Origin of the sequence: Leifsonia sp. RAF41, from assembly GCF_052114085.1 — a bacterium.
In the GTDB taxonomy this organism is placed as follows: domain Bacteria; phylum Actinomycetota; class Actinomycetes; order Actinomycetales; family Microbacteriaceae; genus Leifsonia.
This window is the reverse complement of record NZ_JBFREB010000001.1, coordinates 2,817,195-2,871,990: the sequence shown is the minus strand read 5'-3', so window position 1 is coordinate 2,871,990 and position 54,796 is coordinate 2,817,195. Positions and strand designations below refer to the sequence as shown.

Annotated in this window: 58 protein-coding genes and 4 tRNA genes (2 of these 62 only partly in view); 42 read left to right on the top strand and 20 right to left on the bottom strand. The window is 68.0% G+C overall.

Annotated elements, in window-relative coordinates; translation table 11 throughout:
• From AB4Y74_RS13975 to AB4Y74_RS13945, 7 genes are all read left to right on the top strand, one after another.
• Positions 1-1,205 carry the 3' portion of an aminotransferase class I/II-fold pyridoxal phosphate-dependent enzyme gene (locus AB4Y74_RS13975; RefSeq protein ID WP_441799661.1) on the top strand. 343 nt of this gene lie to the left of the window's left edge, so the window shows 1,205 of its 1,548 coding nt (coding positions 344-1,548); its start codon lies off the left edge, out of view; its stop codon occupies positions 1,203-1,205.
• Between the two features lie 43 nt (positions 1,206-1,248).
• Positions 1,249-2,748: an amino acid permease gene (locus tag AB4Y74_RS13970; protein WP_441799660.1), complete on the top strand. Its 1,500-nt coding sequence runs from the start codon at positions 1,249-1,251 to the stop codon at positions 2,746-2,748.
• Positions 2,745-3,644 carry a universal stress protein gene (locus tag AB4Y74_RS13965; RefSeq protein ID WP_441799659.1) on the top strand — a complete coding sequence of 300 codons (900 nt, stop codon included), beginning with the start codon at positions 2,745-2,747 and terminating at the stop codon, positions 3,642-3,644. Before AB4Y74_RS13970 ends, AB4Y74_RS13965 begins: the two co-directional genes overlap by 4 nt.
• Positions 3,645-3,662: 18 nt before the next feature.
• On the top strand, positions 3,663-4,922 hold the full coding sequence (gene lysA, locus AB4Y74_RS13960) for a diaminopimelate decarboxylase (RefSeq protein WP_441799658.1): 1,260 nt from the start codon (positions 3,663-3,665) through the stop codon (positions 4,920-4,922).
• Between the two features lie 59 nt (positions 4,923-4,981).
• Positions 4,982-6,040 (top strand): hypothetical protein, encoded by a 1,059-nt coding sequence (locus AB4Y74_RS13955; RefSeq protein ID WP_441799657.1) that lies wholly within the window; start codon positions 4,982-4,984, stop codon positions 6,038-6,040.
• Between the two features lie 146 nt (positions 6,041-6,186).
• Complete coding sequence (locus AB4Y74_RS13950) at positions 6,187-6,765, top strand: NADPH-dependent FMN reductase (protein WP_441799656.1); 579 nt, start codon at positions 6,187-6,189, stop codon at positions 6,763-6,765.
• A gap of 39 nt (positions 6,766-6,804) precedes the next feature.
• Complete coding sequence (locus AB4Y74_RS13945) at positions 6,805-7,569, top strand: SDR family NAD(P)-dependent oxidoreductase (RefSeq protein ID WP_441799655.1); 765 nt, start codon at positions 6,805-6,807, stop codon at positions 7,567-7,569.
• Positions 7,570-7,625: 56 nt separating this feature from the next.
• On the opposite strand, the gene AB4Y74_RS13940 is transcribed toward AB4Y74_RS13945, so the two are convergent.
• The 3 genes from AB4Y74_RS13940 to AB4Y74_RS13930 are packed head-to-tail and all read right to left on the bottom strand — an operon-like array spanning position 7,626 to position 9,971.
• The gene (locus AB4Y74_RS13940) at positions 7,626-8,021 is read right to left on the bottom strand and encodes a winged helix-turn-helix transcriptional regulator (protein ID WP_441799654.1); all 396 of its coding nucleotides are present in this window, start codon (positions 8,019-8,021) and stop codon (positions 7,626-7,628) included.
• Position 8,022: 1 nt separating this feature from the next.
• Positions 8,023-8,766: a CE1759 family FMN reductase gene (locus AB4Y74_RS13935; protein WP_441799653.1), complete on the bottom strand. Its 744-nt coding sequence runs from the start codon at positions 8,764-8,766 to the stop codon at positions 8,023-8,025.
• Between the two features lie 17 nt (positions 8,767-8,783).
• Positions 8,784-9,971, bottom strand: a complete 1,188-nt coding sequence (locus AB4Y74_RS13930) for a CE1758 family FMN-dependent luciferase-like monooxygenase (protein ID WP_441799652.1) — start codon at positions 9,969-9,971, stop codon at positions 8,784-8,786.
• A gap of 279 nt (positions 9,972-10,250) precedes the next feature.
• On the opposite strand from AB4Y74_RS13930, the gene AB4Y74_RS13925 reads away from it, so the two are divergent.
• From AB4Y74_RS13925 to AB4Y74_RS13915, 3 genes are read left to right on the top strand one after another with little or no spacing between them, the layout of a single operon-like run.
• Positions 10,251-10,406, top strand: a complete 156-nt coding sequence (locus tag AB4Y74_RS13925) for a hypothetical protein (RefSeq protein WP_441799651.1) — start codon at positions 10,251-10,253, stop codon at positions 10,404-10,406.
• A complete protein-coding gene (locus tag AB4Y74_RS13920; protein ID WP_441799650.1) occupies positions 10,387-10,590 on the top strand; it encodes a hypothetical protein in 204 nt (67 codons plus the stop codon). Before AB4Y74_RS13925 ends, AB4Y74_RS13920 begins: the two co-directional genes overlap by 20 nt.
• Positions 10,587-11,396: an MBL fold metallo-hydrolase gene (locus tag AB4Y74_RS13915; RefSeq protein WP_441799649.1), complete on the top strand. Its 810-nt coding sequence runs from the start codon at positions 10,587-10,589 to the stop codon at positions 11,394-11,396. Before AB4Y74_RS13920 ends, AB4Y74_RS13915 begins: the two co-directional genes overlap by 4 nt.
• Here AB4Y74_RS13915 and AB4Y74_RS13910 read toward each other — a convergent pair.
• Positions 11,393-12,637, bottom strand: coding sequence for an FAD-dependent oxidoreductase (locus AB4Y74_RS13910; protein ID WP_441799648.1), 1,245 nt, complete (start codon positions 12,635-12,637; stop codon positions 11,393-11,395). The genes AB4Y74_RS13915 and AB4Y74_RS13910 overlap by 4 nt on opposite strands.
• 49 nt (positions 12,638-12,686) lie before the next feature.
• Positions 12,687-13,721, bottom strand: coding sequence for a response regulator transcription factor (locus AB4Y74_RS13905; protein WP_441799647.1), 1,035 nt, complete (start codon positions 13,719-13,721; stop codon positions 12,687-12,689).
• A gap of 104 nt (positions 13,722-13,825) precedes the next feature.
• On the opposite strand from AB4Y74_RS13905, the gene AB4Y74_RS13900 reads away from it, so the two are divergent.
• Entirely contained in the window at positions 13,826-14,230 is a 405-nt protein-coding gene (locus AB4Y74_RS13900; protein WP_441799646.1) for a DUF1304 domain-containing protein, read from the top strand.
• 146 nt (positions 14,231-14,376) lie between these two features.
• Here the strand turns inward: AB4Y74_RS13900 and AB4Y74_RS13895 are convergent.
• The 3 genes from AB4Y74_RS13895 to AB4Y74_RS13885 form a co-directional block, all read right to left on the bottom strand.
• Positions 14,377-14,452 (bottom strand) — tRNA-Phe (locus tag AB4Y74_RS13895).
• Positions 14,453-14,515: 63 nt separating this feature from the next.
• A tRNA-Asp gene (locus AB4Y74_RS13890) sits at positions 14,516-14,589 on the bottom strand.
• A gap of 56 nt (positions 14,590-14,645) precedes the next feature.
• Positions 14,646-14,718: transfer RNA gene (locus AB4Y74_RS13885), tRNA-Glu, on the bottom strand.
• A 362-nt stretch (positions 14,719-15,080) separates the two neighbouring features.
• Here AB4Y74_RS13885 and AB4Y74_RS13880 point away from each other — a divergent pair.
• Together AB4Y74_RS13880 and AB4Y74_RS13875 are read left to right on the top strand one after the other, a co-directional pair.
• Positions 15,081-16,346, top strand: a complete 1,266-nt coding sequence (locus tag AB4Y74_RS13880) for a peptidoglycan DD-metalloendopeptidase family protein (protein ID WP_441799645.1) — start codon at positions 15,081-15,083, stop codon at positions 16,344-16,346.
• Positions 16,339-17,640 carry an NlpC/P60 family protein gene (locus AB4Y74_RS13875; protein ID WP_441799644.1) on the top strand — a complete coding sequence of 434 codons (1,302 nt, stop codon included), beginning with the start codon at positions 16,339-16,341 and terminating at the stop codon, positions 17,638-17,640. The genes AB4Y74_RS13880 and AB4Y74_RS13875 overlap by 8 nt, the downstream gene beginning before the upstream one ends.
• Positions 17,641-17,722: 82 nt before the next feature.
• Here AB4Y74_RS13875 and AB4Y74_RS13870 read toward each other — a convergent pair whose 3' ends face one another.
• Positions 17,723-18,214, bottom strand: coding sequence for an inorganic diphosphatase (locus tag AB4Y74_RS13870; RefSeq protein WP_441799643.1), 492 nt, complete (start codon positions 18,212-18,214; stop codon positions 17,723-17,725).
• A 45-nt stretch (positions 18,215-18,259) separates the two neighbouring features.
• Here AB4Y74_RS13870 and tilS point away from each other — a divergent pair, with 45 nt between their 5' ends.
• The 15 genes from tilS to cls all read left to right on the top strand — a co-directional run bounded on the left by tilS (position 18,260) and on the right by cls (position 32,058).
• Positions 18,260-19,333 carry a tRNA lysidine(34) synthetase TilS gene (tilS, locus tag AB4Y74_RS13865; RefSeq protein WP_441799642.1) on the top strand — a complete coding sequence of 358 codons (1,074 nt, stop codon included), beginning with the start codon at positions 18,260-18,262 and terminating at the stop codon, positions 19,331-19,333.
• 20 nt (positions 19,334-19,353) lie between these two features.
• Positions 19,354-19,905, top strand: coding sequence for a hypoxanthine phosphoribosyltransferase (gene hpt / locus AB4Y74_RS13860; RefSeq protein WP_441799641.1), 552 nt, complete (start codon positions 19,354-19,356; stop codon positions 19,903-19,905).
• A gap of 78 nt (positions 19,906-19,983) precedes the next feature.
• Positions 19,984-21,987, top strand: coding sequence for an ATP-dependent zinc metalloprotease FtsH (ftsH, locus tag AB4Y74_RS13855; RefSeq protein ID WP_441799640.1), 2,004 nt, complete (start codon positions 19,984-19,986; stop codon positions 21,985-21,987).
• 13 nt (positions 21,988-22,000) lie between these two features.
• On the top strand, positions 22,001-22,579 hold the full coding sequence (gene folE / locus AB4Y74_RS13850; protein ID WP_441799639.1) for a GTP cyclohydrolase I FolE: 579 nt from the start codon (positions 22,001-22,003) through the stop codon (positions 22,577-22,579).
• Complete coding sequence (gene folP, locus AB4Y74_RS13845) at positions 22,576-23,379, top strand: dihydropteroate synthase (protein ID WP_441799638.1); 804 nt, start codon at positions 22,576-22,578, stop codon at positions 23,377-23,379. Before folE ends, folP begins: the two co-directional genes overlap by 4 nt.
• Positions 23,372-23,755 (top strand): dihydroneopterin aldolase, encoded by a 384-nt coding sequence (folB, locus tag AB4Y74_RS13840; RefSeq protein ID WP_441799637.1) that lies wholly within the window; start codon positions 23,372-23,374, stop codon positions 23,753-23,755. The genes folP and folB overlap by 8 nt, the downstream gene beginning before the upstream one ends.
• Positions 23,752-24,294 carry a 2-amino-4-hydroxy-6-hydroxymethyldihydropteridine diphosphokinase gene (gene folK, locus AB4Y74_RS13835; RefSeq protein WP_441799636.1) on the top strand — a complete coding sequence of 181 codons (543 nt, stop codon included), beginning with the start codon at positions 23,752-23,754 and terminating at the stop codon, positions 24,292-24,294. The genes folB and folK overlap by 4 nt, the downstream gene beginning before the upstream one ends.
• The gene (locus tag AB4Y74_RS13830) at positions 24,291-24,773 is read left to right on the top strand and encodes a DUF3180 domain-containing protein (protein WP_441799635.1); all 483 of its coding nucleotides are present in this window, start codon (positions 24,291-24,293) and stop codon (positions 24,771-24,773) included. Before folK ends, AB4Y74_RS13830 begins: the two co-directional genes overlap by 4 nt.
• A complete protein-coding gene (locus AB4Y74_RS13825; RefSeq protein WP_441799634.1) occupies positions 24,757-25,242 on the top strand; it encodes a PH domain-containing protein in 486 nt (161 codons plus the stop codon). The genes AB4Y74_RS13830 and AB4Y74_RS13825 overlap by 17 nt, the downstream gene beginning before the upstream one ends.
• Entirely contained in the window at positions 25,239-26,930 is a 1,692-nt protein-coding gene (locus AB4Y74_RS13820) for a PH domain-containing protein (protein ID WP_441799633.1), read from the top strand. Before AB4Y74_RS13825 ends, AB4Y74_RS13820 begins: the two co-directional genes overlap by 4 nt.
• Entirely contained in the window at positions 26,930-27,754 is an 825-nt protein-coding gene (locus tag AB4Y74_RS13815) for a Rossmann-like and DUF2520 domain-containing protein (protein WP_441799632.1), read from the top strand. The genes AB4Y74_RS13820 and AB4Y74_RS13815 overlap by 1 nt, the downstream gene beginning before the upstream one ends.
• Before the next feature lie 39 nt (positions 27,755-27,793).
• Positions 27,794-28,666 carry a pantoate--beta-alanine ligase gene (panC, locus tag AB4Y74_RS13810; protein ID WP_441799631.1) on the top strand — a complete coding sequence of 291 codons (873 nt, stop codon included), beginning with the start codon at positions 27,794-27,796 and terminating at the stop codon, positions 28,664-28,666.
• 77 nt (positions 28,667-28,743) lie between these two features.
• Complete coding sequence (lysS, locus tag AB4Y74_RS13805) at positions 28,744-30,273, top strand: lysine--tRNA ligase (RefSeq protein ID WP_441800458.1); 1,530 nt, start codon at positions 28,744-28,746, stop codon at positions 30,271-30,273.
• 66 nt (positions 30,274-30,339) lie between these two features.
• Complete coding sequence (locus tag AB4Y74_RS13800; RefSeq protein ID WP_441799630.1) at positions 30,340-30,513, top strand: hypothetical protein; 174 nt, start codon at positions 30,340-30,342, stop codon at positions 30,511-30,513.
• 81 nt (positions 30,514-30,594) lie between these two features.
• Positions 30,595-32,058, top strand: a complete 1,464-nt coding sequence (cls, locus tag AB4Y74_RS13795) for a cardiolipin synthase (protein WP_441799629.1) — start codon at positions 30,595-30,597, stop codon at positions 32,056-32,058.
• A 12-nt stretch (positions 32,059-32,070) separates the two neighbouring features.
• On the opposite strand, the gene AB4Y74_RS13790 is transcribed toward cls, so the two are convergent.
• The 3 genes from AB4Y74_RS13790 to AB4Y74_RS13780 all read right to left on the bottom strand — a co-directional run bounded on the left by AB4Y74_RS13790 (position 32,071) and on the right by AB4Y74_RS13780 (position 33,879).
• Positions 32,071-32,484, bottom strand: a complete 414-nt coding sequence (locus AB4Y74_RS13790; RefSeq protein WP_441799628.1) for a type II toxin-antitoxin system VapC family toxin — start codon at positions 32,482-32,484, stop codon at positions 32,071-32,073.
• The gene (locus AB4Y74_RS13785; RefSeq protein ID WP_441799627.1) at positions 32,481-32,762 is read right to left on the bottom strand and encodes a FitA-like ribbon-helix-helix domain-containing protein; all 282 of its coding nucleotides are present in this window, start codon (positions 32,760-32,762) and stop codon (positions 32,481-32,483) included. Before AB4Y74_RS13785 ends, AB4Y74_RS13790 begins: the two co-directional genes overlap by 4 nt.
• Positions 32,763-32,907: 145 nt before the next feature.
• A complete protein-coding gene (locus AB4Y74_RS13780) occupies positions 32,908-33,879 on the bottom strand; it encodes a pirin family protein (protein ID WP_441799626.1) in 972 nt (323 codons plus the stop codon).
• A gap of 58 nt (positions 33,880-33,937) precedes the next feature.
• On the opposite strand from AB4Y74_RS13780, the gene AB4Y74_RS13775 reads away from it, so the two are divergent.
• From AB4Y74_RS13775 to AB4Y74_RS13760, 4 genes are all read left to right on the top strand, one after another.
• Positions 33,938-34,360 carry a hypothetical protein gene (locus AB4Y74_RS13775; protein ID WP_441799625.1) on the top strand — a complete coding sequence of 141 codons (423 nt, stop codon included), beginning with the start codon at positions 33,938-33,940 and terminating at the stop codon, positions 34,358-34,360.
• 130 nt (positions 34,361-34,490) lie between these two features.
• Complete coding sequence (locus tag AB4Y74_RS13770) at positions 34,491-37,013, top strand: ATP-dependent Clp protease ATP-binding subunit (protein WP_441799624.1); 2,523 nt, start codon at positions 34,491-34,493, stop codon at positions 37,011-37,013.
• Between the two features lie 78 nt (positions 37,014-37,091).
• Positions 37,092-37,607, top strand: coding sequence for an amino-acid N-acetyltransferase (locus tag AB4Y74_RS13765; protein ID WP_441799623.1), 516 nt, complete (start codon positions 37,092-37,094; stop codon positions 37,605-37,607).
• Positions 37,608-37,670: 63 nt separating this feature from the next.
• Complete coding sequence (locus AB4Y74_RS13760) at positions 37,671-38,303, top strand: hypothetical protein (RefSeq protein ID WP_441799622.1); 633 nt, start codon at positions 37,671-37,673, stop codon at positions 38,301-38,303.
• On the opposite strand, the gene AB4Y74_RS13755 is transcribed toward AB4Y74_RS13760, so the two are convergent.
• On the bottom strand, positions 38,290-38,643 hold the full coding sequence (locus AB4Y74_RS13755; protein ID WP_441799621.1) for a YciI family protein: 354 nt from the start codon (positions 38,641-38,643) through the stop codon (positions 38,290-38,292). The genes AB4Y74_RS13760 and AB4Y74_RS13755 overlap by 14 nt on opposite strands.
• 68 nt (positions 38,644-38,711) lie before the next feature.
• Positions 38,712-40,073: a DNA repair protein RadA gene (radA, locus tag AB4Y74_RS13750; protein WP_441799620.1), complete on the bottom strand. Its 1,362-nt coding sequence runs from the start codon at positions 40,071-40,073 to the stop codon at positions 38,712-38,714.
• 138 nt (positions 40,074-40,211) lie between these two features.
• On the opposite strand from radA, the gene AB4Y74_RS13745 reads away from it, so the two are divergent.
• Positions 40,212-41,138: an alpha/beta fold hydrolase gene (locus AB4Y74_RS13745; RefSeq protein ID WP_441799619.1), complete on the top strand. Its 927-nt coding sequence runs from the start codon at positions 40,212-40,214 to the stop codon at positions 41,136-41,138.
• Here AB4Y74_RS13745 and AB4Y74_RS13740 read toward each other — a convergent pair.
• Positions 41,128-41,919 (bottom strand): SGNH/GDSL hydrolase family protein, encoded by a 792-nt coding sequence (locus AB4Y74_RS13740; protein WP_441799618.1) that lies wholly within the window; start codon positions 41,917-41,919, stop codon positions 41,128-41,130. The genes AB4Y74_RS13745 and AB4Y74_RS13740 overlap by 11 nt on opposite strands.
• Before the next feature lie 86 nt (positions 41,920-42,005).
• Between AB4Y74_RS13740 and AB4Y74_RS13735 the strand changes: the two genes are divergently transcribed.
• From AB4Y74_RS13735 to AB4Y74_RS13710, 6 genes are all read left to right on the top strand, one after another.
• Positions 42,006-42,095: transfer RNA gene (locus AB4Y74_RS13735), tRNA-Ser, on the top strand.
• 230 nt (positions 42,096-42,325) lie between these two features.
• Positions 42,326-42,913: a TetR/AcrR family transcriptional regulator gene (locus tag AB4Y74_RS13730; RefSeq protein ID WP_441799617.1), complete on the top strand. Its 588-nt coding sequence runs from the start codon at positions 42,326-42,328 to the stop codon at positions 42,911-42,913.
• 1 nt (position 42,914) lies between these two features.
• Positions 42,915-44,066 (top strand): glycosyltransferase, encoded by a 1,152-nt coding sequence (locus tag AB4Y74_RS13725; RefSeq protein ID WP_441799616.1) that lies wholly within the window; start codon positions 42,915-42,917, stop codon positions 44,064-44,066.
• 95 nt (positions 44,067-44,161) lie between these two features.
• Entirely contained in the window at positions 44,162-45,112 is a 951-nt protein-coding gene (locus tag AB4Y74_RS13720) for an alkaline phosphatase family protein (protein ID WP_441799615.1), read from the top strand.
• 57 nt (positions 45,113-45,169) lie between these two features.
• Positions 45,170-46,000 carry a ZIP family metal transporter gene (locus AB4Y74_RS13715; RefSeq protein ID WP_441799614.1) on the top strand — a complete coding sequence of 277 codons (831 nt, stop codon included), beginning with the start codon at positions 45,170-45,172 and terminating at the stop codon, positions 45,998-46,000.
• An 88-nt stretch (positions 46,001-46,088) separates the two neighbouring features.
• A complete protein-coding gene (locus tag AB4Y74_RS13710) occupies positions 46,089-46,631 on the top strand; it encodes a hypothetical protein (RefSeq protein WP_441799613.1) in 543 nt (180 codons plus the stop codon).
• On the opposite strand, the gene AB4Y74_RS13705 is transcribed toward AB4Y74_RS13710, so the two are convergent.
• The gene (locus AB4Y74_RS13705; protein WP_441799612.1) at positions 46,618-47,310 is read right to left on the bottom strand and encodes a response regulator; all 693 of its coding nucleotides are present in this window, start codon (positions 47,308-47,310) and stop codon (positions 46,618-46,620) included. The genes AB4Y74_RS13710 and AB4Y74_RS13705 overlap by 14 nt on opposite strands.
• A complete protein-coding gene (locus AB4Y74_RS13700; protein WP_441799611.1) occupies positions 47,307-48,911 on the bottom strand; it encodes an ATP-binding protein in 1,605 nt (534 codons plus the stop codon). The genes AB4Y74_RS13705 and AB4Y74_RS13700 overlap by 4 nt, the downstream gene beginning before the upstream one ends.
• 161 nt (positions 48,912-49,072) lie before the next feature.
• On the opposite strand from AB4Y74_RS13700, the gene AB4Y74_RS13695 reads away from it, so the two are divergent.
• The 3 genes from AB4Y74_RS13695 to AB4Y74_RS13685 are packed head-to-tail and all read left to right on the top strand — an operon-like array spanning position 49,073 to position 51,960.
• Complete coding sequence (locus AB4Y74_RS13695; RefSeq protein ID WP_441799610.1) at positions 49,073-49,927, top strand: ABC transporter ATP-binding protein; 855 nt, start codon at positions 49,073-49,075, stop codon at positions 49,925-49,927.
• A 5-nt stretch (positions 49,928-49,932) separates the two neighbouring features.
• Entirely contained in the window at positions 49,933-50,808 is an 876-nt protein-coding gene (locus AB4Y74_RS13690; protein WP_441799609.1) for an ABC transporter permease, read from the top strand.
• A 60-nt stretch (positions 50,809-50,868) separates the two neighbouring features.
• On the top strand, positions 50,869-51,960 hold the full coding sequence (locus AB4Y74_RS13685) for an ABC transporter substrate-binding protein (protein WP_441799608.1): 1,092 nt from the start codon (positions 50,869-50,871) through the stop codon (positions 51,958-51,960).
• A 108-nt stretch (positions 51,961-52,068) separates the two neighbouring features.
• Here AB4Y74_RS13685 and AB4Y74_RS13680 read toward each other — a convergent pair whose 3' ends face one another.
• The 3 genes from AB4Y74_RS13680 to AB4Y74_RS13670 form a co-directional block, all read right to left on the bottom strand.
• The gene (locus AB4Y74_RS13680; RefSeq protein WP_441799607.1) at positions 52,069-52,452 is read right to left on the bottom strand and encodes a nuclear transport factor 2 family protein; all 384 of its coding nucleotides are present in this window, start codon (positions 52,450-52,452) and stop codon (positions 52,069-52,071) included.
• 18 nt (positions 52,453-52,470) lie between these two features.
• The gene (locus AB4Y74_RS13675) at positions 52,471-53,301 is read right to left on the bottom strand and encodes a CPBP family intramembrane glutamic endopeptidase (protein ID WP_441799606.1); all 831 of its coding nucleotides are present in this window, start codon (positions 53,299-53,301) and stop codon (positions 52,471-52,473) included.
• A gap of 74 nt (positions 53,302-53,375) precedes the next feature.
• Positions 53,376-54,796: the 3' portion of a cytochrome P450/oxidoreductase gene (locus tag AB4Y74_RS13670; RefSeq protein WP_441799605.1), read on the bottom strand. 781 nt of this gene lie beyond the right edge of the window; 1,421 of the gene's 2,202 nt are visible here — the last part of the coding sequence; the start codon falls outside the window, past its right edge; the stop codon is at positions 53,376-53,378.

Genomic DNA, 54,796 nt, shown 5'->3' with positions numbered 1-54,796 from the left:
GGATCGCCGCGCTGGCCGCTCGCGGGCTCGGCGTGAACATCCTGTCGCAGCGCAGCGCACACTCGAGCTTCAGCGACGGCGTCCTCTGGGCGGGCCTGGCGCCCTCGTTCGTGCTTCCCTCCATCGACGCCGACCACGGCGTGGCGCACGGCGTGTCGCCCGCTGCGCTCGACGACGCGCTGACCGCCGCAGCGGGCACGGGGTGCCCGGCGAACGCGGTCTACATCGTCTCGCCGAGCTACTTCGGCGCCGTCGCCGACGTCGCCGGCCTCGCCCGGGTGGCACACGCCCACGGCGCGCCGCTGATCGTCGACGGCGCGTGGGGACCGCACTTCGGGTTCCACCACGACCTGCCCGAGTCACCCGCCCGGCTCGGCGCGGATCTCGTGGTCTCGAGCACTCATAAGATGGGAGGCTCGCTCACCCAGTCCGCGATGCTGCACCTGGGCCACGGCCCGTTCGCCGACGCCCTTGAGCCGCTCGTCGAACGCGCCGTCTCGATCACCGCCTCCACCTCGACGTCCGCGCTGCTGCTGGCCTCGCTCGACATCGCCCGGCACTCGCTCGCGACCGGCGCGGAACTGATCGGACGGTCGATCGCGGTCGCGGACGCGCTCCGCGACGCCCTGCGCGGCGATCCGCGGTTCGGCGTGCTCAGCGACGGTTTCGACGCCTTCGACGACATCGTCGCCGTCGATCCGCTGCGCGTCGCGATCGACGTGTCGAACACCGGGCTCAGCGGTCACTGGTTCCGACAGCGGCTCGTCGACGTCGACGGGATCTTCTTCGAGATGTCGACCGCCACCTCCCTCGTCGCACTGATCGGTGCGGGCAAGACACCGGATGTCGCGCGCGCCCACCGGGCACTCGCAGCAGCGGCCGACTCGGAGGAGGCGCGCTCCGAGCGGTCCCAGGCGGCCGCCCACGGGTTCCCTGCCCTGCCCGCGGCCGGAGCGTTGCGCCTGCTGCCGCGCGACGCCTTCTTCGCCGACACCGAGCTCATGCCGGCGGCCGACGCCGTCGGCCGCACCTCCGCCGATACCCTCGCCGCCTACCCGCCGGGAATCCCGAACCTCATCCCCGGCGAGGAGATCACGGCCCAGACTGTGGCCTTCCTCCAAGCGGTCGCCGCCTCTCCGTCCGGCTACGTGCGCGGAGCCGTCGATCCACGGGTCGAGCGGTTCCGGGTGACTCGCCTGGACTGAGGCGCCGCAGGATCCTGACCCCCACCACTCAAAGGAGACTGGTATGCCCACCATCGCTCAGCAATTGCTGCGCAGAAAGCCCACGACGGCCACCGGGGCCGCCGAAGAGGTGCACCTGAGGCGCAGCATCGGCCTCTTCTCGCTGACCATGATCGGCGTGGGAGGGACCCTCGGCACGGGGATCTTCTTCATCCTGTCCCAGGCGGTTCCTGTCGCCGGGCCCGGCGTGATCTGGTCGTTCGTCATCGGCGGCGTCGTCGCCGGGCTCACGGCCCTCTGCTACGCCGAGATGGCGGGGGCGGTGCCGGCATCCGGTTCGACGTACTCCTACGCGTACGCGACGCTCGGCGAAGGCACGGCGATGGCTGTCGGAGCCTGCCTCCTGCTGGAGTACGGCGTCTCGACGGCGGCCGTCGCGGTCGGATGGTCCCAGTACGTCAACCAGCTGCTGCAGAACGTCCTCGGCTGGCAGCTGCCGGTGCAGCTCTCCCAGGCGCCGGAGCAGGGCGGCATCGTCAACATCCCCGCGGTGATCGTCATCGTGCTGTGCTCGCTGCTGCTGCTCCGTGGCGCGCGGGAGTCGACCACGGTCAACAGCATCATGGTGGTCGTCAAGATCGCCGTCGTGCTGTTCTTCTGCGCCATCGCGTTCACGGGTTGGAACACCGACCACTTCCACAACTTCGCGCCGGCCGGGTTCGCGGGCATCGTCGGCGGCGCTGGAATCATCTTCTTCTCGTTCGTCGGCCTCGATTCCGTGTCGACAGCGGGGGAGGAGGCGAAGAACCCGAAGCGCAACCTCCCGCTCGCGATCATGTTCGCGCTGATCATCATCGTGGTGCTGTACGTCCTCACGAGCGTCGCGGCCCTGGGTGCGCAGGCTCCGGACAAGTTCGCGGACCAGGATGCCGGACTCGCCGCAATCCTGCAGAACATCATCGGTTCGGCGTGGCCGGGAACGATCGTGGCGATCGGCGCGATCATCTCGATCTTCTCGGTGACGCTGGTCGTCTTGTACGGGCAGACCCGCATCCTCTTCGCCATGTCGCGCGACGGGATGATCCCGCCGGTGTTCGCGAAGGTCAATCCGCGCTCGATGACGCCGGTGCAGAACACCCTGATCGTGATGGTCGCCACCAGCATTCTGGCCGCTGTCATCCCGATCGACTTCCTCGCCGAGATGACGAGCATCGGGACCCTTGTTGCCTTCCTCGTCGTGTCACTGGGCGTCATCCTCCTCCGGGTTAGGGAGCCGGAGCTGGAGCGCGGGTTCCGCCTCCCGCTCGGCTGGACCATCCCCATCCTGTCGATCGTGGGCTGCATCGCGATCATCACGCAGCTGAGGCTGATCACGATCGTCGTATTCGTCATCTGGACGGCCGCGTTCCTCGTCTTCTACTGGTTCTATGGCCGCACGCACTCCAAACTCCAGGTCGGGCCGGGGGTCGTGGATGCGGAGGTTCCGTACACGAGCAACTTCGCGCAGCCCAGCAAGAGCGAGATCCGCGAAGCCGCGCAGCGCCGCCGGGCGGGCCGGAAATGAGCATCGTCGTCGGGGTGGACCCCGCGCACCGTTCCGCATCCGCGCTGCACCTGGCCGCGATGCTCGCCCGCTCCTCCGGCACCGAGCTGGTCGTCGCCGCTGTCGTCCCGTCCGCGTGGCCGGCGACGGCAGGAGGCGCGGACGCGGAGTGGCGCGACTACACCAGGGACAACGCGAACAGCGCGCTCGACCATGCTGCGGCGGTGCTCGGCGCATCGGTCGCTGCGGAGTACCTCGTGTACGAGGCTCCGTCGGCCCGGCGCGGTCTGATCGGCATCGCCGAGGATCGGAAGGCAACGCTGATCGTCGTGGGCTCGGCGGCGGAAGCGGAGCCTGGGCGCATCGCGCTCGGCGCGGAGAGCGACACCCTCCTCCACGCGTCACCCGTTCCCGTGGCGGTCGCGCCGCGGGGCTATCGCACGGCGGGCGGCTCCCGCGTCAGCCGGGTCACGGCCGCCTACCGGGGAACCGGCGCGTCAGCCGGCCTCGTTCTCGGCGCCGCTGCACTGTCCGCGTCACTGGGCGCCCGGCTGCGAATCGCCTCCTTCGCGGTCGTGCCGCCCGATTCTGGGACCTCGGGCGCCGGACTAGACGCCGAGACCGCCATCGCCGACACGTGGGCCGCCGACGTCGAGAAGCACGCGGCTTCGCTGGTGCGCCGGGTGTCGGAGCTGGAGGATGCTCCCGCCGTCTCGGGCGTCGCCATCGGGATCGGCGAGACCTGGGAGTCGGCCATGGCAGACGTGGCATGGGAGCCGGACGAGCTGCTGGTCGTCGGATCGAGCACACTCGGCCCGATCGCACGCGTGTTCCTCGGCTCCCACGCCGCCAAGATCGTCCGCCACTCGCCCGTTCCGGTCGTCGTCGTCCCGCACGGCGTCACCGTCATCGCCTGATCGACAGAAGGACCAGCCATGGCGCATCCCATCCTCGACCTCTTCCCGGCCGGGTCGGCCGTCGACCCCGACGGGACCCTGGTGGTCGCCGGCTGCCGGGTCGACGACCTGGCGCGTGACTTCGGGACGCCCGCGATCATCGTGGACGAGGGCTCCCTCCGGGCGCGTGCGCGCGAGTACCGCAGCGCCCTCACCTCGCGACGGCCGAACGCGCGGGTGGTCTTCGCGTCGAAGGCCTTCCCGGCGACCGCCGTGCAGCGGGTGATGGTGGAGGAGGGGCTCGGTCTGGACGTCGCGGGCGGCGGCGAGCTGCTCAGCGCGCTCCGCGCGGGGGTGGACCCTGCGCTCGTCGTCATGCACGGCAATGCCAAGACCACCGAGGAACTGCGGATCGCCGTCGAGGCCGGGATCGGCCTCGTCGTCGTGGACAACGAGGACGACGTCGACCGACTGGAGCAACTCGTCGCTCCCGGGCGCGTCCAGAGCGTTCTGGTCCGCGTCGTCCCCGAGGTCGCGTCGTCCACGCACCCGCACGTGCAGACCGGGCAGAAAGGGTCGAAGTTCGGGCTGACCGCCGGGGCCGCTCGCCGCCTCATCGCCCGGATCGAGGCCAGCCCGTCGCTCGACATGCGCGGGGTCCACGCTCACGTCGGATCGCAGATCATGGACCCGGCGGAGCTCGCCGCGGCCGTGGCGCCGCTGGCAGCGCTGGGCACCTTCCCGGTCTACGACCTGGGCGGCGGTCTCGGCGCACGATATACCTACGAGGACCGGCCGGCGTCCGTGGACGTGTACGTCGACGCACTGCTCGCAGCCGCAAACGAGCACTTGCCAACCGATGCCGAGCTCATCATCGAACCCGGACGCAGCATGGTCAACGGGTCCGCGTTCACCCTCTACACGGTCACGACCGTCAAGCGAGACGCCCGGAACTTCGTCGCCGTCGACGGCGGCATGGGCGACAACCTGGAGGCGGCGATGTACGACCAGCGGTACGAGGCCGTCCTCGCCGGCCGCATGCAGGACGAGGATTCCGAAGACGTCGTGGTGGTCGGCCGGCACTGCGAGTCCGGCGACGTGCTCGTGGACCCGCTGCGGCTGCCCGCAGCGCGGGTTGGGGACCTTCTCGCCGTGCCCGCCACCGGTGCGTACACGCACACTATGGCGAACAACTACAACGGCTACCGGCGCCCACCCGTCGTCTTCATGCACGACGGTGAGGCGAGGGCCGTGATCCGGCGCGAGACCTGGGAGGACCTCTTCGCCCGCGACGTGTGAGCGGACCCGCGACCCATCGCTATGCTGTGGCTCGCACTACTTCGCTCAGGGGGATCAGTATGACGACGCGCACTCGGTTGTGGATTGCGATCGGGGCATTCGCGACGGCGCTCTGCCTGGGCCTGGGCGCCACGGTGGTGGTGCTCTTCTTCAGCGCCCGCGAGGCCTCTCAGCCGTCGGCGGTCGTCTCGGCCTACCTGTCGAACGTGGAGCGCGGTGACATCTCGGCCGCGTTGCGGATGGAGGGGCGCGCCTCGAAGCCGTCGGAGGTTCTCCTCACCGACAAGGCCTACAGCCATGCGACGGACCGGATGACCGGTTTCCGCATCCTCAACACACGCACGGTCGGCACCGGGTCGACGGTCGACGTGCGCATCCAGCAGAAGAGCGGTTCGACGACAGCGAGGTTCGAACTGCGAAAGCGGAGTAGTCCGGTCAGTCTGCTGGGCCTGGACACCTGGAAGCTCCGGCCTGTGGAACTCACGACGGTGGACATCACTCTGGGCGCGCCGGGGCGAATCGACGCGACTCTTTCCGGGGTTCCGCTCGGGTGGAAAGGCGCGGTGCTGCACATCCACGCGTTCCCGGGTACATATCCCCTTGCCGTCGCATCCCCGTCGCCGTGGTTCACACTGCCGGAGGCCGCGGTCTCCGTCGCTGGTTTCGGCCAGTCCGATCGGTTCCAGGTGCCGGCGACACTGACTCCGAAGGGCAAGGACGCCGCGGTCGCTGCAGCGAACGCCTGGTTCGACACGTGCGTGGCCGATCCGTCCTTCCACCCGGCGCGATGCTCCTTCTCCCTGACGTCCGGCGCCGACCCGGGCGAAGTGTGGACGAACTCGTCCTGGCAGGTGCAATCACGGCCGACGCTCGCCATCGGCGCCTGGGACTTCGGATGCCGGGTCCCCACCACGGCGGATGTGAGCGCGGGTGGATGCTGGCCCGTGACGACGTCGACGCCCGGGGAGGTCACGTTCCACGCCGACTACACGATCCCGGCAACCGGCGAGACGGGCGACATCACCTCGACGGGTGCGATTGAAGCGAACGTCAAAGGGTCGATCAGCTCGTTCACCGACTCGGGCGCGATGTTCACCTCCGTCGACTGGGCCGACTAGGTCAGCGGCTGCGACCGCACTTGAAAGTGCGTATCCACGCACTTAATAGTGCGTATGGAACCGCCGGAATGCTGCGCTGATCAGCTCGTTGTGGCCCAGTGACTCACGGAACTCCGTTGAGTCGATGCCACAACCGAGAGAAGAATATGACTTCGATAGCCATCATCATCGGCAGCACCCGACCCGGTCGTAAAGGCGAAGAGATTGCTCGCTGGGTGCAGCAAGCGGCTTCGGAACGCCCCGGCGTGAGCTACGACCTCGTCGACCTAGTCGACTTCCCCCTGCCCCACCTCGACGAGGTCATCCCGCCGGCGATGGGACAGTACGCCAACGAGCACACGAGGAACTGGGCCGCGAAGATTGCGCAGTACGACGGATACATCTTCGTCACACCGGAGTACAACCACTCGACATCCGGCGTCCTCAAGAATGCGCTCGACTACATCTACGCCGAGTGGAACAACAAGGCGGCAGGCTTCGTCAGCTACGGGAGCGTAGGTGGCACTCGTGCCGTGGAGCACCTCCGGTTGATCGCGGCCGAGCTGCAGATGGCCACGGTGCGATCGCAGGTCGCGTTGTCGCTGTTCACCGACTACGAGAACTTCGTGGACTTCGCTCCGGGACCGCAGCATGACGACGCCCTGAGCAACCTCTTCGCACAGCTCGAGGGCTGGTCGGTGGCGCTCGCGCAACATCGCGCTTCGACGAGCTCCCTCGCCAGCTGACAAGAAGGCCCTCGGACGAAACAGTAAGGAGAAACGATTATGGGCATTCTCGACGGAAAGATCGTCCTGATCACCGGTACTGCCGGCGGCCAGGGCCGCGTCGCCGCGAGTATTTTTGCACGCGAAGGCGCCAAGGTGGTCGGATCGGACATCAATGCGGCAGCCAATGAGGAGACCGTCGACATCGTGCGCCGTGCCGGCGGGGAGATCACCGGCATTGCGCCGATCGACCTGACGGACCCGGAAGAAGCCGCAAGGCTCGTCGACGGCGCTGTCGCTGCCTACGGCGGACTCGATGTCGTCTACAACAACGCCGCGATCCAGTACTTCGGCCCGATGTCCGACTTTTCGGTCGAGCACTGGCGGAAGACGATTGCCGGCGAACTGGACATTCCGTTCTTCGTCACGAAGTACGCCTGGCGCCACTTGGTTGCACGCGGTGGCGGCGTGGTCCTGAACGTCGCGTCGGAGGCCGGGATGATCGGCGGACAGTTCCCGCCGATGGTGGGGCACACTGCTGCTAATGCGGGCGTCATCGGAATGACCCGTCAGATGGCGCTCGAAGGAGCGCCCCACGGAATCCGTGCGGTGGCCATCAGCCCCGGACCCGTGCTGACCCCGGCCAGCGATCGCGACCTCGGCGACGACCAGATCGCTCGAGACGCTATAACGAGCAAGACTCTGCTCAAGCGTTTCGCTCGACCAGAGGAGATCGTGGAGTTGGCGGCGTTCCTCGCTTCCGATCGCGCTTCATACATCACGGGCGCGAACTACGCAGTCGATGGTGGCGCAACCGCTTGGTGACGATCTGAGCGCGCTCCTCGTAGCGACGGAGGCTGTGACCCCGACGGATGTCGCGGTCACAGCCTCCCTGTCGCCTGAGATCGATTGCGCTGGATTTCATCGCTGTGGTCGTTCGCCCAGGCGACCAGCGTCAGCATCGGACGCAGGAGTGTCTCGCCGAGCGGAGTCACGGAGTACTCCACTCGAGGCGGCATCTCATCGAAGGATTCCCGGTGTACCAGTCCGTCGACGACCAGCGCCCGCAGAGTCACCGACATCATCCGATGCGATATCCCCGGTATGGCGTGCTGCAGCTCAGTGAAACGTCGCGGCCCTTCGCCCAGTGTCCGAAGAGTGAGGATGGACCACTTGTCACCCACCCTCGTGAGCAAGCCACGAACGAATTCGTCGCTGGCGGGCCCTTCGTCGCACAGGTTGAGAAGCTCCTCGGTTACCGACTGGGTGTCCGACATCTCAGCCCTCGACCTGGACCGGTTGGGCCCTCCCGCTCTGTCCGCCTGCAGCGAGACGCATCAGGTCGGTGCTGAAGTCGACGTCTGAGGCGGTCCTCTCAGCCAGGGTGGCGTTCCCCGAGAACTGGTGCTTGTAGTCGGCCCACGCGCCGTCTGTGATCGTCTCGGTCACCTTGCTCGCAAGGAGGCCGACGAGTTCCGTTGCTGCGCGCGTGATGCGTGTGCTCAGCGCAGGAGAACCCCAGTCCTCAGGTGCCGCGAAAACGGAGGTCGGCACGGGCAGAGCCCGCAGGAAGGCGAACAGCGGACGCATGTGGTCATCGACCACCATGGCGTGACGTGCGGTGCCGGCCGAGGCGGCGAGGACGACGGGCTTGGCGATGAGCAGGTCATTGTCCAGCACGTCCGCGAACGACTTGAGCAGTCCGCTGATTCCGGCCTTGTAGACCGGCGTGCTCACGATGACGGCGTCCGCGCCGGCCAGAAGCTGGATCACCTGCTGAAGGCGCTCGTTCGGGAATCCGGACACGATCGCCTGAGCGACATCGACCGCTGTCGCGCCGAGCTCGATGACCGCGATCTTGGCGTCCCTTCCGGACCGCCTCAGGAGGTCGGCGCTTTTCTGAGCGATCCGGTCAGCCAGGAGCCGGGTCGATGACGGATCGCTCACGCCGGCGCTGAGAATGACGAGTTGCACGGGGGGCCGCGTGACGCTGTCGCGAAGGCCGGCCTGCTGGGTGTTCATGATGGTGCTCCTTACGGTCAGACGGATAGCGGGAAGCGGGCTTCCGTTGCGGGGTCGCTGTCCTGGTAGGGCGATGTGCCGGAGAGGTTGTCTCCGCGGTTGGGGTTCGGGCGCGGTTGACGCGGCTCCGAGTCCCCGTACTTGCTCCGGACGAGATCGGCGTGAGTCGGCGCTGCAGCCGCGTCAGCGGATCGCCGCGCGGCCATCTCCTTCCGCAGGACGGGTACCACCTCTGTGCCCAGGAGTTCTACCTGTTCGAGCGCGACGTCGAGAGGCAACGCCAGACCGTCGAGCGCGAACAGCTGCCGCTGGTAGTCCCCGAAGCCCTCCTGGAAAGTCAGCGTCTTGTCGATGACTTCCTGAGGGCTGCCGACGCTGAGCGGGGTGCGGGAGACGAAGTCGTCGAGGGAGCTGCCCCGGAACAGCGGATAGTTCTCGAAGTACGGGCGGAATCGCGTCCAGGCGTCTTGGGAGCGCTTGGCGATGAACGCCTGGCCGCCGAGGCCGACGATCGCCTGCTCTTTCGTGCCGTGACCGTAGTGTTCGAATCGCTCACGATAGAAGTCGACGAGCGGCTTGAAGTGCAGGTTGGGTGCGAGCACATTGTTGGCGAAGTATCCGTTGCCGTAGAACGCGGCTTGCTCGGCGATCTCGGGTGTGCGGATCGAGCCGTGCCAGACAAAAGGCGGTACATCGTCCAGCGGCCGCGGAGTGGAGGTGAAGCCTTGGAGCGGGGTGCGGAACCGGCCCTCCCAGTCCACGACGTCCTCACGCCACAGGCGATGCAGCAGGTTGTAATTCTCGAGCGCGAGCGCCACACCTTCGCGGATGTCCTTGCCGAACCAGGGGTACACCGGAACCGTGTTGCCGCGGCCGATCATCAGGTCGAGGCGTCCACCCGCCACGTGCTGCAGCATCGCGTAGTCTTCCGCGATTTTGACGGGGTCGTTGGTGGTGATCAAAGTGACGGCCGTGCTCAGAGTGATCTGCTGAGTGAGTGCCGCGATGTAGCCGAGCAAGGTGGTGGGGGAGGAGGGAACGAATGGGGGATTGTGGTGCTCGCCGAGTGCGAAGACGTCGAGTCCGACCTCGTCGGCCCTCACCGCGATACGGGCGATGTTGCTGATGCGCTCTGCCTCGCTCTGCGTGTGACCGGTGGTGGGGTCGGGCGCGATATCGCCGACAGAGAAGATTCCGAATTGCATGTCGAAGGACCTTTCTGATCCCAATGATTGACGTGTCAATCAAGTAATTGACGTGTCATTCAACTCCATGCACGCCGATCTATTCCCTGGTTGGATCACGCGCTGAGTTGCAGAACAATACTCAGCCGAGTACTGAAGGGCGGCCCGACGGACCGATATTCGGCCTGGCGATGACGATCGGTTGACCCGTTATCCGGCCCGCTTCTAGGCTGAGTCTCGCTCGGCGGGCCCCCGTTCTCAGCGGAAGGCGGAATGAGATGTATATGAAACTATCGGGTGGTGCAGTTCACGCCTCCCGAGTCGGAGGCGTTGATCATCTTCGGCACGGGACTGACGGACGCCCCTGCGGAATCCGCTCAAGGGCTCCAGCTGACGGTCTACGACATCGAAGAAGCAAGAAGCGGCTGCCGGGACGATGAGCGCCGCGACAGGTGAACCGGAGACGGACGACACGGTCACCGTGATTCTCGACCACCTTCGCCAGGCCGCGGAGGCCCATGGCATCCACGAGAAGCAGGACCTCGGCGGTGTCTACGACGAGCAGTGGCCGGAGTGGTACGCGCAGCACATGGCGGAGACGCTCCGTGCTGCCGGGTACCGGCTGGAGAGGACTGTATGACGGAGATCAACCGCGAGCGGAGGGCCTTCGGAGTCGGCGTGATCGGCGGGCCGACGACGGTGATCGATATCCACGGGCTCCGGATCCTCGTGGACCCCACCTTCGATCCGCCCACCGACTACGGCTACCTGCGCAAGACGGCCGGGCCGGCGATCCCGGCCGCAGCACTCGGACCGATCGACCTGGTACTCGTGAGTCACTCGCAACACCCCGACAACCTCGACACCAGCGGGCGCCGGCTGGCGCTCTCGTCACCGTTGGTGCTCACCACCCCGACCAGCGCATCCGAATTGGGACCACGGGCACGGGGTCTCGTCCCCTGGGAGCGGTTCTCTCATCCATCTGGAGTGCGGATCACCGCGACGCCGGCTCTCCACGGGCCGGCTGACGACGTGGGGCCGGAGGGTTACGTGAACTGCGAGGTGAGCGGATTCGTCATGGAAGCGCGAGACTCGCCAACGGTCTATGTGGGAGGCGATAACGCCTCCCTGAAGGCTGTTGCGGACATCGCGCGACGATTCCCGCGCATCGACGTGGCAATCCTGAACGCGGGAGCCGCGCATGTGCCGACGAAGTTCGACGACCGCCCGCTGACGTTCACCGCGGAGCGAGCCGCGGCCGCTGCCGAAGTCCTCGCCGCAGCTCGCGTCGTCGTGGCGCACCAGGATGGGTGGGCGCACTTCGCGGACGGTCCGGCGGATACACGGCATGCGTTTCGCCAGGCCGGTATCGAAGCGGTGCTTTCCACGGCTCCACTCGGCTTGTGGAGCGTCACCGAAGACGTGGCCATCCCCGTGCAGGCCTAACCGGCGCTGAGCACCGATCTCGCCGCCCGCAGGCCGGAGTGCAGGGCCCCCTGAATCGAGGGCGACTCGCGGTGGTCGCCGGCGAGATGCAGGCCGGGACCGATGCGAGCAGGGGATGAGCGTCGCAACGGCGGGGGTAATGCGGGGAGGGCGTGCGGTATGTCGTCGCGGCGGAGGAGTTGCCAGGCCGCCGAGGCCTGGCCGTACAGCCGCACCAGGTGGCTGCGCACGTCGCTCTCGCCGGGCCCGTTTCCGGGAGCCCAGAGGCAGGTGGCCTGTACGAGGTGGCGGCCTCGGGGCGCGGCCTCCGGGATGGTTGCGGAGATCGCCAGCGCGTTGACGATCGGGCCTTCCCAGGAGGCGTCGATCGTCAGAAAGGTGGACCCCGGAGGCTCGTCGGTCGCGAACCACCAGGTCTGCAATCCCCTGGTGGGAGGGACGGGTTCGTCCACGAGCCCCTCGAGGGCCTCCGCGCCCACCGCCACGACTACGTCGCGCGCGAGCAGCGTTCCTTCTCCGAGCGCGTCCACCTCCCAGCGACCGTCCCGCCGCCGCAATCTGTTCACCGCGCGGTTGAGGCGAACCTCCGCCCCTGCCGTTCGAGCGCGTGAGGCAAGCGCCATCGGAAGCGCGGCGATGCCCTCTCGGGGCAGCCCGGCCGCTGCAGGGAGGAACGACCGGGCGAGAAGGCGCACGTACGTGTCGGACGTCGATTCCGACGAGTCGGCGAGAACTCCCGAGAAGAACGGCGACAGCACCTCGGTGCGCAGCGCTCCGGTGAGGCCCGCTGCGTCCCAGCCCTCGCCGATGGTGCTGTCGGAGCGACCCACCGCGGTTCGAGGCCACAGGGCGATCGGCCCGACCCACCGGACGAGTCCGGCGAGGTCCCGCGGTTTCACCAAACCACTGGCGAGCGTCGCCGGCAGCAGACCCGGATGCCGGAGCGGATGCGCGAGGGTCGCCATCGCACCGTCCTTGCGGCGCACCCGAACCGCGGTCGGAAACGCGGCGACGGAGAGGCTGCGGACGTCCACCGCTGAGCGGACAGCCGGATAGGCGGTGTTCAAGACATGGAATCCGCGGTCGAGGGTGAAGCCATCGACGCGGTCGGTTCGCTGGCGCCCGCCGACGCGATCCGCGGCCTCGAGCACGAGCACCTCACGGCCTTGGGCCGCCAGTTCGGCGGCACACCGCAGACCGGCCAACCCGGCACCGATCACGACCACGTCATGCGTCTGCATGAGCCGAGTGTAGGAGCAGATCCTCGGCCATGGCCGGCGCCGGCCTGACTCAGTCGGCCGGCCGTAGCCTCTCGACGAGCTCTCCCCTGCTGTGGACGCCGACTTTCGTGAATACGGACTTCAAGTGGTCTTGCACCGTGAAGGACGAGATGAACAGCCGGCGGCCGATCTCCGCGGTCGAGAGTCCGAGCATCACCTCGCGGCACACCTCGCGCTCTCTCTGTGTCAATCCGTATGCCGCCAGCAGCAGCGTCCCCATGTCATCTGCGGCGGCGGGCGAGAGGAGGACGGCGACCTGGTCCTCCTCATCACCGATCAACGGGCTCGCCTCGAGCACCGCCCAGCGCGCACGGCCGTCCCTAACGCGCGTACGGAACACGCTCGAGGGTGATGACCGCGCGCCCACCCACATCAGGTGAAGCAGCAGTTCGAACCGCGCGGGTGCGATGTCGTCGAAGCGTTGGCGCCACTCCCGCACAGCAGGCGTCGCGGTGCGCAGATCGCCGGTTCGGCCCAACACGACGATCGCAGGAGCCGCACCGGGTAGCCGTGCGGCCGCCTCGGTTCGCACCGCGACGCGAGACGCGGAGGCGATGGCGGGCGCGACGGCGGCGAGGAACTCGACCTCCCGTTCGTCGAAGTCCTGGCCGGATCGCACCATCCCGGCGGCTCCCCAGCACGTACCGTCGACGGTGAACAGCGTGCGTAGCTCCTGGTCGAGCCCGAGCGGGCGCCACACGGTCCGTGCGCGCGCGCTGGCGTCGCGGTCGGCGGTGGAGAGCTCGGAGAGCCGTGCGACCACCCGGCCCGTCCGCGCCAGGCCAGCGAATGTGTGGGGTTCCGTCTCCCGGTACTCGGCGTCCGCCAGAAGCGGCTCGTACTCCTGCGGGATCCGAACCGCACCGCTGATCATCGTGCTGATCGTCAGAGTGTCGGGGTCAAGCGCAGCCCAGCACATCAGTTCGGCGCCCACGGTTCGCTCGATGACCGCGATGGCGCGCTCGTACAACTCGCTGAGGCTATTGCCGTCGCCCGCGAGGGCCAGGATCTCCTGGCGCGCATGGTGGGCGCGTTCCTCCCACATGCGTCCAGTATGAGAGCCGTTCCAACGGACGAAAATCCCAGAATCGCGGGATGGGGTCCCAGCCCGCGCTCGTCTTAGCATCCTCAGCATCGGAAGGGGACGTCATGGTCGCGGTGGTCTGGATCTTCGCACTGCTCACCGCCGCCATCCACATCATGGTGTTCGTCTGGGAGGCGCTGCTACTGGAGCGTCCGGCCATCCATAACGCGATCTTCGGCGTGCCCTCCGCGGACGTCGCGGCGGTGCGGCTGTGGGCCTTCGGCGTCGGCTTCTACAACCTGTTCCTCGGCTGCGGGTTGGTCATCGGCGTCATCGCCTGGTGGATGGGTCAGGCGGTTGTCGGCCGAACGCTCGTGACTTACCTCTGCTGGCTGCTGTTCCTTGCCGGCATCGTGCTCTTCATCGCTGACCGAATGGGCATGGGCCGGGAACGCGGCAAGGGTGTCGGAGGGGCGATCGCCCAGTCCACGCCGCCGCTGATCGCGTTGATCGCACTGTTGTTCGTGTGAGTCGGGCGCGCGTCCACTCCATCGTCGAAGCCACACGACGGTGTGTGACCACTGAGACACCGGTGGTTTCGATGCTGAAGCGTCTTTCGGGCTTCTCCTCGGCAACCAAAAACCCCCGGATTCCGCAACGGACCGGGGGCTTTCTCTGGTGGCTCCGACCGGCATCGATCCGGTGACCTTTCGATTTTCAGTCGAACGCTCTACCAACTGAGCTACAGAGCCGGGGGACACTCGCGCGTCCACCTAGACGGAAGCCCTTCCGATTGGAAGGGCTTGTCGCCTGAGCGACCCTGACGGGACTTGAACCCGCGACCTCCGCCGTGACAGGGCGGCACGCTAACCAACTGCGCTACAGGGCCTTATTGTGGTGCTTTTTGAATTGTGCTGCTTGTAGATACTAGTGGACCGTTGGACGTGACCCCAACGGGATTCGAACCCGTGCTGCCGCCGTGAAAGGGCGGTGTCCTAGGCCGCTAAACGATGGGGCCGGATCGTCCCGAACGGCTTGCGCTGTCCATGACCACCGACGGACAAGCATACGGAAGACCGAACGAGATTGCGAATCGGATTCGGATCCCGGGCGGGTCGGGGTGGATGAGCACCTCTCGGTTCTCGCAACGCCACCGCCAAATCCCGGCACCGGGCGACCAGTCACCGTAGTCTGCGGCCCAGGCGGTCCCCCCGGCCGCCCGTGCGAGCGCACGCCCCCGATCACCGTTCCCAAGCCGATTTCGGGCGCCGGAAAACGCCATGTTGCTAAAGTTGCGCATGTTGACCGTGGGACGCATGTGACGTGTGTGACCACTGAGGATGCAGAAGCGAGCGGGTCGATAACACGATGAGACGCCAGATGAGCAGCCGAACGGCACCCCCGACCACGCCCCCGAGTGGTTCGCGGCGCGGCGCTCTCCGTGCTGCCCTGGCCGGTCTGGCCGTCGCCGCGGTGGCGATTGTCGGGTCGGTCGCCGCCCCCGCGTACGCCGAGAACTATCCGTCCTGGCAGGACGTCCAGAACGCCAAGGCCAACGAGTCCGCCGCCAACGCCCAGGTGGACCGCATCAACGGCCTCATCTCGCAACTCAAGGGCGAGGTCGCCTCGACGCAGGCCGCTGCAGTGAAGCGCGGAGAGGAGCTGGAGGCGGCGCAGACGGCCCTCGACAACGCCACCATGAGGGCGCTCGACCTGGAGTCGCAGGCCGCGGCCAGCCAGAAGAAGGCGGATGACGCGAGCGCCCAGGCGGGCAAACTGGCCGCCCAGCTCTACCGGACCGGTGGCCGCAATCTGACCGCGAACCTGTTCCTCAGCGGCAACAAGGCCTCGACGACGAGCCCGGACAAGCTGCTGTCGGGTCTGGGCAGCATGTCGAAACTGGTGGAGCAGTCCAACCAGGTTTACACCGACGCCAAGGCCGCGCAGAATACGGCCAAGTCGCTCTCCGCACAGGCCGACGTGGCCAAAGCCGAGCGCGAGAAGCTCCGGGTGGCCGCGGAGGCCGCCATGCAGGCCGCCATCGCCGCTGCCAAGGCGGCGCAGGAGAAGCTGGCCGAGCAGCAGAAGCAGATCGTGATCATGCAGGCGCAGCTCGCGGCGCTGCGGGACAGCACCGCGAAGACGGTGGCCGGCTACCAGGCCGGCGTCGCTGCCGCAGCGGCCGCCGCCGCTGCTCGCGGCTCGGGCGGGCTCCCCGGTGGATATGTGGGCCCGCAGGGCTGGGCGGTTCCTGCAGCCGGTCCGATCACGGATGGCTTCGGCGCCCGTCCCTCGCCCGGCGGCGTCGGCAGCACCTACCACCTCGGCATCGACATCGGCGCCTCGTGCAACGCCCCCATCTACGCGGCCCACGAGGGCACCGTCATCTATGCCGGCCCCAACGGCACCTACGGCAACTTCGTGCTCCTCGACAACGGCAGCGCCGTCAAGACCGGCTACGCGCACATCCGGAACGGCGGCATCCTGGTCGGCATCGGGCAGCATGTCGGCGCCGGCCAGCCGATCGCACGCGTCGGCACCACCGGCGCCTCCACCGGCTGCCACCTCCACTACGAGGTGCGCATCAACGACACGAAGGTCGACGGCATCCCCTTCATGAGAGATCGGCAGGCACCCCTTGGCTAACGAGAACGCGAAGACCAGCCGGGTCCGCCCGGGTCTCGCCATCGGAGCCGGTGTGATGGGCGCGGTCACCGCATCCATCGGCATCGTCGCCCCCGCGCAGGCGGTCGACTACCCGTCCTGGAACGACGTGCAGCAGGCCAAGAACAACGTCGCCAACCAGCAGGCGATGATCGACAACATCACGAAGCTCATCACCGGGCTGCAGTCGAGTGTGGATGCGGCGCGCGTCGCGTCCGAGAAGGCGGCTGAGGCGTACTTCCAGGCCAAGGATGCGCTGCAGGCGGCGACCGCGAAGGCGAGCGACCTCCAGAAGCAGGCGACCGACGCGGCCGAGAAGGCGAAGACCTCCAAGATGCGTGCCGGTCTGCTCGCCTCCCACCTGGCGAAGTCCGGCGGCGGAGACGTCACCACCAACCTCATGCTGAAGGGCGGCGGTTCGGGTTCGGATGCGGACAAGCTGCTCTTCCAGCTGGGTACGATGAGCAAGCTGACGGAGCAGTCGAAGGCGGTCTACGACCAGGCCACGAAGGACAAGAACACGGCGGATGCTCTCACCGCCCAGGCTAAGGCAGCGAAGACCGAGCGCGTCGCTCTCGCCGACGAGGCGGACAAGGCGCTGGCGGCGGCTCAGGACGCGCAGGCCAAGGCGCAGTCCGCGCTGGCCGCGCAGCAGCAGAAGTCGACCGAGCTTGTGGCGCAGCTGGCCACGCTGAAGAACACGTCGGCACAGACCGAGGCCGCGTATCTAGAGGGGGAGCAGGTGCGTGCCGCTCAGGAGGCCGCGCGTAAGGCGGCGGAAGCCGCAGCGGCCGCAGCTGCGGCGGCTGCGGCGGCCGCCGAGAACCAGCCACCGGCACCCGCGTCCGGCGGGGGCGGCGCGGCCCCGGCGGCCCCGGCGGCGCCCGCCGCGCCGAACGGCAACGTCGTCGACACCGCGATCGCGTATGCGCGCGCCCAGTTGGGCAAGCCGTACATCTTCGGCGGCGAGGGTCCCCGCGGTTACGACTGCTCCGGCCTGACGATGAAGGCGTACGCCTACGCCGGCGTCTACATCGGCTCGCACTCCGTCAACAACCAGTACTACACGGCCGCGAACCGCGGTCAGCTGGTGTCCTACGGCGCCAAGCAGGCGGGCGACCTGATCTTCTGGGGCGACGGACCGGGCGACTTCTACCATGTCGGCATCTACATCGGCGGCGGCATGATGATCGCCGCTCCCACCGAGGGCGACGTCGTCAAGGTCCAGTCCGTCTGGGGCTCCCCCTACCGTCTCGTCGCGCGGCCCAGCGCCTGACCCAGCCCGCGAGCACAGGAAAAATGCCCCCGATCAGCGCGATCGGGGGCATTTTTCCTGTGCTCGGCGGCTAGCGCCGGGGTCAGTGACCCTCGGCGGCGAGCTTCGCGATGGCCTTCTGGATGAGGCCGTCGGCCTCGGCGGCGTCGCCCCAGCCGTCGATGTTGACGAATTTGCCCGGCTCGAGGTCCTTATAGCGGGCGAAGAAGTGCTCGATCTCCTTGCGGGTCTGCTCCGGGATGTCGTTCACATCCTGGATGTGCTGCCAGCGCGGGTCCTTGTACGGCACGGCGATGACCTTCGCGTCGCCGCCGGCCTCGTCGCTCATGTTGAGCACACCGACCGGGCGCACCTTCACTCCGACGCCCGGGAACAGCGGGTACTCGAGCAGCACGAGCGCGTCCAGCGGGTCGCCGTCGTCGCCCAGGGTGTTCTCGAAGAAGCCGTAGTCCGTCGGGTAGACGAAGCTCGTGAACAGCACGCGGTCGAGGTACACGCGACCGGTCTCGTGGTCCACCTCGTACTTGTTGCGGCTCCCCTTGGGGATCTCGATGACGACGTCGTATTCGGCCATGCCGGTGCTCCTTTGTGGGTCGTGATTCGGCACTAACGTTACTAGGTGCCCCTCACCGGTTCCGAAGGACCCCAGCGCCGTCCACGCCTGACCCCGCCGATCGCGGATGCCCGCCGCGCCCTCCGGGCGGCCCTCGGCGCCGCGACCGCTCTCCCGCAGGCGGACCAGCACGACGACCACGGGCCCGCTGGTCCCGCTCCCTTGACGCCGGGTGCCCTGCTCCTCGTCGGCCTCAGCGGGGGAGCGGACTCGCTCGCTCTCGCCGCAGCGACCGCGTTCGAGGCGCCGCGCGCCGGTTACCGTGCTGGCGCGGTGATCGTCGACCACGGCCTCCAGGCGGGTTCGGATGGCGTCGCCGAGCGGGCCGCTGAGCAGGCGGCGGGGCTCGGGCTCGACCCCGTCGTGATCGAGCGCGTGGAGGTCGCCGCGCACGGCGGTCCGGAAGGCGCCGCCCGCGCCGCACGTCATGCCGCGTTCGATCGTGCGCGCGCCGCGACCGGCGCCGAGCGCATCCTGCTCGCCCACACCCTCGACGACCAGGCCGAGACGGTGCTGCTCGGTCTCGCCCGCGGCTCCGGCCCGTCGAGCCTGCAGGGGATGCTGCCCGACACGGGCCGCCTGCTGCGGCCGTTCCTCGGTCTCCGTCGCGGCGAGACGCGGGCGTTCTGCGCCGACAGCGGGCTCGAGCCGTGGGAAGACCCGCAGAACGACGACCCCTCCTACACGCGCGTGCGCGTGCGGAAGGCCGTGCTCCCTGTGCTCGAGCGCGAGCTCGGCCCGGGCATCGCCGAAGCGCTCGCCCGCACGGCGGAGCAGCTTCGCGAAGACGACGAGGCGCTCGACGGGCTCGCCCTGGAGTGGGCGCAGGAGCTGGTCAGCCAGGCCGACGACGGCTCAGTCACCCTCGACGTCCGCGGTCTCGCCGCCGACCCGGCGGCCCTCCGCCAGCGCATCATCCGGCTGATCGTCTCCGCCGAGTTCGGGGTCTCGCTGACGCGGGCCCACACGCTTGGCGTCGCCGCCCTGATCACCGACTGGCACGGTCAGGGAGCGGTCGATCTGCCAGGCGTTAGAGTTGTCAGGCAGAACGGCCTGCTCATGTTCCACACCACAACGTAAGTAAGGACAGCGCCTTCCTCATGGAGCTCACGGACGTCGAGAACGACCTGACCGAGATTCTGATCACCGAGGAGCAGATCCGCTCCCGCATCGCCGAGCTGGCCCGCGAGGTGGAGGGCCATTACGCGGGTAAAGACGTCCTGCTGATCGGCGTCCTGAAGGGCGCGGTCATGGTGATGGCCGACCTGTCGCGCGAGCTGCGCATCCCCGTGACCATGGATTGGATGGCCGTCAGCTCCTACGGCAGCGGAACGCAGTCGAGCGGCGTCGTCCGCATCCTGAAAGACCTGGACACCGACCTCAGCGGCAAGACCGTGCTCATCGTCGAGGACATCATCGACTCGGGCCTCACCCTGTCGTGGCTCCTCTCGAACCTCCGCAGCCGCGGTCCCGAGTCGATCGAGGTCTTCACCCTCCTGCGGAAGCCCGATGCGGCGCGCGTCGAGATCGACGTCAAGTACGTCGGGTTCGACATTCCGAACCAGTTCGTCGTCGGCTATGGGCTCGACTACGACGAGCGCTACCGCACGCTCCGCGGCGTCGGGATTCTGGCCCCCGCCGTCTACAGCTGAGCGGCCATCCGTCGTGGAGGCCGCCCAGAGCGAACACGCAGGCGGCCCACAGCGCCCAGGCGGTACTGTGGTCGCACCATGAACGTCAAGAAGATCTTCCGCGGCCCGATCCTGTACGTCGTGCTCGCGATCATCGCGGTATGGATCGGCTCCAGCCTGATCACCATGTCCGGCTTCAAGAGTGTTTCCACCCAGAAGGGTCTGGAATACCTCTCGCAAGACAAGGTGTCGAGCGCGAAGATCGTCGACGGTGAGAACCGCGTCGATCTGACGCTCAAGGAGCCGGACGGCAACCTGGGCGACCAGGTGCAGTTCTACTACGTCACCCCGCGTGGCCAGGATGTGGTGAAGGCGGTCGACGACGCCAACCTCCCCAAGGGCTACGACGACGAGGTCCCGCAGCCGAACTGGTTCGTCAACATCCTCGGCTTCCTCATCCCGGCGCTGCTGATCGGCGTGTTCTTCTGGATCATGATCTCCGGCATGCAGGGCGGCGGCAACAAGGTCATGCAGTTCGGCAAGTCGCGGGCGAAGCTCGTCACGAAGGAGACCCCGAAGGTCACCTTCGATGACGTCGCGGGCTCCGACGAGGCCATCGAAGAGCTGGAAGAGATCAAGGACTTCTTGAAGGAGCCGGCCAAGTTCCAGGCGGTCGGCGCCCGCATCCCGAAGGGTGTGCTGCTGTACGGCCCTCCCGGAACCGGCAAGACGCTTCTGGCCCGCGCTGTCGCGGGTGAGGCCGGCGTGCCGTTCTACTCGATCTCCGGTTCGGACTTCGTCGAGATGTTCGTCGGTGTCGGCGCGAGCCGCGTCCGCGACCTGTTCCAGCAGGCGAAGGAGAACTCTCCCGCCATCATCTTCATCGACGAGATCGACGCGGTCGGACGTCACCGTGGTGCCGGTCTCGGCGGCGGACACGACGAGCGCGAGCAAACGCTGAACCAGCTCCTGGTGGAGATGGACGGCTTCGACCCGAAGACCAACGTGATTCTGATCGCGGCGACCAACCGTCCCGACATCCTCGACCCCGCGCTGCTGCGCCCGGGCCGCTTCGACCGTCAGATCGGCGTGGATGCGCCCGACATGCTCGGCCGCAAGAAGATCCTCGAAGTGCACGGCCGGGGCAAGCCGCTCGCGGCATCCGTCGACCTCGAGGTCCTCGCCCGGAAGACGCCCGGTTTCACCGGTGCCGACCTGGCGAACGTCCTCAATGAGGCCGCTTTGCTCACCGCGCGATCGAATGCTCAGCTGATCGACAACCGCGCCCTCGACGAGGCCGTCGACCGCGTGATCGCGGGTCCACAGAAGCGCACCAGGGTCATGAAGGACCAGGAGAAGCTGATCACGGCGTACCACGAGGGCGGTCACGCTCTCGCTGCCGCGGCGATGCGCCACACCGACCCGGTCACCAAGATCACCATCCTGCCGCGCGGCCGTGCCCTCGGCTACACGATGGTGATGCCGCTGGAAGACAAATACTCGATCACGCGCAACGAACTGCTCGACCAGCTGGCCTACGCCATGGGCGGCCGCGTCGCGGAAGAGATCGTCTTCCACGACCCGACCACCGGTGCCTCGAACGACATCGAGAAGGCGACCTCCATCGCCCGCAAGATGGTCACCGAGTACGGCATGAGCGCCGACATCGGCTCGGTCAAGCTGGGCCAGGCGAACGGGGAGATGTTCCTCGGCCGCGACATGGGCCACCAGCGCGACTACTCGGAGCGGATCGCCGAGCGCGTCGACGCCGAAGTGCGCGAGCTCATCGAGAAGGCGCACGACGAGGCCTGGGAAGTGCTCAACGACAACCGGGCCGTCCTCGACCGCCTCGCCGCGCAGCTGCTCGAGCACGAGACGCTCGACCACAACCAGATCGCCGAGATCTTCGTCGACGTGAAGAAGCTTCCGGAGCGCCCGCAGTGGCTCTCCAGTGACAAGCGGCCGATCTCGGACGTTCCGCCCATCCCGTTCCCGAAGGCCCCGATCGACGCAGGCGCGGTGGACGGCGGGGTCGACTCCGAGCCGCCGAGCGCGAAGCCGAAGCGCGCGCCGGTCATCAAGCCGCGGCCGGCCACCGCCTAGGGCCGCCGCGCGCATGACCGGATTCGATCGTCCGCGCATCGAAGCGGCCGTCGCCGAGATCCTCGCCGCCATCGGCGAGGATCCGGCGCGCCCGGGGCTGACGAGCACCCCGTCGCGCGTAGCCGACGCGTACGCCGAGTTCTTCGCCGGCGTCGGCCGGGACGCCGCTGACGATCTCGGCGAGCCCGTCCCTCTGGAGGAGGGCCGGCAGGCAGAGACCGTGCTGCTGCGCGACATCGAGTTCCGCTCCGTGTGCGAGCACCACCTCCTGCCGTTCCTCGGGGTCGCCCATGTGGCGTACCTGCCGGGGGACACGGTGATCGGGCTGGGCCGCATCCCGCGCATCATCGAGACCCTCGCCGCTCGGCCGCAGATCCAGGAGCGGCTGACCGAGCAGATCGCCGACACGATCGAGCAGGGAGCCGCTGCACGCGGCGTGCTGGTCGTCCTCGACGCATCGCATGCCTGCGTGACCACACGCGGCCCGCGTCAGACTCGCAGCTCGACGGTGACGGTGGCCGCCCGCGGCGCCTACACCGACCCGACCACCCGCGCCGAGCTGATGGCGCTGATCGGACGTGGCACCGAGTGACCCTGATCATGGGCGTCCTCAACGTGACGCCGGACTCGTTCAGCGACGGCGGGCTCTGGCTCGAGCCCGAAGCGGCGATCGAGCACGGTCTCGAACTGGTCGCCCAGGGCGCCGACCTGGTCGACGTGGGCGGCGAGTCCACGCGCCCCGGCGCTGTGCGCGTCGACCCGGCCGAGGAGCAGAGCCGGGTCGTCCCGGTCATCCGCGAGCTCGCGGCGCGCGGCGTAACCGTGAGCGTGGACACCCTCAACGCATCCACCGCCCGCGCCGCCGTGGAGGCCGGGGCGGCGATCATCAACGACGTGTCCGGCGGACTGGCCGATCCGGGGATGCCGGATGCGGTGCTGGATTCGGGGTCGCAGTACGTCGTGATGCACTGGCGGGGCCGGCTCGACGCTGCCGATTCGCGGGCGGTCTACGAGCACACGGTGGCCGAGGTGCGCGCGGAGCTGTCGGCACGGGTCACCGACCTTCTGCAGCGGGGTGTCGACCCGTCCAAGCTCATCCTGGATCCGGGAATCGGCTTCTCGAAGAACGCCCGCCACAACTGGCAGGTGCTGGCGGGCCTGCACGAGATCGAGACGCTAGGCTACCCGGTGCTGATCGGGGCATCCCGCAAGCGGTTCCTCGGCGCGCTGCTCCCGGATGGTGCGCCTGCAGAGGACCGCGACGCCCCGACCGCGGTGATCTCCGCGCTGGCGTCGCAGGCCGGAGCGTGGGCGGTCCGTGTCCACGACGTGCCGTCGACGCGGATCGCCCTGGACGTGGTGCGGTCGTGGCAAGCTGGACGCGATGAGTAACATCCACTCGCGGCCGACCGATTCGATCGTCCTGACCGGGTTGCGCGTACGCGCCAATCACGGTGTCTTCGACTTCGAGCGGGCGGAGGGTCAAGACTTCGTCGTCGACGTGACGGCGTGGCTCGACCTGTCGCGCGCGGCGGCGGGCGACGACCTCGCCGCGACCGTCCACTACGGCGAGTTGGCCGAGGAGGTGGTGGCCGCGGTCGAACGTGACCCGGTCGACCTCATCGAGACCGTCGCCGAGCGCGTCGCGGCGACCGTGCTGGCGCATGAGCCCGTCGACGCCGTAGAGGTGACCGTGCACAAGCCGCAGGCGCCGATCAGCGTGCCGTTCAGCGACGTCGCCGTGCGCATCACCCGGGGCCGGTCATGAACGCGGCGCCGATCGGCAAGCCGGTCCGGATGCGGGTGGGCGTCCCCGCCGTTCTCGCGTTCGGCAGCAACCTCGGCGACCGCGCCGCGACCATCCGGTCGGCGGTGGATGCGTTGCGCACGGAACCGGGCATCGACATCCAGTCCGTGTCGCGGCTCTACGAGACGCCCGCACTGAAGCCGGACGGGATCGACGACGAGGCGCCCGCCTACCTCAACGCCGTCGCGCTGGTCCGTACTCTGCTCGAGCCGCTCGGGCTGCTCGCCGCTGTGAACGAGGTCGAGGACCGGCTGGGTCGCGTCCGCGATGAGCACTGGGGTGACCGCACGATCGATATCGACATCGTCGACTTCGACGGAATCGTGTCGGACGACGATCCGCGCATCGTGCTGCCGCATCCACGGGCCCACGAGCGCGCCTTCGTGCTCGTTCCCTGGCTTGAGGTCGACCCGAACGCGCGGCTCGCCGGTCGCGGCACTGTGGCAGAACTCGCGGCTCGGGCGACCGACCCCGTCCGGCTCTGGGAGGAACGCTCGTGAATCGCACGCGCCCCACCTCCCTGATCGGCCTGGGAATCGCCGGCCTCGTCATCGGCTTCCTGGCGGAACTCGCCACGTCCAGCATGGGCGCGGCCGTCTTCATCCCGCCGCTCACGCTTCCGATCACATTGCTGGCGGTTGCTGTCATCGTCGTGGCGTTCGCCCTGCCCATCCGTCGCGCCGTCCGCGGACGCAGCGTGCGGCGCATCGACCCGTTCCAGGCGACGCGCATCGTCGTGCTGGCGAAGGCGTGCAGCCTCAGCGGCGCTCTGCTGGTGGGTGCCGGAATCGGCATCGGCGCGTACCTCCTGACGCGGGATGTGCTGCCCGCCGGCAACGCCATCCTCCTGACCGCGCTCGCGACCGCCGGAGCCGTGATCCTGCTCGTGGCCGGTCTGCTCGCGGAGCTGTTCTGCACCCTCCCGCCCGGTGACGACGACGACGAGCGTACGGAGAACGTCCATGTCCCCACGGATTGACCTCAACGTCGGCGAGTGGCGCCGGGTCTCACCGAAATACGTTGTCGTGGTCATCGCGAGCACCGTGATCACCGGCCTGGTGCTGTCCGCCGCGAGCGTCTTCCTGTGGCTGGTCGGCGGGTGGACCTTCGGGTGGGTGGTGCTGGCGGCCGTCGTCGTCGTGAGCGTCTTCGCCCTGGTGATCGCACCGCGTCGTGCGCGGTCCATCGGCTACCGTCTGCGGGACGACGACCTGCTGTTCCGCCGCGGCATCATGTTCCAGCGCTTCGTCTCCGTCCCCTACGGACGGATGCAGCTCATCGACATCAACCGTGGTCCGGTCAGCCGGATGCTCGGGCTGGCGGACCTCAAGTTCGTCACGGCGGCCGCCTCCACCGGTGTCATGGTGCCGGGGCTGCCCGAGCCGGAAGCGGCAGAGTTGCGCGACCGGCTGGTCGAGCTGGCGGAGAGCAGGCGGGCGGGGCTGTGAGCGCGCCGCACACCCGCGGGACCGGGTCCGCGTCCACGCTGTCGCAGGCGGAGCGCGCGGCCGAACGGTACACGGACGGCGAGTGGCACCGGCTGCACCCAGCGACCCCTCTGCTGCGCGGCGGCATCGTCTTCATCGCCGTGTTCGGGTTCGTGCTCTCCAACCTGCGGGAGCGCCTGATCGGCTTCTTCGTCGGCGCCCCCGAGTACACCGGCGACCCCCTGGACGCCATCTACGACCACGGCTGGGAGGGCTGGGCTCTGCTCGGGCTCGCGGTGGTGCTGCTGCTCTGCCTGGGCGCCTTCTACCTGTCGTGGCGGATGCACAGCTTCCGGATCACGGGCGACGCGGTGGAGGTGCGGAGCGGCATCCTGTTCCGTACGCAGCGGAAGGCGCGGCTGGACCGTATCCAGGGCATCAACATCGTCCGTCCCGTGATCGCCCGGCTCTTCGGCGCCGCGAAGCTGGACATCTCGGTCGCCGGTCATGACGCGAACGTGCAGCTCGCGTACCTCGGGTCGACCCTGGCCGACGGGCTGCGCGGCGACGTGCTGCGGCTCGCGTCCGGGGTGCGGGCCGCGGAGGCGGCGGCGGAGGCTTCCGGGGCGGTCGCGGCCGTCGGTGCACCGGGAACCGCCTCCCGCACCGCAGCCGTCGGCGACCTCGTCGGTCGGCGGGTGAACGAGTTCCTCGCGCCCGAACTCGACCCGAACGCCGCACCGCCGGCATCCGTGGTGAAGATCCCGCCGCTCCGACTCCTGGGATCGTTGCTGCTCAGCGGGTTCACCGTGTTCCTCCTCGTCGTCGTCGCGTTCCTGATCTGGGGCGCCTCGAGCGGGGAGTTGTGGCTCCTGATCGTCGTGCTCCCGGGACTGATCGGCTCGGCGAGCTTCTACATCAACCGGTTCACGAAATCGCTCCGGTATTCCATCGCCGGGACGGCGGACGGAGTGCGGGTGGGCTTCGGCCTGCTCAGCACCAGCAACGAGACCCTGCCGCCCGGGCGCATCCATGCCGTCGAGGTGCTGCAGCCGCTCTTGTGGCGGCCGTTCGGGTGGTGGCAGATCCGGATCGACACGGCCGGGCATTCCCGCGAGAAGGGCGCCGCCGGCCAGCCCAACACGACAATGCTCCCGGTGGGCGACGCGGCGGATGTCTCCCGGGTGCTGTCGCTTGTTCTGCCGTGGTTCGCGACGGAGGAGCACCGGGCCCTTATCGAGGCCGGGATGGTGTCCCGCGGGCGCGACGACTTCACCGGCAGCCCGCGCCGGGGGGCCTGGATCCGCCCGTTCTCGTGGCAGCGCACCGGATACATGGTTGTCGACGACGCCATCCTGCTGCGGCGTGGGGTCGTCTGGCGGAGCCTCGCCATCGTCCCGCTGGCCCGGTTGCAGAGCCTCGAACTGCAGCAGGGGCCGGTGGATGCGGCGCTCCGGCTCGCCGAGGCCCGCTTCCACACTGTCTCCGGGCCTGTCCGACCGCGCCTCGCGGCGATCGATGCGCCGACCGGGGTCCGGCTGTTCGAGGAGGTGTCGGCGCGAGCCGTTGCCGCCGCGGCCGCCGACCGCAGCCACCGCTGGGGCAGCCATGTCGGGGAGCGCAGGTCGCAGGGGGCTGCGGCGCCGGCTCCCGCAGTCGGACCCGACCACGCCGCCCCCGCTCCACCCCGCAACCAGGAGGAACCCTGATGCTCCCGTCCGCACGGCCTCCCTCGCAGCGCTCCGGACGGCTGGGGCTGGGAATCGTGGGCGCCGGCCGCGTCGGCCCGGTGCTGGGTCTCGCGCTCGCCGGCGCCGGCCATGCGATCGTCGGGATCTCCGCCGTCTCCGAGTCGAGCCGTGAGCGCGCGCAGGGGATGCTGCCCTACGTCCCCATCCTCGACGTGCCCACCGTCGTCGAGCGGAGCGAGCTCGTCATCCTCGCGGTACCGGACGCCGAGCTCCCCACGTTGGTCGCGGGTCTCGCGGCGACCGGGACCTGGCAGCCCGGACAGATCGTGCTGCATACGGCTCCCGGGTTCGGCATCGACGTCCTCGCCCCCGCTGCTGCCGCCGGCGCCATTCCGCTCGCCGTGCATCCGGCGCTGGAGTTCACGGGCACGAGCCTCGACCTCACCCGCCTCGCCGAGAGCTACTTCGCCGTGACCGCCCCCGCCGCGATGCTGCCGATCGCCCAGGCGCTGGTGGTCGAGATGGGCGGCGAGCCGGTCGTGGTCGCTGAGGCGGACCGGCCGGCGTACGCGGAGGCCATTGCGACGGCCACATCGTTCTCCCGCTCGATCGTCGATCAGTCGACCGGCCTGCTGCACAGCATCGGCGTCGAGAACCCGGGCTCGTTCCTCAGCTCGCTCATCCGCTCCGCCGTCGACAACGCGCTCACCCGGGCCGGAGCGCCCACCCGGCTGGGTGTCGAGGAGGTCCTGGACGCGCTCAAGGACGGTCAGTCCGATGCGCGCCCAGGGGACGGCGGACCCCACGACGACGGTCGCGGCTGGTTCCTCCGCGGCGAGTAGCCTGGTTCCGGCCGGTCACCCCCGGCCGGAGGGACGCGCATGCCAGAGATCATCACCACCATCGCCGAGTTGCGAGCACGGGTCGCCGAAGCGCGTCGCGCCGCGCGGCAGGACGGCCCGGCGGACGCGCCGGTTGGCCGAGTCGTGCTGGTGCCGACGATGGGCGCGCTGCATGACGGTCACGTGCGTCTCGTTTCGCGTGCGCGGGATCTCGGGGGCTTCGTCGTGGTGTCGATCTTCGTGAATCCGCTGCAGTTCGGTCCCGGAGAGGATCTGGATCGCTACCCGCGCACCCTGAATTCCGACGTTGCGGCGCTCGAGGGTCTTGCGGATGTCGTCTTCGCGCCGAGCGCGGCGGAGATGTACCCCGCCGGCCCGTCCCAGACCCGCGTCTCGGCCGGGGAGTCCGGCAGCCTCTTCGAGGGTGCGTCGCGTCCCGGCCACTTCGACGGCGTGCTCACGGTCGTGAGCAAGCTCTTCAACATCGTTCAGCCCGATATCGCCGTGTTCGGCCAGAAGGACGCCCAGCAGGTTCACGTCATCGGCCGCATGGTCGACGACCTCAACCTCCCGGTCACGATCGCCGTCGTCGACACGGTGCGCGAAGAAGACGGCCTGGCGCTGTCCAGCCGCAATCGCTACCTCGGGGAGGACGACCGGCTCGCCGCGGTCACGCTCTCGCGCGCACTCGCTGCAGGTGCCGATGCGGCCGCTGACGGCGTGGCCGCAGCTCTGGAGGCCGCGCACGCGCGCATCGAGGCGGAGCCTGCGGTTAAGCTGGACTATCTCGCGATCGTCGACCGGGATTCGTTCCGCGAGGCGTCGCCCGACCACCATGGTCCCGCCCTGATGCTGATCGCCGCACGAGTCGGATCGACCCGGCTGATCGACAACAGACGCCTCACGACGTGACCTCGGCGGCCACCACCGCCACCCCGAACAGCACCGCCACCTCGAACAGCACCGCCACCCCGAACGGAAAGACAGCGATGACCGACGCGCAGACCACCGCGGCCGCCCTGGGCGAAGACCCGACCGGCGAGGACGACGTCAGCGAGCAGAAGGCCGTCCGCCTGAGCAAGCGCGACCGCTTGCTCGCCGAGGCGCAGAGCGCTGCGGGCGGTGCGTATCCCGTGCAGGTGCCCGTGACCACGACCATTCCGGCCGTGCGGGCGAAGTGGGAGCACCTGCAGGCCGATGAGAGCTCCGGCGAGGTGGTCGGAATCGCCGGACGCGTGGTCCACCTGCGCAACACGGGCAAGCTCTGCTTCGCCGTGCTGCAGTCGGGTGATGGGTCGCGCATCCAGGTCATGGTGTCGCTCGGCGCGGTCGGGGAGGAGTCGCTCGTCGCCTGGAAGGAACTCGTCGACCTGGGCGACCACGTGTTCGTGTCGGGCGAGGTCATCTCCAGCCGCCGCGGCGAGCTCTCCGTGATGGCGCAGGAGTGGCAGATCGCCTCGAAGGCGCTGCTCCCGCTGCCGAACCTGCACAACGAGCTGAGCGAGGAAACCCGCGTCCGCGCCCGCTACCTCGACCTGATCGCGCGCGATCAGGCCAGGAAGACGGTGCTCGATCGGGCCGCAGCGGTCGCGAGCCTGCGTCGGACCTTCGCGGAGGACGCCTTCGTCGAGGTCGAGACCCCGATGCTGCAGGTCATGCACGGCGGCGCCTCGGCGCGTCCGTTCGTGACCCACTCGAACGCCTTCGACACAGACCTGTACCTGCGCATCGCACCCGAGCTGTATCTGAAGCGCGCTGTCGTCGGTGGCATCGACCGGGTCTTCGAGATCAACCGGAACTTCCGCAACGAGGGTGCCGACTCGACGCACTCGCCGGAGTTCGCGATGCTCGAGGCGTATCAGGCCTACGGCGACTACAACTCCATCGCCGACCTCACTCAGAAGCTGATTCAGGATGCGGCGGTCGCGATCTCCGGCTCGCACGTCGTGACCTGGGCCGACGGCACCGAGTACGACCTCAGCGGCGAGTGGGACCGCATCCGCATGTACGACAGCCTTTCTGCGGCGATCGATGAGGAGATCACGCCGGAGACCCCCATCGAGCGCCTCCGCGAACTCGCCGCGCTGGCCGGCATCGAGATCGAGCACCCGTTGGCGGGCAAGTACGTCGAAGAGCTCTGGGAGCACTACGTCAAGACGGACCTGGTGCGGCCGACGTTCGTCATGGACTTCCCGGTGGACACCAGCCCGCTGGTACGCTCCCACCGTTCCCGCGATGGCGTCGTGGAGAAGTGGGACCTGTACACGCGCGGCTTCGAGCTCGCGACCGGATACTCCGAGCTGATCGACCCGGTCGTCCAGCGCGAGCGTTTCGTCGAGCAGGCGAAGCTCGCCGCTGCCGGAGACAACGAGGCGATGCGCCTCGACGAGGAGTTCCTGCGCGCGCTCGAGTTCGGTATGCCGCCGACGGGCGGTATGGGGATGGGCATCGACCGCCTGCTGATGGCGCTCACCGGTCTCGGCATCCGCGAGACCATCCTGTTCCCGCTGGTCAAGTAGGGTGCGCTGCCTCCCAGCGCCGTTCCCAGCGCCGTTCCCACCGCCGCGGGTTACCATGGTGGCGTTATGAACGACGTCATCAGCGGTATCGTCTGGGCTCTCGCGCCGACCATTCTGGTCGGTCTGCTGTTCTGGGCGATCATGCGCGCGATCGTTCGCGCAGACCGCAATGAGCGCAAGGCGTACACCCGCCTGGAGGCCGAGGAGCGGTCCCGCCGGGGTCTCGCCCCCAAGCCCTGATCCGCAGCGGCTTCTGACGTCCGATACGGTATCTCTGAGGGCGCAGCTGCGTTCCGCTGCTGTCACCGGAGGGACGTGTAGATGGAGACGGGCTTCTGGGTCTCGCTGTCCATCGGTCTCGCCTTCCTCGTCGACTTCGTCATCCGTGTGCTCGCGGTCATCATCGTTCCGCGCAATCGCAAGCCGACCTCCGCGACCGCGTGGCTGCTGGCGATCTTCCTCATCCCGTACATCGGCATCCTGTTCTTCCTGCTGATCGGCAGCTACAAGCTCCCGAAGAGCCGACGGCAGAAGCAGGAGGAGATCAACCGCTTCATCATCGACAGCACCGACGGCATCGAGCGGGTGCGACGGGATCACCCCTGGCCGACGTGGCTCGAGGGAGTGGTCGAGCTCAACCGCAAGCTGGGCGCCATGCCGCTGGTCGGTGGCAACCGCGCCTCGCTGAACGGCGACTACCAGGGTTCGCTGGATGCGATGGCGGACGAGATCCGCAAGGCTCGCCGCTACGTCCACATCGAGTTCTATATCTTGACGCTCGACAAGACGACTGCTCCCCTTTTCGACGAGCTCGAGCAGGCAGTGCAGCGCGGGGTGACCGTGCGCGTGCTGCTCGACCACATCGCCTCGTTGCGGACCCCCGACTACAAGCGGACCCTCAAGCGCCTCACCGCCATGGGCGCCAAGTGGCAGTTGATGCTCCCGGTCCAGCCCTTCCGCGGCAAGTATCAGCGACCCGATCTGCGCAACCATCGCAAGTTGCTCATCGTCGACGGTCGCGTCGCGTTCATGGGTTCGCAGAACATCATCGATCGCAGCTACAACAAGAAGTCGAACATCCGGCGCGGGCTCAAGTGGAAAGAACTCATCGTCCGGCTCGAGGGCCCGATCGTCGCCGGTCTGAACGCCATCTTCATCACGGACTGGTACAGCGAGACGAACGAGCTGCTTCGCCGCGAGACCGAGCCGATCACCGACGACATCGACGACAACGAGCTGGACGCCCAGGTCGTCCCCTCCGGCCCGGGGTTCGCCGGCGAGAACAATCTCCGGCTCTTCCTTGCGCTGCTGTACTACGCGCAGGAGCGCATCGTCATCACCTCCCCGTACTTCGTCCCGGACGAGTCGATGCTGATGGCGATCACGTCCGCTGTTCAGCGCGGTATCGCCGTCGACCTGTTCGTCTCGGAGATCGGCGACCAGGCCCTCGTCTATCACGCGCAGCGTTCGTACTACGAGGCGCTGTTGCGCGCCGGCGTGCGGATCTGGATGTACAAGGCTCCGTACATCCTTCATGCGAAGCACTTCACCATCGACGACGACGTCGCGGTCATCGGGTCGAGCAACATGGACATGCGCTCCTTCCAGTTGAATATGGAGGTCTCGCTCATGGTGCGCGGACGCTCCTTCGTCGAAGAGATGCGACAGGTCGAAGACGGCTATCGCAAGGACAGCCGTGAGCTCACGCTCGACGAGTGGATGAAGCAGCCGCTGCGATCCACCGTGCTCGACAACCTGGCACGGCTGACGTCTGCGCTGCAGTGAACAGCAACCTCCTCAGGCCGCCTGCAGCTCGCTGACCCGCCGCACTTCGCACCAGCGTGCCGCCACGGAGGCAAGCCGTTCGTCGGCCGTCACCAAGGGAAGCTCCAACAGGTGGGCGAGCGCGACATACATGGCGTCGTAGGCGGTGAGGTTGTCGCGCCACCGCCATGCCTCTGCCCAGAGCGGCTCATGCTCCATGCGCATTATGTCGAGCTGGTAGAACGCCAGAATGACACGCTCCCAGTCCGAATTCTGTTGTGGGCGCGCCATCGCTTGACGGCGCACAGCACTGAGGAACTCCGGATCGAGAAGATGCGGGGCCACGAGAATGCAGTCCGCGAGTTCCGCATTGTCTTCGAACGCGATCAGGCCCTCTGTCGTCAACAGTTCGACGAATGCGCTGCAGTCGACAACGGCGGCCTTCATCGGCTGTCCCGATCTTCTCGGATGCCCTGGACGATCTCTTCGGTCGAGACATCGAGCAGCGGCCGTCGCAGGTCGGCCTTCGCGGCCAGCAGCTTCGCCTCGAGGTGCTGAGACGACTTCAATTCGTTCCAGCGCTCATCGATGCGCAGTTTTTCGGCGACGCGGGTGAGCTCTCTCCGTAGGAACTCGGAGTACGACAGCCCCTTGGCGGCCGCAGCCCCCTTCAGTCGCTCGTTGACGGCCGGGTCCAGATCTCTTACTTGCACGGTGACTCCCATAGGTCCAGGGTAGATGGTCAGTGCATGCAGATTCAAGAGTTTTGCATGCACATGACTCAATGCTCGCCTGTTCGGAGGCGTCGAGGCCGCGACAGCGCAAAGCCGTGGAGAAGGAGCGAAGGGCCGGAGCTGTGGACGAGAACAGTCAGCCGCGCGGGCGAAGCCGAACCGTCGGAAGCTCCGGCGCCGGGAGGGGTGGACCGTCGTACCCGTCCACCGAACCGAAGCGGCCGTTCGGATCGCCTCCGGCGATGACCTCGCTCTGCCAGTCGGCGCGAAATGCGACCACATCGTCGTGGCTGCGCCCGATGAAGTTCCACCACATCACGATCTGCTCGCGCAACGGCTCGCCTCCGAGCAGCACCACGCGCGCGTCGGAGTCGGCCCGCACTGGCACGCTCGTTCGTCCGGGGGGCAGGTAGGCGAGGTGTGAGACGGGGACGGCGACGTCGTCGACGGTGACATCCCCCGTGTCGATCAGGATGCCGTGTTCGAAAGACGGGTCAAGCGGCACGTCGATCGTGGCCCCACCGGGCACCAGGAGTTCGGCTCCCACCAGCGGCGAGAACACCGTCGCGGTGGTCCCGCTGCCCGCGAGGGCGCCGACGAACGTCCGCACGGTGGCCGACCCGATGCGTCCCGGCACGGGTGCGTGGTGCTCGAAGAACGGGGCGATGTTCCGGGATGCCGCGGGCAGCGCGACCCACAGTTGTACGCCGTGCAGGCGCAGCGTTCCCGGCGTCGACACCTCCGAGTGGCTGATCCCGCGTCCCGCCGTCATCAGGTTGAGTTCGCCGGGGCGCACCAGGGCGTGGCTGCCGACGCTGTCCCGGTGGTCGATCTCGCCTTCGAAGAGCCAGCTGACCGTCTGCAGGCCGGTGTGCGGGTGCGGCGGAACGCGCATCCCCCCGGTCGACGACACGTCGTCGGGTCCGTAATGGTCGATGAAGCACCAGGCGCCGATGAGCGATCGCCGGCGCTGGGGGAGGGTGCGGCGCACGGTCATCGCGCGAGGTCCGCCGAGCGGCACATCGCGCGGCTCCAGGATCTCGACCCTCGCCGCGGTGAGCACATCGGTGGCCACCACCTCGACGGGGTCGCGCTCGAGGTTGCTCATAGCGGCATCCTAGGCGTCTGGCTCGTCACTCTCAGCGGTCCTTTCCTAGAATGGTCCCGTGCCCCGGACCGTCCCCCGTCTCGTCTCCGCCATCGCAGCGCTCGCGACCGTCGCGGTCCTCGCCGGGTGCAGCACAGCGCCGAGCAGGCCGCTCGAAGGCTACGCGGGAGAACCGAAGGGGGTCGACGCGCCTGCGAGCAGCGCGGGAGGCGCCTCCTGGACTGCCTGGCTGGAAGACGGAACGCAGTTCGCCATCGTGCTGTACGGCAGCTCGACCTGCCCGCCGAAAGTGCAGAACGTCGCCGCCACCGCTGACGACACCATCACGGCCACGCTCGCGCCCGCACCCGGTGGGATCTGCACCCACGACATCGTCCCGCACACCACCGTCTTCAGTACTCCTGAGCGCATCACGAAGACCGCGGAGGTGAAGGTGGTCATGCCCGACACCACCCTCACCCTTCCCACCCGCCAAGGCTGACCCTGCACAATCCGCCCGCCCGCGCCAGCCGCGTCACGCCCATGGCGAACAGGGCCACGAAGGCGGGGAAGCGGTGGTTACTCTCTTTGTATCGACGCCGAACCTGCAACGGTGTCGCCGAGGAGTAGACATGTTCGAGAGATTCACCGACCGCGCCCGCCGTGTCGTCGTCTTGGCCCAGGAAGAGGCCAAGATGCTCAACCACAACTACATCGGGACCGAGCACATCCTGCTCGGCCTGATCCACGAGGGTGAGGGCGTCGCCGCGAAGGCGCTCGAGTCGCTCGGCATCTCGCTGGACGCCGTCCGCGAGCAGGTCCAGGACATCATCGGCCAGGGCCAGCAGCAGCCGACCGGCCACATCCCCTTCACCCCGCGCGCCAAGAAGGTGCTCGAGCTCAGCCTCCGCGAGGCGTTGCAGCTCGGCCACAACTACATCGGCACCGAGCACATCCTGCTCGGCCTGATCCGCGAGGGCGAGGGCGTCGCCGCCCAGGTGCTCGTGAAGCTGGGAGCCGACCTCAACCGCGTCCGTCAGCAGGTGATCCAGCTGCTGTCCGGTTACCAGGGCAAGGAGCAGGTCCAGGTCGGCGGCAACGATCAGCAGACCGCGCAGGCCGGTAGCCAGATCCTCGACCAGTTCGGCCGCAACCTCACGCAGGCCGCGCGCGACAACAAGCTCGACCCGGTCATCGGGCGCGAGAAGGAGATCGAGCGCGTCATGCAGATCCTGTCGCGCCGCTCCAAGAACAACCCCGTGCTGATCGGTGAGCCCGGCGTCGGCAAGACCGCCGTCGTCGAGGGTCTTGCGCAGGCGATCGTCCGCGGCGACGTCCCCGAGACGCTGAAGGACAAGCAGCTGTACACGCTCGACCTCGGCTCGCTCATCGCCGGCTCCCGCTACCGCGGCGACTTCGAGGAGCGCCTGAAGAAGGTCACCAAGGAGATCCGCACCCGCGGCGACATCATCACCTTCATCGACGAGATCCACACGCTCGTCGGGGCCGGTGCCGCTGAGGGCGCGATCGACGCGGCCAGCATCCTGAAGCCGCTGCTCGCCCGCGGCGAGCTGCAGACCATCGGCGCGACCACGCTCGACGAGTACCGCAAGCACTTCGAGAAGGATGCCGCGCTCGAGCGCCGCTTCCAGCCCATCCAGGTGAACGAGCCGTCGCTGCCGCACACGATCAACATCCTCAAAGGGCTGCGCGACCGCTACGAGGCGCACCACAAGGTGTCCATCACCGATGGTGCGATCGTCTCGGCAGCGAACCTCGCCGACCGGTACATCCAGGACCGCTTCCTCCCGGACAAGGCGATCGACCTGATCGACGAGGCCGGCGCCCGCCTGCGCCTGTCGATCCTGTCGGCGCCGCCGGAGCTGCGCGAGTTCGACGACAAGATCGCCGGAGTCCGCTCCCAGAAGGAGGCCGCGATCGAGGACCAGGACTTCGAGAAGGCCGCAAGCCTGCGCGACGAGGAGAAGAACCTCCTCGGCGAGCGTCTGCGCCTCGAGAAGCAGTGGCGCTCGGGCGACGTGAAGACCACGGCCGAGGTGGATGAGGGACTCATCGCCGAGGTGCTGGCGCAGGCAACGGGGATCCCGGTGTTCAAGCTCACCGAGGAGGAGTCGGCTCGACTCGTCTTCATGGAGAAGGCGCTGCACCAGCGCGTCATCGGTCAGGAGGAGGCCATCGCGGCGCTCTCCAAGACCATCCGCCGCACCCGTGCGGGCCTCAAGGACCCGAAGCGTCCGTCCGGTTCGTTCATCTTCGCCGGCCCCACCGGTGTCGGTAAGACCGAGCTGGCGAAGGCGCTCGCCGAGTTCCTGTTCGACGACGAGTCGGCGATGATCTCGCTCGACATGTCGGAGTACGGCGAGAAGCACACGGTCTCCCGACTGTTCGGTGCCCCTCCCGGATTCGTCGGCTTCGAAGAGGGCGGCCAGCTCACCGAGAAGGTCCGCCGCAAGCCGTTCAGCGTCGTGCTGTTCGACGAGATCGAGAAGGCGCACCCGGACATCTTCAACTCGCTGCTCCAGATTCTGGAGGAGGGACGTCTGACGGACGGTCAGGGTCGCGTGGTCGACTTCAAGAACACCGTGATCATCATGACCACCAACCTCGGAACGAAGGACATCTCCGGCGGTCCGGTCGGGTTCGTGATCGAAGGCGACTCGCAGACCGGTTACGACCGGATGCGCGGGAAGGTCTACGAGGAGCTGAAGAAGAACTTCAAGCCCGAGTTCCTGAACCGTGTCGACGAGATCATCGTCTTCCCGCAGCTGGACAAGAGCGAGCTCCTGCAGATCGTCGACCTGTTCATCAAGCGGCTGTCGACCCGTCTGCTCGACCGCGACATGACCATCGAGCTGGAGCTCCCGGCGAAGGAGCGGCTGATCGAGGTCGGGTTCGACCCGACACTCGGCGCCCGCCCGCTGCGTCGCGCGGTCCAGCACGAGATCGAGGACCGTCTGAGCGAGAAGATCCTGCACGGCGAGCTGAACTCGGGCGACCACGTCCACGTCGACTTCGCCGACGGCGAGTTCGTCTTCACGACGACGGCCCGCAAGGAGCCGATCGGTGCGGGGATCAACGCCGCCGCCGCGATCGGCACCGGACCGGCCACGCCGGACCTCGCCGCGAACGACTGAGCGTCAGCTTCACCAGAACTGCCGGTGCCCGAATGGGCGCCGGCAGTTCTGTGTTTCCGCACTCGGTAGGGTGGAACGGTGAGCGAGAGCGGACCAGGGTTCATCATCCGGCGGGCGCGGACGGGCGACGTCCAGCGCATCCAGGAGCTGGTGGAGCCGCTCGTGCAGCGTCGCATCCTGCTGGGCAAGGAGACGGTCACCTTCTACGAGGCGGTGCAGGAGTTCCGGGTGGCGGAGGACGCCGATGGCCGCCTCATCGGGTGCGGGGCGCTGCATGTGATGTGGAGCGACCTGGGGGAAGTGCGCACCCTCGCCGTCTCAGACGAGTGGCTCGGCAAGGGTGTCGGACGTTCGCTGCTGGGCCGGCTGGAGGCGGACGCGCGTGAGCTGGGGCTCGATCGACTGTTCTGCCTGACCTTCGAGGTGGGCTTCTTCGCTCGCAACGGGTTCGTCGACATGGGCGCGGAGACGGTCGACCCGCAGCTCTACGCGGAGCTCGTACGCTCGCACGACGAGGGCGTCGCCGAGTTCCTCGATCTCGCGCGGGTGAAGCCCAACACTCTCGGCAACACCCGCATGCTGAAGCGTCTCTGAGCGCTACCCGTTCGGCGGGCGCGCCTGCCGTTACGGCGGCGTGTCGCTGGTTATAGTGCGGTCATGTCGACGTTCAAGAATCCGGTCGGCCCCCAGCCGAGCAGCGTCTATTGGCGCCGCCGGCTCATCGTCCTCATCGGTGTGATCGCTGTCGTCGTCGTGATCGTCCTCATCGTCGTTCGCCCCGGCGCGTCGAACGGTGAGCCGGCGCCGAAGTCGGGAGCCGCGTCGACGAACACTCCCGCTCCAGCCGCGACGAGCATCCCGACCAGCAGCGCGTCGGCCGACGGGCAGCCGTGCAAACCGGCTGACGTGAAGGTCGAGGCGGTCACGGACAAGGACACGTACGCGGCCGGTGAACTTCCGCAGCTTTCCGTCGCCTTGACGAACACCGGGTCGGCGGCGTGCACGATCGACGCCGGGACGGCTCAGCAGGTGTTCACGATCACCAGCGGGTCGGAGGTGTACTGGAAGTCGACGGACTGCCAGAGCGACAAGGTGGATGCGGAGGTGCTTCTGCAGCCCGGCAAGACGATCTCGTCCCAGGCGCCCATCACCTGGGACCGCACCCGGTCTGACCCGTCCACGTGTCAGGCGGACCGGCCACAGGTGCCGGCGGCGGGTGCCTCGTACCACCTGGAGACCAGCGTCTCGGGCATCAAGAGCTCGGAGACGAAGCAGATCATTCTGCAGTGACCTCGTCACCGCGCGTGTAGGCGCCGACGATCTCGCGCACCTCGACTCCCGCGCCGTGTCGCATCGCGGGGTTCTGGCGGGCAAGGGCGAGTGCCGCATCCAGGTCGGTCGCCTCGATGATGCCGATGCCCGCGATGATCTCTTTGCTTTCGGTGTATGGGCCGTCGGTGATGCCATCACGGCGCAGCGTTTTGGCGGTGGATGAGGAGCCGAGCGCATACGCCGCGGTGAGGGCGCCCGAGCTGATGAGGTCGGCGGAGTGCTGGTCGTGTTCGGCGAGCTCGGCGTCGTCGTGCTCCGCCGTGGTGTCGGAGTAGATGAAGATGGCGTACTGCGGCATGGTCGTTCCTTTCGGTGAATGGACGTCGTCACCATGACGTCGAACGTGGGCCGACGGTTTCGACGACCTCAGAACGCCGCGTCGAGCTCCCGTTCCCGTTCGGTCGTGGCGGACGCGAAGGCGAGCCGCAGTGCTTCGCGGATGGACGCGCTCCGGTCGTCCACTCGGGTGGTGAAGCCGAGTCGTGCGGCTTCAGCCGTGCGCTGCTTGCCGCTGACGACGGGCCGGACCTCACCGGCCAGGCTGATCTCGCCGAACGCCGCGAGCGTGTGCGGGATCGCACGCTCGGTCGCCGCGGAGGCGATGGCGAGGGCGATCGCCAGGTCGGCACCCGGCTCGGCCAAGCGCACACCCCCGACGGTCGAGACGTAGACGTCTTTGTCGCCCAGCTTGATACCGGCTCGGCGCTCGAGCACGGCGAGGAGCATCGCAACGCGGGACGCATCCACACCGTTGGTGACGCGGCGTGGGTTGGGTGCGGACGTGCCGACGACGAGCGCCTGCACTTCGACCGGGAGTGGTCGGCGACCTTCCATCGCGACGGTCACGCACGTGCCGGACACGGGAGTCGTGGTGCGGCTCAGGAACAGCCCGCTCGGATCGGTCACCTCGGCGATGCCGTCGCCGGCCATCTCGAAGCAGCCGACCTCGTCGGTCGGGCCGAACCGGTTTTTCAGCGCTCGCACGAACCGGAGCGCGGTGTGCCGATCGCCCTCGAACTGGCAGACCACATCCACCAAGTGTTCGAGCGTTCGCGGCCCGGCGATCGAACCGTCTTTCGTGACGTGCCCCACGATGAGGATGGGGAGGTCGCGTTCTTTGGCGATCCGGACGAGCGCGCTGGCCACCTCTCGCACCTGGCTCGGACCGCCCACCATTCCCTCGGCCGAACTGCTCGACACGGTCTGCACCGAGTCGACGATGACCAGGGACGGATCGACGGCGTCGATCTGCGCCACGATCGTTGCGAGGTCGGTCTCGGAGGCCAGGTACAGCTCGTCGTGGACCGCGCCGGTGCGCTCGGCGCGCATCCTGACCTGGCTCACCGACTCTTCCGCGCTCACATAGAGCACACGATTGCGGGCGCGCGCGGCTCGGGATGCGACCTCGAGAAGCAGCGTCGACTTGCCGACGCCGGGCTCCCCACTCAGCAGGATGGCCGCGCCGGGCACGATGCCGCCGCCGAGCACCCGGTCGAACTCGCCGATGCCACTCGGGCGTCGCTGCACGCCATCGGCCTGGATGTCGGCGATGGACCGCGCCTCTCGGCCGGCGACGATGGTGACCGGCTTGAGCGCGCGGAGCACACCAGTGGGCTGGGCCGTCTCGGCGACCGTGCCCCACGAATCGCAGTCGGGACAGCGGCCGACCCATTTGGCCGTGTTCCACCCGCATTCGGAGCAGCGGTAGTTGATGGACGCCTTCGGCACGGCACCTCCTCGATCGGGCTCAACATTACGGGGAGCCACCGTCATTGCCGGGAGGATCGCGGCGACCTGTGGACATCTCGACGGGCCCATGGATGTGGCCACTTCTGCGCGTCGGTGGCCGAGTGCACAATGGGCCCCATGGCTGACCGCACGTTCACTCTCCGTTCCGGCCGCGTCGTCGGTGTCTCCGGTTTCGGCGACTCCGACGCCGAGCGCATCGTGATCTTCTGCCACGCGGCGCCCGGGTCCTCGGTGTTCGACCCCGACCCCGACGTGTCCGCTGAACGCAACGCGCACATCGTGGCACTCGACCGGCCGGGCTACGGCTCCAGCGACCCGTGGCCGGCGGGCAGTTGGCCCAGCATCGTGCAGGCCGCTGACGACGTCGCCGAGTACATCCGTTCCGTCGTCGTCGCGGAGAGCGTCATCGGGGTGACTCGGCCGCGCACGATCGGAGTCGCGGGGTGGTCGGCCGGAGGCCGGGTGGCGCTGGCCGTCGCAGCACGGCATCCCCAGCTTGTCGACCGTGTCGCCATTGTCGGCACGCCCGCACCGAACGAAGCCGTGCCGTGGATCGATCCTGAGTTGCAGGCGCTCTCCGACCAGCTCGCCGCGATGGAGCCGGATGAAGCGATGGCCCGCCTCAGCGCCATGCTGCAGCCGCAGGCCGATGCCGTCGCGGCCGCCTCGGAGCCGGGCGAGGTGCCCCTGGACGCCCTCGGAATCGGCACCGTCGACCAGCAGGCGCTGGCACGGCCCGGGATGCACGACCGCCTCGGGCGAATGCTGAAGGAGGCGTACCGGCAGGGAACCGGTGGTGTCGCGGGCGACATCCTCAGCTACACCGCTCGGCCGTGGGGATTCGACCTCGCCGATGTCGCGGCGAAGACTCTGATCGTCGCGGGCCAGGCCGACCCGCTCGCCGGCCACGCGCACGCCGCGTGGTACCAGCGGGAGCTACCGGATGCGCGGATGGAGATGGTGCCCGGGGTGGGCCACCTCGCGGTGGTGCCCGTGTGGGGACGCATCCTCTCGCACCTGGCACCGTCCACGATCAGGCGCTGAGAGCCTCCGCCTCGGCGACCTCCCCGTGCCGGGGATACAGCGCCCGCGCCCGCGCGCTGACGGCCGGGAGGAACGCCGACGCCCACACCCGGTAGCCGTGGTCGTTCGGGTGGAACAGGTCGGCGGCGAACTGGGTGAAGATGCCGCGCAGGCCCTCATGCCGCATGGTCTCGTGCAGTGGGGCGACCTGCAGCCCTCGAGCCGACGCCTCCTCGCGCAGGATGCGATTGCCCTCCGCGACGAGTCTCTCGTTCCACGGCAGGAAGAAGTAGGGGAGGTCGGCCACGATGGCGTGGTCCGGGACCGCAGCGAAAACGGCTCGCAGCCCCGACCGGAAGCGCTCGGGGTCGAAGGCGGCGATGTCGTTCGCACCGATGGAGACCGTCACGATGTCGGGGTGGAGCGACGAGAAGCGGGGAAGCTGGTCGGCGACCGCGAGGGCGACGGTCGCGCCCGAGACGGACAGGTTGGCGACGCGGACGGTACGCCCCGTGACGGCGCGGAGGTGATCGGCGATGATGCCGACGTAACCGTTCTTGGGAGCCGAAGCCCCGATCCCCTGGGCGGCGCTGTCACCGATCGCCACATACAGCAGCTCCCCGGAGCCCTTAGCCGCATCCCGCCACCACTTGGAGTGGACCGGCAGCGTCTCGTTGAGGCGGACACGGGCTTCGGCGACCGACAGCCGCTTCGCCTGGATGCGCTGCCAGCCGACGCCCGCCAGAGCAGCGGTGGCCACGAGGCCGGCGGCGGACACGACGATGCGACGGAGTGCTCCCATGGACGGAACAGTACCCCGGACGGCCGACCCAGCGATGGGTCGCTCTCGATTGGAGACGGCCGCCCCGATCGCGTACAGTAGTCGGCGGTACCGTGTCCGAGCGGCCGAAGGTGCAACTCTCGAAAAGTTGTGTGGGTGAAAGCCCACCGTGGGTTCAAATCCCACCGGTACCGCCATAGAAAACCCCTGGTAAACCAGGGGTTTTCTGCGTTTTAGGTCTGTGCGTGGTGCGTTCCTGGTGCACTTTAAGTCGATCGCGGCGCGACGAGGCCTTCCGTTGTTCGGACGGGACCGGCCGGGCCTGTCCCGGTTGGGAAGTGCCCACGGTGCAGTGGTCACAATCGCACTAATTTCGTGTTAACGCCTATTGACACCAATTGCTAATTCGGCGTTAATGGGTAGTGACATGAAAACGAGCAGACAGTATGTGATGCAGACGCGCGCCGAGCAGACGGAGCGGACTCGGCAGCGCATCCTGGATGCCACGTTGGGGCTCGCGTTAGAGCGTCCGCTCGTGTCGATCGCTCTGCCCGACGTCGCGGAGCGCGCGAGCACGTCGGTCCAGACAATCCTGCGGCAGTTCGGCAGCCGCGACGCGCTCTTCGATGCCGCCCAGTCGTTCGCCGAGCGCGAGGTGCTGGCCGAACGCGAGACGGTCCCAGGCGAGGTCACTCATGCTCTCGAGACCATTGTCGACCATTACGAATTGCGCGGCGACGGAGTGCTCCTCCTGCTCGGTCAGGAGAGCTGGGAGCCCCGTGCTGCCGCCATCACGGCGTCCGGGAGGACGCTTCACCGCAGTTGGGTCGAGAACGCCTTCGGCCCGCTGCTGCCCGGTGCGGACACCGGGGAACGTGACACGCTGATCGACCTGCTTGTGGTCGCAACGGACGTGTTCACCTGGAAACTGCTGCGCCGCGACCGCGGCCTCAGTGCGGAAGAGACCGCCCACCGGATGCATCGCCTGGTCGCGGCCGTTCTAGAACGGAACTGACATGGCCACCATCCTGTTCGTCACCATCGATGCCGGCGGCAATACGCCTCCGGCGATCGCCATCGCGGGAGCTCTCGCGGCGCGCGGTCATCGCATCCTCTTCCTCGGCCACCCCAACCAAGAGAACAGGATCACGGATGCGGGGTTCGAGTTCCGCGGATTCGGCGGAATGCGCCCGTGGAACCGCACGCAGCGCTCATCCGCGGCGCGCGTCATCTCGGACTTCGTGTTCGCCGCGACCAGCCCCCGGCTGGCACAGGACTTCCGCGACGTGGCTGCGGAGGAGCACATCGACTTCGCGGTGGTCGACTGCATGCTGCTCTCAGTCTGCCGGGCGGCCGCGACCGGTCGCATCCCGTACGTGGTGCTGTTCCACACGTTCTACGCTTACTGGAACGGTGGGTGGGCCCGGGGTCCGGTCGCACGGCTCGCCCAGCTGCGCGGGCTGAACGCGCGGGCGATCTGGAAGACGGCGGATCTCGAGCTCGTCGCCACCGACGCGGCGCTCGACCCGGCGCGGTCGGCGGCGACCGCGCGACGGGTCTGGACCGGGACGACGGAGCACGCCGGGGTTGGAGACCATCCTGACGGCGGCAGGGCGCGTGTCCTGGTCAGCTTCAGCACGGCCTGGATGCCGGGGCAGGTCGACGTGTATCGCCGCACGATCGCCGCTTTGGCCTCGCTGCCCGCCGAGGCGATCGTGACGACGGGCGGCAGAGCGACGGCCGAAGAACTCCCGTCGGCACCCAACGTCACCGTTCTGGGTTTCGCCGACCACGACGCGATCCTGCCCACAGTCGACCTCTTGATCACTCACGGAGGCCACTCGACCGCGATGAAGGCGATCGCGAACGGCGTGCCGTGCCTTGTTATCCCGATGCACCCCTTGATGGATCAGCCCATGGTGGGCGCTGCGATCCAGGACGCGGGGCTCGGGCTCCGCATCAAGAAGAGCGCCCCACCGGAGGCCATTGCTAAGTCGATCACGACGATCCTGGCCGAGCCGGGCTATCGCGCGGCCGCGCGAGAGGCGGCCCGGCGGGAGGTCGCAGGCGACGGGCCGGCCGCCGCAGCCGACCAAGTGGAGCAGGTGCTCAGGACGGCCGCAGAGCATTCCGCGGCTCACGTCCAACCCGACGACACGGGCCGCTGACCCCATCGGAGCACGGAACCGGGCATCAGGCGTGCGGGCTGTGCGTGGGATGAGTGGTGCCCTCACTGAGGTTGCACTGTGCCGATAATGGGGTGATGAGGGCACGGAGCTTCGTGACGACGGTGGCGGCTCTCGCTGCCACTGCCGCGGTCGTACTCCTGCTCGGCGGCTGCACTGGAGCGGGGAGCGGGTCGGCACGGTCGGCCGTACCGGGGTCGACGGCCGTACCGAGCACCAGCGCACGAGCGGCGTCGGGTGCGCTGCAGCACGTCGTCGTGATCCTTGAGGAGAACAAGCCCGCATCGAGCATCGTGGGGAACGGCGATGCGCCGTACTTCAACGAGCTGTTGACGCAGTACGCGCATGCGTCGCAGTACAGCGCCATCACCCATCCGAGCCTGCCGAACTATCTGGCGCTCACCAGCGGCACCACCGGAGGCATCACCTCCGACTGCAACCCGCCGGGAGGCTCCTGTCTGGTCACCTCCTCGAATCTCGCCGACTCCCTACGCGCGGCGGGACGGAGCTGGAGGATGTACGCGGAAGGGATGCCCGCGCCCTGCTCGGCCGCCAACACAGCCCGGTACGCGGTGAAGCACAACCCCTTCCTCTACTACCCGAGCGTGACGGCGTCCCTGGAGTACTGCCGCCAGCACGACGTGCCGTTCAATGCGTTCGCGGCCGACCTCGCCACCGCGTCGTCGCTTCCCGCGTTCTCGTTCGTGAGTCCGGACCTGTGCAACGACATGCACAGCTGTTCGATCCCCACCGGGGACGCCTGGCTCTCGCGCATCGTTCCGGAGATCCTGGCATCCCCGGCCTTCACATCGCAGCGGTCGCTGCTCGTGGTGACATTCGACGAGGGCGACAGCAGCGACAACGTCGTCACGTGCGTCTTCGCCGGCTCGGCCGCCCGGCGCGGGGCCGTCTCGAACGTCCCCTATTCGCACTATTCGCTGTTGCGGACGATCGAAGACGGGCTCGGCCTCCCGCCTGTGGGGGAGAGCGCGGCAGCGACACCGATGACGGACCTCCTCGCCCGCTGACGACAGGCGCGTCCTGTAGGTTAGGTGAGCCTAATCGTCGTCAGGAAGTGAGAGTGCGTGAACACGGGGACCGTCATCGTGATGGGAATCATCGCGGGAGGGACCATCTTCATCGGGCTTCCGGTGGGTCGACTGGCCGCTCGTGGCACCGGAATCCGCGCCATGCTGAACGCGATCACCATCGGTGTGCTGCTGTTCCTGCTGTGGGACGTACTCGGGCATGCCGTGGAACCGGTCGAGGCCGCGCTCACTGCCGCGTCGGTCGGTCATGCCGCCTCCTGGTGGCCGTTCATCGGCTTGGCGGCCCTGCTGTTCGTCGGCGTCGCCGTCGGACTGCTCGGACTGGTGGCGTACGACCGGTGGATCAGCCGACAGGGCCGGACACCGCGGCGACCTGCGGCGACCGGAGGCGGCGTGCTGCGTCTCAACGAACCCGCGAGCAGACTGGCCTTCCTCATCGCCGTCGGCATCGGCCTGCACAATTTTGCCGAAGGACTCGCGATCGGGCAGTCGGCGGCGAGCGGTGAACTGCAGCTCGCCGTCGTGCTGGTCATCGGCTTCGCGCTCCACAACGCCACGGAGGGATTCGGGATCACGGCTCCGCTGGCCGGTTCCGCCCATCCTGCGCCGTGGGCTCAGCTCGGGCTGCTGGGACTGATCGGAGGCGGCCCGACCCTGGTGGGCACTCTGCTCGGAAGCGTGGTCGTCAGCGATGCGCTCGCCCTGACGTTCCTCGCATTGGCGGCCGGGTCGATCGTTTACGTGCTTGTGCAACTCATCGGCGTCGCCCTCAAGCTGAATCGTGGTCTCACGTTGTACGTCGGAATTCTCATCGGACTGTTCGCCGGCCTCGCGACCGACTTCATCGTGACCGCCGCCGGGGTCTGACCGGCCCACACGTCGTCACCGCCGGCGGCTTCAGACATACCTCCGGAGGTGGATGTCGCCGGCCGGGGCGCAGGGCGATCATGGCCGCATGTGGGTACAACGCGTGGTGTTCGCTGTAGTCGTCTACGGCCTCTTTGCTTTGGCGGTCGGGTCGACCTACGTGATGGTCCAGCACGAGGGCCGGAGTGCGGTCGAGGACGCACCGCGGGCGCTTCTGTCCGGAGAGGTCGTGGGGCAACCCTCCCGTGTCGACCTCGCTCGCTCCCAGGGCAGCTTCTGGACACGCTACGACCGAACGGACCGGCCGATCCATGGGAACGGGTACCTGCATGGAGTGCTGGCGGACCCGCCCGCAGGCGTGATCGACACCGCCCGCGAACGGGGCACCGACGCGGTCACTTGGGAACCTTCCGCGGGACTGCGGTTCGCGATCGTCGCTCAGGCGGAGCCGGACGGCGAGGTGCTGATGGCCGGAGAGTCCCTCTCCCGCACGGAGGAGCGCGCGGCTCAGTCGTTGATCATCACGCTTGCGGTGCTGGTCGCCGGCGCTGTGATGATGGGAGCGGGACTCGCCGTGTGTGCGCTGGTCGGGAGGAATACGACTGCAGGCGGGCGGATCACCCCCGCTTGACCGCGTAGCGGTGCTCGGGACGGCCGGTCGCCCCATACCGCAATTCCAACCGCAGGACGCCGCTCTGCTCCAGCTGTGTCAGCGCGCGCTGCGCCGTCGTCCGGCTGACACCGACCGCGGCGGCCACATCAGACGCGGAAATGCTCGACACGCTGCCGGAGACCGCGTCGAATACGGCTTGAAGGGTCGGGGCGAGCCGGCGGATCGCATCGGCCTGGGCGGCCGTCGCCGGTCGCAGCAGGTCGAAGATCCGGTCGACGTCCTGTTGGGTCGCCACCGCCGGAAACCGGGCGAGGTCGTCCTGCGCCCGTCTGAACGCGGCGAGCCTCTCCGCCAGCTCCGCGAAGCCGAACGGCTTCACGAGGTAGTGCAGGGCGCCGAGCTGGACCGCGCGACGAACCGTGCCGAGGTCGTTCGCGGCGGAGATCATCAGCACCGCTGGGGGAGCCGGGTCCGCAAGGAGGCTGCGCACCACCTCGAGGCCGTCCTCATCGGGCAGGTACACATCCATCAGCACCAACTCGGGTCGAAGGGACGCGGCCAGAGCCCGAGCCTCCGCCCCCGTGTGCGCCGTCCCCACCACCCGGAAGCCCGGCACCGCCTCGACGAAACCGACATGCACCCCGGCCACCCGGAAGTCGTCGTCGACCACCAGGACGGTGATCGGGTGCTCGCTCACCGCGTCACCTCACCCGACTGGACCCGGGTACGGGGCAGAACGACAGTGAACGCGGCACCAGGACCTTCTGACACGGTGACGGTGCCCCCGAACTTCGCCACCGTCGACTGGACGAGTGACAAGCCGAGCCCGCTATGGCGAACGGCGGAGCCTTGCTTGGTCGTATAACCGCTGGTGAAGATCCGCGGGACCTCCGTGCTCTGGATGCCCGGCCCGCTGTCCGAGACGCGTACGGTGAGCGATTGGGGCGACTCGACGATGCTCACGACCGTCCGACGCGGCGCCGGCGCACCCGTCAGAGCGTCGAAGGCGTTGTCGATGAGGTTGCCCAGGATGGTCGTCAGCGCCTGGACGCGGTCGGGTGCCTCGCCGAGGTCGGTGTCGGGAGCGATGACCAGGTCGATGCCCCGCTCGTTCGCCTCCGCGGCCTTCCCCAGCAGGAGTCCGATGATCATCGGGGCGCCGATGTGGGTGCGCAGCGTGTTGTCCAGGTCGGCGGTCGTGCCGCGGATCTCATTCAGGTACTGCAGTGCCTCGTCCGGCCGACCGAGCTCGAGCAGCCCGGAGAGCGCGTGCATCCGATTGGAGAACTCGTGCTGCTGGGCGCGGATCGATTCGGTGAAGCTGCGCTCGCCATCCAGCTGGCGGGTCAGGGCCGTCAATTCCGTTCGATCCTGCAGGGTGACGACGGCGCCGTGCGCTCGCCCGCCGATGGTCACCGGCATGCGGTTGATGACCAGGACGTAGTCGTCGGTGATCGCGATCGCATCCGTGATCACCGTCGTTCCGGTGAGGGTGTCGCGGATGGGAGTCGCCGCGAGAACCTCGTCGAGGAACCGTCCTCCCGCGCCGTCGGGGAGGTGGAGCAGCCGTCGGGCCTCATCGTTGACGACGGTGATCCGCCCGGCGGGGTCGATGGCGATGACGCCCTCGCGGATGCCGTGCAGCGTCGCCTCCCGTTCCTGCAGGAGCCGTGCGATCTCATCCAGCTCCAGGCCGAATGTGCGCCGCTTCAGGAGACTCGCCAGCGCGAAGGAGGCGAGCGCTCCGACGGCGAGCACGAGCACGAACCACGCCGCGTAGGTCGGGAGTTCGGCCAGCAGTTCGCTGCTGACGCTGCTTTCCCGGATGCCGACGGAGACTTCGCCGACCACCGTCGTGCCCTCCCCGAAGAGCGGAACGCGGGCATTGGCGTTCACACCGGTCGCTCCCGAGTCCACTCCGAGGTGCACCCGGCCGTCTGCCGCGACCAGCGGCTCGGACACCTTCTGTCCGATGAGGGACGGATCGGGATGCGAGTGCCGCACCCGGTCGCGGTCAATGACGACGACGTAGTCGGCGCCGGTGCGTGCTGCGGTCTGTGAGGCGAGGGACTGCACCGTCTCGGCGCAGTCCGGGCCGGGCGACGTCATACAGGTGCGGATCTCGGGAATGCCCGCGAAGGTCTGGGCGATCCCCGCCGCCCTCGCCTGGTAGTCGGCGTCGAGGTTGCTGCGCGCGGTCTGCGCGAAGAGGACGAAACCGATCACCAGGGAGGCGGTGAGGATCGCCACTTGAGCCAGCAGGATCTGGCTCGACAGTCGCCTGATCCGTCGTCGCATCCCGGAAAGTCTTTCATCCGGACCCGCGCATTGCACGCGCGCAGAACGCGCAGAACCTTCCACAACGCTCAGATCCCACCCAATCGACCACAAGCGCGACACCGGAGCGGCCGCTGACGGAGCATCGTCCTCACACACCGAAAGACAGAGAGGTCTTCGAGATGGTTGGACAACGACCCCGTGACAGCGTCACGACCCCCGCGTCCGACGAGTCGGCGCGCATCGACATCGTCGGATTGACCAAACGGTTCCTGACCCCGAAGGGCGAGACGTTCACGGCCATCCGCGACGTCACGTTCACCGTGGAGCCGGGAAGCTTCTGCGCGATCGTCGGACCGACGGGTTGCGGTAAATCCACGACCCTGGCTCAAGTCTCCGGGCTGGAACGGCCCAGCGCAGGCTCGGTGAGCGTGGGAAACCGGATCGTCGAGGGCATCACCTCCGGAGTGAGCTACATGTTCCAGGCGGACTCACTCTTCCCCTGGAAGACCGTGCTGAACAACGTGATGATCGGCCCCATCCTGCTCGGCACATCGAAGCGGGAGGCGACGGCACTCGCGATGGACTGGCTGCGCCGTGTCGGTCTCTCCGGATTCGAGGATCGCTACCCGCACCAGCTCTCCGGCGGCATGCGCAAGCGCGTCGCCATGGCGGCGGCGCTGATCAACAACCCGCGCATCCTGCTCATGGACGAGCCGTTCGGAGCGCTCGACGTGCAGACCAAAGCGATCATGCAGACCGAGCTCCTGCAGCTCTGGGAGCAGCTGCGCCCCACCGTGCTCTTCATCACCCACGACCTCGACGAAGCGGTTGCCCTCGCCGACCAGGTCGTCATCATGACCAGCAGCCCGGGCACGGTGAAGGACGTCTTCGACGTGGACCTGCCTCGCCCCCGCGGTGACGTTCAGGAGATCCGCCACGAGGAGCGCTTCCTCGAGATCCAGGGCCGGATCTGGGAGTCGCTCCGTGACGAAGTCACCCGGGCCTACCAGCAGACATCAGGAGCGGCAGCGTGACCACCATGACCACCACCAGGACACCCCAGCCCGCGCTCGGCGTCAGCCGCGAGACCGATCTGCAGCTTGCCGGCCGCCGCGCGCTCCGGCGCCGCACCACCGCAGTCTGGATCGGACGCATCGCCGTCGCTGTGATCGTCGTCGGCGGATGGCAGTGGTTCACCTCCGCCGGATGGGTCGACAAGTTCTTCTACGGCCAGCCTTCGGGCATCTGGGACAGCCTGGTGCGGCTGTTCACTCAGGGAACCGCGTTCGGCACTATCTGGGAGAACCTTTGGATCACGGTTCAGGAGGCGTTCCTGGGCTTCGTCGTCGGAACCATCGCCGGGGTCGTCTTCGGCATCCTTCTCGGCTCCAATCGCTACCTCGCGTCGGTGTTCGGCCCGTACATCAAGATCGTCAACTCGATCCCGCGCATCGTGCTCGGCTCGATCTTCATCGTGGCGTTCGGTTTGGGGGTCGTGCCGAAGGTGCTGCTGGCGGCCGTCCTGGTGTTCTTCGTCGTGTTCTTCAACGCCTTCCAGGGCGTGCGCGAAGTCGATCCCAACCTTGTGGCCAACGTCCGAGTTCTGGGTGCCTCGCCGGCCCAGGTGGCGCGGCACGTGACCATCCCCTCCGCCATGACCTGGATCATCGCCAGCCTGCACACCGCGTTCGGATTCGCGATCATCGGGGCACTGGTGGCCGAGGTGCTGGGCGCACAGCACGGCATCGGACTGATCATCAGCCAGTCGCAGGGCAACTTCGACCCGAATACCGTCTTCGCCTGCATGGTGATCGTCGCGGTCGTGACCCTGGTCGCCGAGTACCTCATCACCCTCCTCGAGAAGGCGCTGCTGAAGTGGCGGCCACCGAGCCGCTCCGAAGCCCAGGCCATCTGAGCTGTGAAGACCTGCAACGACGCAGAACGCCGGCACGCCGGCACCACGAAAGGAACCCTAATGAACAAGCGCACCATCGGTGTCATCGCAGCCGCGGGCATCGTCGCTCTCGGACTCGCCGCCTGCAGTTCCGGCGCCAGCGGATCCGGCGGGGGCGGTTCGTCCGCCACGCCGATGCCGACCGTCAAGATGATGGTCGGCGGGATCGACAAGCAGATCTACCTCCCGTATCAACTCGCCCAGAGCCTCGGCTACTACAAGAAGTACGGCGTCAACATGGAGCTGTCGACCGAGCAGAACGGCGGTGTGGGCGCCGAAGAGGCGATGGCGTCCGGACAGGTGGATATGGCGGGAGCCTGGTACATCCACGCGGTCGACTTCCAAGCCAAGGGTAAGGATGTCATCAACCTCGTCCAGCTTTCGGGTGCTCCCGGTGAGCGCGAGATGTGCAGTGCGAAAAGCGGTGTGAAGTCCGCCGCCGACTTCGCGGGCAAGAACCTCGGAGTCACCGACCTCGGCTCGGGCACCGACGAGTTGACGCAGTTCCTCGCCGCCAAGCATGGCATCGACAAGAAGCAGTACAACACGATCGCGGTCCACGCCGGCTCCACCGCGATCGCTGCCATCCAACGCAACAGTGCCGACTGCGTGATGACCACGCAGCCGACAGTCGGCGCCCTCACATCGCAGAAGCTCGCGACGACTGCGGTCGACCTGGCGACTACAGCCGGTGCCACCAAGGCCCTCGGCGGAGCATGGCCCGCAGCCGGGCTGCTCGCCAACGCCAGCTGGGTGAAGGCGCACGAGGACGCCGCGCAGAAGACGGTGGACGCCCTGGTCGCGACCATGCACTGGATCGCCACCCACAGCGCGAAGGACATCGCGGACAAGCTGCCTCAGGACTTCGTGCAGAACAGCACGATCAGCAAGCAGCAGTACATCGACGGGCTCACCTCCGACAAGGGACAGTTCCTCCCGGACGGCATCATGCCCGCCGGTGGCCCGAAGGTGATCTTCAACATGGAGAAGACGCTCGGCCTGGACACGTCCAAGGTGTCCTACGCGAGCACCTTCACCAACAAGTACGCTGACGCCGCGAACAAGCTCGAGGGCTTCACGCCCACGACGAAACCCGCAGGCTCCAACGGCTGACCCCGAGCAGTATGGCGGAGGTCCGCTGCCGCCCTGACCGAAAGACCCGCCGGGTGCTGCCCGGCGGGTCTTTCGGTCAGTGCCAGTCCGTATCGCATGGACGACCCGTCAGGGGGAAGACCTCGTGTCTGGCCGGGTGCCGACGGGCGCGCTCTGAGAAACGTCTGCCCAGACCTCGGTCATCTGTTCGATCAATCCGTCCCGCACTCGGACAAACGTCGCACACTCGAAGTGATCCAAGCCCTCGCGCCCTTGCCCCGTCACATGCGAACGGCAGGCCGCGCGATCCGAATCTCCGACGATCTCTTCGACGACCAAGTGTTCGAATCCCGGATACTCCGCGTTCAGCCGAATCCAGGACGTACGGTCGAAGGACTCCCCGGTATGAACGTACCGGCAGGAGAAATCCTCATGAAGGTAGCCACCCAAGTCACTCCAGCGACGGTCATCGATCGCTGACATCAGGCCGCTCAGAAGCGCAACAGCAGTCACATCCCCAGGCTACTCAGCTCAGACGAGCCGGGGAGTCGGCTCCGCGAGTCCAGGCGCGGCGTTCTGCGTGACTCTGCCGCGGATGAAGATGAGCAGGACGAGGCCCGCGACGATCACGACGGGGTTGCCGAGGCCGCCGAGGGAAGCTGCTGCGCCCTGCGCGGGATAGAGGGTGGAGAGGAAGATCGACGGGTCGGTAGACGCGTGCAGGAGGATGGGCCAGATCAGGTTCCCGGTGACCCGCAGTGTCAGGTACATCAGGATGCCGAACGCAAACGTGTAGACGAGTTGGATCGCGGTCGCGATCAGCGATTGTCCGGTCAGCAGATTGCTCGCGTGGAGTAATGCGAAAAGTGCCGCTGAGACGCAGGCGACGGCGATCTCGCGGTAGCCGTGCTTGCGCATGAGGTTCACGACGAAGCCGCGGGTCAGAGTCTCCTCGGCGAAACCGATGCACAGCCCGGCCACGAGCCAGGCGATGACGACGCCGGCCCCGGCCTTCGCATAGTCGATGGTGGCGAAGCGCACGATGTTGAAGATCAGCACCACGGCGACGGCGACCCACATCCAGCCGCTGCCCCGGATGGGTTGCGGCCCGAACAGCTCGGCCAGCCATCCGAGGGACCAGGCGAAGGCGACCAGCACGAGACCGCCGAAGGCGATAGGGATGACCGTGAAGAGCCAGATCGTCGCTGCCGGGTCCTGCGCGGTCGGGAAGAGCGGAGCGAACAACAGCGGTACGCCCTGGTAGATGGCGAAGTAGGCGACGACCACGAGCAACGACCGCCACCACCCGCCCTTCTCCCAGAAGCGGCGCCACGGCGAGACGGACTCAGGTGCGGGGGTCATCTCTCCAACCTATTGGAGGCGATCCGCCGGCCGCCAGCTCGCCCGCGGCCTGCTTCCCGTGAGGGGGAACCGGGTCACAGGTCGAGCACCAGCTTCTCCCCGACGCACCGCGACACGCAGGTCATCATCGTGTCTCCCGCCAACCGGTCCTCCAGCCCGAGGACCGAGTCCCGATGTTCTGGGATGCCCGCGAGCACTCGCACCTCGCACGTGCCGCAGGTGCCCTCGCGGCACGTGGACAGCACGTTGGCTCCCGCGCGGTTGACTGCGTCCAGGGTGGACTCACCGGCGGCCACGTTAACGGTGATCCCACTGCGACGGAGTTCGACGTCGAACGGTCGATCCGGGAGTGGCGACAGCGCGCGCGGGGCGAACCGCTCGACGACCACGCTGTCCGAACGGCCCGCTCGGCGGGCCGACTCTTCGAGGGCCAGGAGGAGCTCCTCCGGGCCGCAGGCGTACACCCGTCCGCCGGCGGGGAGACGCCGCCACACGTCGTCGATGTCGTAGCGACCGCGCTCAGCACTGGGCCACAGGTAGACGTTGGCGCCGTACCTGTTCTGGAGGTCGTCCGCGTAGGCCATCGTTTCGCGTGACCGCCCGAGGTAGAGCAAGCGCCACGGGAGACCGGCGGCCTCGGCCTCCGCGGCCATGGGAAGCAGCGGCGTGATACCGATCCCGCCGGCGAGGAAGAGCGAGAACGGCGCAGGCTGCGGTGCGAAGTGATTGCGAGGTCCGCGGATGCGTAGCCGGTCGCCGACCGCGACGCCGTCGTGCACAGCGCGGGACCCGCCGCGACCGGCGTCCTCACGGAGCACCGCCACCCGGTACGCGCCGTCGCTCGCGTCTCCCGTGAGTGAGTACTGCCGCACCATCCCTCCCGGAAGCTCCAGGTCGATGTGAGCGCCCGGGCGCCACGCCGGGAGGTCGCCCGCGACGGCGGTCAGGGTCAGCTCGACGACGCCGCGCACCACATCTCGGCGGCCGCTCACGATCACGGGGACGGACTCTGGTGTCGCGGTGTCCGTGGAGCTCCGGCTCGTTCGCGCGGGTGGGGTCGTCGGCGTCCATGCGAGCGGAAGCGACACGAGCCCGCGCCCCTCCGAGACCACGGTGTGGCGCAGTTCCTGCGCCGGCACGGCGACGCGGAGGTCGGGCAGCCGCTCGTGCAGCACGCCGAGCTCGATGCGGAGGAGCAGCCGCGCCAGCGGCGCGCCAAGGCACGCGTGGACACCTTGGCCGAACCCGAGATGGGGACTCTCCCCGGTGCGTTCGACGTCGATCCGCTCAGGATGCGTGAAACGGCTCGGATCGCGGGATCCCGCGGCGTACGCCAGGAAGACCTCGTCGCCTGCCTGCAACGGCATCCCGCCCAGCTGCGTGTCACGGGTGACGAGCCGCTTCATGCCGGTGATCGCGGACTCGAAACGGAAGATCTCCTCCAGCGCCCTCGTGCGGGAAGCGTCGTCATGCTGCACGCGCGCATAGAGGTCCG

Coding starts and splice junctions, on each gene's coding strand:
- AB4Y74_RS13905 (WP_441799647.1), bottom strand. CDS start 13,721: ATGTGGGAGGAACGCGCCCACCATGCGCGCCAGGAGATCCTGGCCCTC.
- AB4Y74_RS13950 (WP_441799656.1), top strand. CDS start 6,187: ATGACTTCGATAGCCATCATCATCGGCAGCACCCGACCCGGTCGTAAA.
- AB4Y74_RS13690 (WP_441799609.1), top strand. CDS start 49,933: ATGACCACCACCAGGACACCCCAGCCCGCGCTCGGCGTCAGCCGCGAG.
- AB4Y74_RS13745 (WP_441799619.1), top strand. CDS start 40,212: ATGGCTGACCGCACGTTCACTCTCCGTTCCGGCCGCGTCGTCGGTGTC.
- lysS (WP_441800458.1), top strand. CDS start 28,744: ATGACCGACGCGCAGACCACCGCGGCCGCCCTGGGCGAAGACCCGACC.
- ftsH (WP_441799640.1), top strand. CDS start 19,984: ATGAACGTCAAGAAGATCTTCCGCGGCCCGATCCTGTACGTCGTGCTC.
- AB4Y74_RS13935 (WP_441799653.1), bottom strand. CDS start 8,766: ATGAACACCCAGCAGGCCGGCCTTCGCGACAGCGTCACGCGGCCCCCC.
- AB4Y74_RS13770 (WP_441799624.1), top strand. CDS start 34,491: ATGTTCGAGAGATTCACCGACCGCGCCCGCCGTGTCGTCGTCTTGGCC.
- AB4Y74_RS13755 (WP_441799621.1), bottom strand. CDS start 38,643: ATGCCGCAGTACGCCATCTTCATCTACTCCGACACCACGGCGGAGCAC.
- AB4Y74_RS13760 (WP_441799622.1), top strand. CDS start 37,671: ATGTCGACGTTCAAGAATCCGGTCGGCCCCCAGCCGAGCAGCGTCTAT.
- AB4Y74_RS13940 (WP_441799654.1), bottom strand. CDS start 8,021: ATGTCGGACACCCAGTCGGTAACCGAGGAGCTTCTCAACCTGTGCGAC.
- folB (WP_441799637.1), top strand. CDS start 23,372: ATGAGTAACATCCACTCGCGGCCGACCGATTCGATCGTCCTGACCGGG.
- AB4Y74_RS13955 (WP_441799657.1), top strand. CDS start 4,982: ATGACGACGCGCACTCGGTTGTGGATTGCGATCGGGGCATTCGCGACG.
- AB4Y74_RS13780 (WP_441799626.1), bottom strand. CDS start 33,879: ATGAGCAACCTCGAGCGCGACCCCGTCGAGGTGGTGGCCACCGATGTG.
- AB4Y74_RS13920 (WP_441799650.1), top strand. CDS start 10,387: ATGAGCGCCGCGACAGGTGAACCGGAGACGGACGACACGGTCACCGTG.
- AB4Y74_RS13790 (WP_441799628.1), bottom strand. CDS start 32,484: ATGAAGGCCGCCGTTGTCGACTGCAGCGCATTCGTCGAACTGTTGACG.
- AB4Y74_RS13800 (WP_441799630.1), top strand. CDS start 30,340: ATGAACGACGTCATCAGCGGTATCGTCTGGGCTCTCGCGCCGACCATT.
- AB4Y74_RS13965 (WP_441799659.1), top strand. CDS start 2,745: ATGAGCATCGTCGTCGGGGTGGACCCCGCGCACCGTTCCGCATCCGCG.
- lysA (WP_441799658.1), top strand. CDS start 3,663: ATGGCGCATCCCATCCTCGACCTCTTCCCGGCCGGGTCGGCCGTCGAC.
- folE (WP_441799639.1), top strand. CDS start 22,001: ATGACCGGATTCGATCGTCCGCGCATCGAAGCGGCCGTCGCCGAGATC.
- AB4Y74_RS13880 (WP_441799645.1), top strand. CDS start 15,081: ATGAGCAGCCGAACGGCACCCCCGACCACGCCCCCGAGTGGTTCGCGG.
- AB4Y74_RS13930 (WP_441799652.1), bottom strand. CDS start 9,971: ATGCAATTCGGAATCTTCTCTGTCGGCGATATCGCGCCCGACCCCACC.
- AB4Y74_RS13720 (WP_441799615.1), top strand. CDS start 44,162: ATGAGGGCACGGAGCTTCGTGACGACGGTGGCGGCTCTCGCTGCCACT.
- AB4Y74_RS13910 (WP_441799648.1), bottom strand. CDS start 12,637: ATGCAGACGCATGACGTGGTCGTGATCGGTGCCGGGTTGGCCGGTCTG.
- AB4Y74_RS13700 (WP_441799611.1), bottom strand. CDS start 48,911: ATGCGACGACGGATCAGGCGACTGTCGAGCCAGATCCTGCTGGCTCAA.
- hpt (WP_441799641.1), top strand. CDS start 19,354: ATGGAGCTCACGGACGTCGAGAACGACCTGACCGAGATTCTGATCACC.
- cls (WP_441799629.1), top strand. CDS start 30,595: ATGGAGACGGGCTTCTGGGTCTCGCTGTCCATCGGTCTCGCCTTCCTC.
- AB4Y74_RS13970 (WP_441799660.1), top strand. CDS start 1,249: ATGCCCACCATCGCTCAGCAATTGCTGCGCAGAAAGCCCACGACGGCC.
- AB4Y74_RS13675 (WP_441799606.1), bottom strand. CDS start 53,301: ATGACCCCCGCACCTGAGTCCGTCTCGCCGTGGCGCCGCTTCTGGGAG.
- AB4Y74_RS13695 (WP_441799610.1), top strand. CDS start 49,073: ATGGTTGGACAACGACCCCGTGACAGCGTCACGACCCCCGCGTCCGAC.
- AB4Y74_RS13740 (WP_441799618.1), bottom strand. CDS start 41,919: ATGGGAGCACTCCGTCGCATCGTCGTGTCCGCCGCCGGCCTCGTGGCC.
- AB4Y74_RS13870 (WP_441799643.1), bottom strand. CDS start 18,214: ATGGCCGAATACGACGTCGTCATCGAGATCCCCAAGGGGAGCCGCAAC.
- AB4Y74_RS13725 (WP_441799616.1), top strand. CDS start 42,915: ATGGCCACCATCCTGTTCGTCACCATCGATGCCGGCGGCAATACGCCT.
- panC (WP_441799631.1), top strand. CDS start 27,794: ATGCCAGAGATCATCACCACCATCGCCGAGTTGCGAGCACGGGTCGCC.
- AB4Y74_RS13825 (WP_441799634.1), top strand. CDS start 24,757: ATGTCCCCACGGATTGACCTCAACGTCGGCGAGTGGCGCCGGGTCTCA.
- AB4Y74_RS13815 (WP_441799632.1), top strand. CDS start 26,930: ATGCTCCCGTCCGCACGGCCTCCCTCGCAGCGCTCCGGACGGCTGGGG.
- AB4Y74_RS13710 (WP_441799613.1), top strand. CDS start 46,089: ATGTGGGTACAACGCGTGGTGTTCGCTGTAGTCGTCTACGGCCTCTTT.
- AB4Y74_RS13730 (WP_441799617.1), top strand. CDS start 42,326: ATGAAAACGAGCAGACAGTATGTGATGCAGACGCGCGCCGAGCAGACG.
- AB4Y74_RS13685 (WP_441799608.1), top strand. CDS start 50,869: ATGAACAAGCGCACCATCGGTGTCATCGCAGCCGCGGGCATCGTCGCT.
- AB4Y74_RS13915 (WP_441799649.1), top strand. CDS start 10,587: ATGACGGAGATCAACCGCGAGCGGAGGGCCTTCGGAGTCGGCGTGATC.
- AB4Y74_RS13945 (WP_441799655.1), top strand. CDS start 6,805: ATGGGCATTCTCGACGGAAAGATCGTCCTGATCACCGGTACTGCCGGC.
- AB4Y74_RS13785 (WP_441799627.1), bottom strand. CDS start 32,762: ATGGGAGTCACCGTGCAAGTAAGAGATCTGGACCCGGCCGTCAACGAG.
- folK (WP_441799636.1), top strand. CDS start 23,752: ATGAACGCGGCGCCGATCGGCAAGCCGGTCCGGATGCGGGTGGGCGTC.
- AB4Y74_RS13900 (WP_441799646.1), top strand. CDS start 13,826: ATGGTCGCGGTGGTCTGGATCTTCGCACTGCTCACCGCCGCCATCCAC.